26 protein-coding genes and 1 pseudogene (1 of these 27 cut by a window edge) are annotated in these 47240 nt (G+C 33.7%); 19 read left to right on the forward strand and 8 right to left on the reverse strand.

Translation table 11 applies throughout. The features are described from left to right. From BLV35_RS15480 to BLV35_RS15500, 5 genes are all read right to left on the reverse strand, one after another. Positions 1-420: the 5' end (the start) of a hypothetical protein gene (locus tag BLV35_RS15480; RefSeq protein WP_143031868.1), read on the reverse strand. Its footprint begins 918 nt before the window's first position; 420 of the gene's 1338 nt are visible here — the first part of the coding sequence; its start codon is at positions 418-420; the stop codon falls past the left edge of the window. Positions 421-484: 64 nt separating this feature from the next. Continuing rightward, the gene (locus tag BLV35_RS15485) at positions 485-3277 is read right to left on the reverse strand and encodes a sugar-binding domain-containing protein (RefSeq protein WP_091092298.1); all 2793 of its coding nucleotides are present in this window, start codon (positions 3275-3277) and stop codon (positions 485-487) included. 56 nt (positions 3278-3333) lie between these two features. Further along, positions 3334-6744: a DUF5107 domain-containing protein gene (locus BLV35_RS15490; protein ID WP_091092301.1), complete on the reverse strand. Its 3411-nt coding sequence runs from the start codon at positions 6742-6744 to the stop codon at positions 3334-3336. 20 nt (positions 6745-6764) lie between these two features. Beyond that, positions 6765-8141, reverse strand: coding sequence for a sugar porter family MFS transporter (locus BLV35_RS15495; RefSeq protein WP_091092304.1), 1377 nt, complete (start codon positions 8139-8141; stop codon positions 6765-6767). A 973-nt stretch (positions 8142-9114) separates the two neighbouring features. After that, positions 9115-9297, reverse strand: coding sequence for a DUF4372 domain-containing protein (locus BLV35_RS15500; protein WP_091092306.1), 183 nt, complete (start codon positions 9295-9297; stop codon positions 9115-9117). Positions 9298-9412: 115 nt separating this feature from the next. Between BLV35_RS15500 and BLV35_RS15505 the strand changes: the two genes are divergently transcribed. Both BLV35_RS15505 and BLV35_RS19790 read left to right on the forward strand, forming a co-directional pair. Continuing rightward, positions 9413-10522 (forward strand): formylglycine-generating enzyme family protein, encoded by a 1110-nt coding sequence (locus BLV35_RS15505; protein WP_091092309.1) that lies wholly within the window; start codon positions 9413-9415, stop codon positions 10520-10522. A gap of 1035 nt (positions 10523-11557) precedes the next feature. Then, positions 11558-12390, forward strand: a pseudogene (locus BLV35_RS19790) (IS30 family transposase); the annotation flags it as partial. Positions 12391-13201: 811 nt separating this feature from the next. Here BLV35_RS19790 and BLV35_RS15530 read toward each other — a convergent pair. Continuing rightward, positions 13202-15928, reverse strand: coding sequence for an RICIN domain-containing protein (locus BLV35_RS15530; protein ID WP_091092320.1), 2727 nt, complete (start codon positions 15926-15928; stop codon positions 13202-13204). A gap of 542 nt (positions 15929-16470) precedes the next feature. Between BLV35_RS15530 and BLV35_RS15535 the strand changes: the two genes are divergently transcribed. Continuing rightward, positions 16471-17349: an AraC family transcriptional regulator gene (locus BLV35_RS15535; RefSeq protein WP_091092322.1), complete on the forward strand. Its 879-nt coding sequence runs from the start codon at positions 16471-16473 to the stop codon at positions 17347-17349. A gap of 262 nt (positions 17350-17611) precedes the next feature. Here the strand turns inward: BLV35_RS15535 and BLV35_RS19315 are convergent, their stop codons facing one another. Both BLV35_RS19315 and BLV35_RS15545 read right to left on the reverse strand, forming a co-directional pair. Further along, positions 17612-17779, reverse strand: a complete 168-nt coding sequence (locus tag BLV35_RS19315) for a hypothetical protein (RefSeq protein WP_176980635.1) — start codon at positions 17777-17779, stop codon at positions 17612-17614. A gap of 251 nt (positions 17780-18030) precedes the next feature. After that, complete coding sequence (locus BLV35_RS15545; RefSeq protein WP_091092327.1) at positions 18031-19029, reverse strand: GntR family transcriptional regulator; 999 nt, start codon at positions 19027-19029, stop codon at positions 18031-18033. 102 nt (positions 19030-19131) lie between these two features. On the opposite strand from BLV35_RS15545, the gene BLV35_RS15550 reads away from it, so the two are divergent. From BLV35_RS15550 to BLV35_RS15625, 16 genes are all read left to right on the forward strand, one after another. Then, positions 19132-20184, forward strand: a complete 1053-nt coding sequence (locus tag BLV35_RS15550) for an aldose epimerase family protein (RefSeq protein WP_091092329.1) — start codon at positions 19132-19134, stop codon at positions 20182-20184. A 12-nt stretch (positions 20185-20196) separates the two neighbouring features. After that, positions 20197-21363 (forward strand): galactokinase, encoded by a 1167-nt coding sequence (gene galK / locus BLV35_RS15555; protein ID WP_091092331.1) that lies wholly within the window; start codon positions 20197-20199, stop codon positions 21361-21363. Positions 21364-21368: 5 nt separating this feature from the next. Continuing rightward, positions 21369-22418: a UDP-glucose--hexose-1-phosphate uridylyltransferase gene (locus BLV35_RS15560; RefSeq protein ID WP_091092332.1), complete on the forward strand. Its 1050-nt coding sequence runs from the start codon at positions 21369-21371 to the stop codon at positions 22416-22418. Positions 22419-22421: 3 nt separating this feature from the next. Further along, positions 22422-23438, forward strand: a complete 1017-nt coding sequence (gene galE, locus BLV35_RS15565; protein ID WP_091092335.1) for a UDP-glucose 4-epimerase GalE — start codon at positions 22422-22424, stop codon at positions 23436-23438. Between the two features lie 85 nt (positions 23439-23523). Then, positions 23524-25188 carry a sodium/sugar symporter gene (locus BLV35_RS15570; RefSeq protein WP_091092338.1) on the forward strand — a complete coding sequence of 555 codons (1665 nt, stop codon included), beginning with the start codon at positions 23524-23526 and terminating at the stop codon, positions 25186-25188. A 516-nt stretch (positions 25189-25704) separates the two neighbouring features. Then, positions 25705-27399 (forward strand): tetratricopeptide repeat protein, encoded by a 1695-nt coding sequence (locus BLV35_RS15575; protein ID WP_091092341.1) that lies wholly within the window; start codon positions 25705-25707, stop codon positions 27397-27399. 554 nt (positions 27400-27953) lie between these two features. Further along, positions 27954-28187, forward strand: coding sequence for a hypothetical protein (locus tag BLV35_RS15580; protein WP_091092343.1), 234 nt, complete (start codon positions 27954-27956; stop codon positions 28185-28187). 22 nt (positions 28188-28209) lie between these two features. Further along, entirely contained in the window at positions 28210-29022 is an 813-nt protein-coding gene (locus BLV35_RS15585; RefSeq protein ID WP_091092346.1) for a DUF1338 domain-containing protein, read from the forward strand. Positions 29023-29188: 166 nt separating this feature from the next. Then, positions 29189-30745: an L-piperidine-6-carboxylate dehydrogenase gene (gene amaB / locus BLV35_RS15590; protein ID WP_091092348.1), complete on the forward strand. Its 1557-nt coding sequence runs from the start codon at positions 29189-29191 to the stop codon at positions 30743-30745. Positions 30746-30850: 105 nt separating this feature from the next. After that, the gene (locus tag BLV35_RS15595) at positions 30851-33940 is read left to right on the forward strand and encodes a SusC/RagA family TonB-linked outer membrane protein (RefSeq protein ID WP_218133014.1); all 3090 of its coding nucleotides are present in this window, start codon (positions 30851-30853) and stop codon (positions 33938-33940) included. Positions 33941-33961: 21 nt separating this feature from the next. Next, the gene (locus tag BLV35_RS15600) at positions 33962-35464 is read left to right on the forward strand and encodes a RagB/SusD family nutrient uptake outer membrane protein (RefSeq protein ID WP_091092353.1); all 1503 of its coding nucleotides are present in this window, start codon (positions 33962-33964) and stop codon (positions 35462-35464) included. A 204-nt stretch (positions 35465-35668) separates the two neighbouring features. Further along, positions 35669-37672 (forward strand): MGH1-like glycoside hydrolase domain-containing protein, encoded by a 2004-nt coding sequence (locus tag BLV35_RS15605; protein ID WP_091092356.1) that lies wholly within the window; start codon positions 35669-35671, stop codon positions 37670-37672. Between the two features lie 18 nt (positions 37673-37690). Further along, positions 37691-39826 (forward strand): beta-galactosidase, encoded by a 2136-nt coding sequence (locus BLV35_RS15610; RefSeq protein ID WP_091092358.1) that lies wholly within the window; start codon positions 37691-37693, stop codon positions 39824-39826. 26 nt (positions 39827-39852) lie between these two features. Further along, a complete protein-coding gene (locus tag BLV35_RS15615) occupies positions 39853-42150 on the forward strand; it encodes an aminotransferase class III-fold pyridoxal phosphate-dependent enzyme (protein WP_091092389.1) in 2298 nt (765 codons plus the stop codon). 52 nt (positions 42151-42202) lie between these two features. Further along, the gene (locus tag BLV35_RS15620; protein ID WP_091092361.1) at positions 42203-45154 is read left to right on the forward strand and encodes an FAD-binding and (Fe-S)-binding domain-containing protein; all 2952 of its coding nucleotides are present in this window, start codon (positions 42203-42205) and stop codon (positions 45152-45154) included. Positions 45155-45997: 843 nt separating this feature from the next. Then, positions 45998-46996, forward strand: a complete 999-nt coding sequence (locus BLV35_RS15625) for a GntR family transcriptional regulator (RefSeq protein ID WP_091092364.1) — start codon at positions 45998-46000, stop codon at positions 46994-46996. Positions 46997-47240: the final 244 nt, after the last annotated feature.

Consider the following 47240-nt stretch of genomic DNA (forward strand, 5'->3'; position numbering starts at 1 on the left):
AGGTTTTAAATTGGTTAATTTTGGCGCTTCAAAGTCCCCGTCAAGCCTTAATCCTATCTTTTTTGTTACAACATTTCCAGAAACATCCGTAAGTATTAATTCAACTTCAAATTTATCTGTAATTAGTTTATCCTGAGGAATCAAAAAAGAATAACTAAGCTCATATGCTTTAAGTAAAGGATCTGTGGAGAACGTGATCACTTTATCCAATTGTAGTTCCATTATTTTAATTTGAACTGATTTTAAGCCTAAATCATCATTTAGTGAGGCTTTAATCTCAAATTTTCTATTAGGCCCCCCATAAATTTCATTTGACTCCAAGGATATAGTGGGGTCACCCGAAGCTGGAAAATTTGACTCGCTATTATCACAGCCCGTAATGGCTGTTAATAAAAGAAGAAATAATAATAATAATTTCATTGTTTTCATGGTTAATAGAATTTGGTTAGTATAAATAAATTGTTTTTGGTAATAATAATATTGTTTAATAAACACTGGTGGGTGAATCACTAATTTTGTTCTTCTCTTCTGATAAAATTAATTTCAAAGAGTCAGGATTTTTTATCGTTGCTGGATTAAATGATTCACTGTTCATGTAATTAAGGATGGAGATTAACATCTGTTTTACCACAGGTCGTTCCATTAAATCCTTTGACAAATCAAAAGAAGCGATTACTAGTTTTCCTGAACCAATACTTCCTTCAAAAAGTGATGCCAGTTTGCGGTTATTTGCAAAATTATCTACCATTTCAACTAACGGATTCCCACCAATAATACTGTCTACTATTAAGGTTGTAGAATTAACATTTAAATCCCACCACTGCCAATCAGTATGCATATCAGTAGGAAAATCTGAAAAAACTTTATGCATTGGATCACAAAGTACACCCATAGTTCCTGCTTGTTTAGGGAAATGAACAGGACTCCAAAAAACGGGAACAAATTTTCCTTCAATTCCTTTAATTTTCTTCCAATCTGGATTTAATAATACTTTATGACCTGCATCGAGTAGCTTATACGCTTCTTCAAGACTACGAGTATAAACTACTTTACCATAATCGATTGTTTGCTGTTGCGGATAAACCCACACATTCCATTCATTTTTGTAATCAGTATCTTTTAAAGCTACTTTGACTGTCAACTTAGTAGCCTTAGTTATTTTTTGAAGACTTTCATTAATATCAAGCACTTCTTGATTATACCCTGATTTAATTGTTCTTTTTTTTGATCCTGACGCTAGTAGAATGTCATTATCCATGATACTCCATTCTATTACTTTCTCGTTTAAAGGATTACCTGAATAATTACTTACGTCTAAAGCAGCAACAAAAGATTCATTGTTAGTGTATGTTGCTTTAGGGAAACGGATAAGAGGAACGACTGGGGATGAAAATTGTCTAAATCCTTCTGCAGAAATTAAATTTTTACTATCCCAAAAAGCATCTAATAATCCTACCAAAGCAGTCCCTTGACCTGGAAAGTCGTGTAAGTCCAGTAATTGAAATCCACTAATTCCTGCCGTTTTTAAGGCTCTTTCTATCTCCTCTTTATAAAGTATTACTGCTAATTTACCTGAAGCTTTAGTATAATCTTCGGCCTTACTAATCAATCCCTTGCGTTCTAAATCTTCTTTTACTGCCTTAAAATTTAGCGGTTCTAAAACCCCTGTGTATTTAGAAATTTCATCTATTTTAGGATACACAGCGTACTGTCCTATTTCATGCGTAATTAAAGGTAATGTTATATCCTGCACTGCCGCTGAATAATCTTTGTTGAATGTTGGAGGTTCACTATTAAACACGCCTTGCCCTCTTACCCATCCTTTGTTAGTCCATTGGGTAATAAAGAAATCATCTTCTAATTCAGGCAAAAGCCCATGTCCTTTTTCAAAAGTAAAAGAAGTACTAGTATAAAGATGTCTATTGTCTTTGCCTTTAAAATTCTTAACCATTTCGTTTAAAAATGACATATCACCTTGTAATTCGTTGCCCATAGACCACATACAAAAAGAGGGATGATTACCATATTCATCAATCATGTGCTGTGCTTCAGAATACAAAAAATCATTAACTCCTTGATCCTGACCAATATTTAGAATCCAAACAGGAAGCTCTACCTGCAAGTAAAAACCCATTTCATCTGCTACTTCAAAAGCGGCTTCTGGCGGACACCAAGAATGAAAACGAAGGTGATTTAAACCCCATTTTTTAGCAGTCCCAAATACTTTTTCCCATCCTTTTTTGTCCATTGGAGGATGCCCTGTAAGCGGGAAAATATTACATTCTAATGTTCCTCTTAAAAAAACAGCTTTATTGTTTACGGTAAGAACAGTACCCTTTTTAGAAAACTTTCGCATCCCAAAATCGACAACTTTTTCTGATTTGTACTTCGCTGTTTTTACTTCAACTTTTAGTTCATATAACTCAGGAGAAAATTCACTCCAAAGCTTTATATCTTTACCCATATTATAGTCAAACTCTGCAACAGATTCTCCTTTTTCTATTTGAACCTTTTGCGTAACAGCTGTTATCGATTTTTTACTTTTTTTATGGATAGCAACAATATTTAACACTCCTTTTTGAGTGCTTTTTGAATTATTCTTTAACGTAACAGATACTTTAATTTTATTTAAATCGATATCCGGTTGTACTTGCAAATTAGAGACATGAACAGCATCTACAGCTTCAATATTCATTTCTCCAATAATACCATTCCAAATAATTTGAGTCATATTAGTGTAAGCATGCGCCATGTTTTCTAAGCTGATATCAAACTGCTTTCTATTATCGACCCTAACTGTTATTCTTTGCGTTTTACCAGGAATTAAATAATTAGACAAATCAAAATAATGAGGGGAAACCAAACTATTTTGTCCTGCCGAAACCTCCTTACCATCCACCCAAACATTGGTTTTCCAAATTACTCGTTCCAATTTCAATATCAATTGCTTTCCTTTCCAACCTTTTGGAATCGAGACTTTGCGAGTGTACCATGCTGCGCCTATATAGCTGTTTTTTCGAGTTAAGTGACTTAATTGCGGCTTCTCTAAACTTGGTTTAAGTTTGTTAGGAATTCCTATCCTTGCATCATCGGTAGTACCCGGCAACTGTATTACTTGATTAAAAATCTTGTTTTGCCACCCGTTCTGCAAGCCAATATCTGTGCTGTCTAATTGTACCGTCCATTGTCCAGAAATATCGATTGTTTTTTTATTCAAGGAGGGACTCCACGAACAAAGCAAAAACGAGCTAACGATTAACAATAAAATGTTTTTCATTTTGATTTATTTTTATAATTAAATTTAATCGGCAATAACACACTGCACAATTGCAATTACTTTCTAAAAGTGTGTTTATTTATATCTAATTCTTTTACTTTTTTATAGAAAGTTTCCGAAAGGTTTTCATTTCCTAAACCACTGTGCCCTAATGCCATTACATAATTGCAATGCACTTGATTACGAATATTCAAATCATCATCCCAAATAGCAAGGTCTGGAAGAGATACCGCAAAATAATCGATACGACATTTTTCAAACATATACTTTTCACCATGGGCAACAAGTTTCTTAAAACGACTTCGAGCCTTATCTTCATCTCCTAATTCTCGCCATGCAAGTCCTTGATAGAATATCTTGTCAGGTTGTTGATCATTATAGAAAAATGCCTGAACAGGTTCTGATGATCCAAGCGTTGCTTGCCTAAAATTTCTTTTTGCATTTTCATAATCACCTATTCCTAGATAAGCTAATCCTTTGTAATAATAGATTTCATTTTCTTCAGCATTCTTTAATTTTCCTTCGCCTAAATTATGAGGATATACTTCAGTTTCTTTAAGTAATTGAATAGCATCAGGAAAACGTTTTTCAGCTATAGCTATTTTAGCTAATTCTACTCTACATAAAGTATATAATCCAGTTACTTTACCTTCGCCACCTTCCCAAGGATGAAATTTTCTTGTAGAAATCATATTTTTTGCTATATCATATTTTCCAATCTGACAATACAACCCAATACGCTCAATACATAAATCATCTCGTTCTTCGACAAGATTACTATAGCGCTCAAAAAACACCAACCTTTCGGCAGGAGATTTTCCGATTTTTTTATACAGCTGGTCTAACTCCATGAATATCCTTGAATCTGTTGTATCGATTACAAAGGCCTTCTCTAATACTTCTTGAGCACGAACTTTATTATCTACTTTATTAAAATAAGCAAGAGCGAGGTTCCTTAAAACCGTAGGGAATTGATCATCACTATTTACTGAACTTTCCCAGCATTGTATCGCATTATCATATTGACGAAATGCATACCAAAAATTACCCAAATAAAACGGTGCTTTAGCATCATTTGTATTCAATAAAATAGCATCTTGCAGAATTTTCACCTCTTCTATTCGATTAGGAAAACATTTTTCTGGAGGCAATAACGAAGCTTTTTTATACCATTCAATAGCCCTATTTTTATCTCCTTTCATAGATTCAAAATAACCTATTGTGTAGAAAACCATTGGATAAACAGTATCCACCTCTTTAGTACATTCTTGTAAGAATTGGATAGCTTCATCATATAATCCTGCTGCCGCAAAGTCAAGTCCATATTCTATATACCCATGCGACCATTTTCGCATAAGCGTATTCATTTCAGCAAGTTCGGCTTCATTATTTGTTAGCAAATACTTCTCAAAACGACATCCCATATTAAAACGGTCAATTTTGATGGATTCATTTGCTAAAACTAAAGCTTCATCTATTCTTCCTAATTTCCTTAAAATAGAAGTCTTTAATTGGCGTGCTTTATGGTTGTGCCAATTGCGTATCAAACAAGAATCAATCCGTTCTAAAGCTTCTTTCCATTCTCCTTTGATACAATCTATTTGTGCCAAAGCAAAAAATGCAGCATCTTGCCAAGCGGCATTCCAAGTAGATTTAAAAAGAGCCGTATAAGCATCTTCTAATCTTCCTTCAATTTTTAAACAAAATCCTAAATTATAATGTGGTTCCCCATCATAAGGATTCGGACTTCGCTCTGTTAAAACTTCTACTGCCATTCTAAAATAACATTCCGCTTTTTCAAATTGTCCACGACGCAGCATCAATAAGCCAATAGCATTATTGCAACGTACGTCCTTAGAATCTCTACTTAAAGCTTCTAGGTAATAATCTAGCGGGTTGTAGGTCGCATGGCGGTATTGTTCCAGGTGTAAACCCGTTAAAAACAATTGCTCAATCGACGTGATTTCTTTAGGATCAAGAGCCGCTTTTGCTGGATCTGGCGGTGGTTTAATTTCCGGCTTTTGTTCTTGATAAGCCACCAGAACTTTATCGTCACCAGTATAAATACTAAAAACCAAATTTTCTGAGGCAACATCTCCTATAATTACATTCTTTTTATAAGGATTATACGGAGAAACACTCACGATTTCCTGATGTAAAATAATTCCATCAATGTCTTTCAACTCTAACTTTAAATTTTCAAAAAAACTTGTTGTATACAAAATTAAATCGGCTTTGTTTCCATCTACCTCAATATTGATTACGGCATCTTTAGTAGCGTTTTTTACATAACCCACTTCGGCATAAGGCATAAAATATTGAACCCAAGATTTTTCTTCATAGGCTTGGAGCCACGAAAAATCAGGTTGATTGTCTGTAAAAACCCCAGTCATTAATTCAATGTAAGGCCCGTCTTTATCCGTTAGGTTTCTGTCCCATGCAAGCCCAAAATCACCATTTCCCCAAGTCCACTGTTTTTTTCCTGGAGATATGTGATGATTAGCTACATGCAATAAACCTGCTTGTACGTCATCTTCATATCCTCCAACAAAATTGTATTTAGAATGAACCGCCATATAGGATGTAGGTACTGGGATATTTTTGTATTTTGAAATATCTACACCAGCAGAGTAATCTTGTTTGTAATATTCTCCAGTTGCTATTGGAAAATTAGATACATCGCGTTTTCCATGGTCAAATACAAAATTTACATCCGGTGGAAAAACAGACTTATATTCATCGTTAACAACAACAGCGGGATTCGCCCACCAAAGAAACGTTTGAGGGAAAGCCGTTCTATTATAAATTTTGACTTTTATTTCTATATAAGCTTTATCAGGATGCAAGGTAAAACCTTGCATCCCTTTGGTTCTAAACATTCTTTCTACTTCATTACACCAAACCGTTTTACTACCGTCAGCATTTTCTTCAATACTATAATCCGTAGGCAAAAAAGTACTTGGACGGTGATGTTGTGGCCAGTTGAACTCAATTCCTCCTGAAATCCAAGGCCCTGTAAGCCCTACTAACGCAGGTTTTATTACTTGATTGTAATATACAAAATGACGTTGTTTTACCTTATCATAAGCCATGTGAATACGCCCTCCAAGTTCAGGTAAAATCATTACCTTAATGTATCTATTTTCTACAAATAAGGCACGGTATAACTTATCTTTCTTTACATCCGATATTTTTTCAACAACTGCATAAGGATATACTGACCCAGAACTACCTTGATAAACTCTTTTCTCTAGGAAAATAGGGTTTTTTTCTTCTTCACCAATTTCATACGTTGGCAGCAAAATATCTTCCGCCCATACTCGAACCACTCCTCCCTCATCCACAGTAGATTGAATCAAGTAAGCAGTAATTGGTTCATCTGCTATTTCAGCAACAATGGGCTGACAATTTAAAAGCAATTCGCTTTCTTCACTTGTATTTGGTCTATCTGAAGTTAATTTTTCCATCTTAATTTATTATGCGTTGTTTATTTTGTTAATTCTGTTTCTATTTGTTCTAATGATTTCCCTTTGGTCTCTGGTAAATAAATTCGTAAAAAAAGATAACCCAGAAAACAAATTATTCCATAAAGCCAAAAGGTTCCGTAGGCACCTAAACTACTATTTAACAGCGGAAATGAATAGGTAAGTACAAAGCAGGCTGTCCATAATGAAAAAGTACTTACCGCCATGGCCCTGGCTCTAATCTTTAAAGGAAATATTTCTGACAAAACTACCCAAGTAACAGGGGCAAGTGTCATCGCATAGCAAGCTATCGCAGCAATTACAAGAACTAAAACAGCAGCACCAGTTACGGAGAAATAATAACACAAACCCAGCACCGCATAAACACAAGCTAATCCAATCGAACCAAAAAGCATCAAAGGTTTTCTTCCCAATTTATCAACTAAATACATTCCTACAAATGTGAATATGACATTAGTTAAACCTGTAATAACTATATTAAATAGAATATCTGTAACACCATAACCGGCAGCGGAAAATATTTCTTGAGCATAGTTAAAAATTACATTAATACCGCACCATTGTTGAAAAACAGCTATTACAATTCCTAGCAAAAGAATTTTAGGCATTTTACCTTCAAAGAATAACTTATAACTAACTTTTTCTTTCACGATTCCCATGGCAGATTTCAATTGACTCACTTGATCTACAGCAAATTCTTGACCTCCAATTTTTCTAAAAATAGCTGTAGCTTTATCATACTTTTGCTGACTAGCAAGCCATCTAGGACTTTCTGGAATAATTAATATCAAAGCAAAGAATGCTACTGAAGGTAAGGCCTCTGCCCAAAACATAATTCGCCAACCCGATTGCACATTCCAAGTATCAAATAAAACAATACCAGAAGCAATAGGCTCGGCAATAAATAAATTAGTGATTTGTGCTGCCAAAATCCCCAAAACTATCGTAAGCTGATTAATAGACACGTATTTTCCTCTAGAGGCACTTGGCGCAATTTCGGCAATATACATTGGGGAAAGATTTGACGCAATACCAATTCCAATACCCCCTATTACTCTCCAAATAATAAACATTTCAATCGAATTAGCTCCTCCTGTCCCTACCGCTGATATTGTAAAAAGTATTGAAGCCACAATCATTAGTGGTTTTCTTCCATATTTATCAGACATGCTTCCTGAAAGCATCACTCCTAATAGGCAACCTAAAATAGCACTACCCATCACCCAGCCTTGCATAGAAGGAGAATCGGCAATATTGAAAAAAACTTCATAGAATGGTTTAGCACCACCTATTACAACCCAGTCATATCCAAATAACAATCCACCCAAAGCAGAAACTAAAGCAATAAAAAGCAAATAAGAAGAATTATGTTTACTCATGATTTTAAATTATATTTTATAGAAAGCAAACATACAAGCATAACAGTAGTTAAAAAATGCAAAAAACAAATAAAAACATGTATAAAACAACGAGTTAAAATAATATTAATTTATTTCTAAAATAAATACCTGCTTTTCTCTCATTTTCTACAACAATTTATAAAATAGAAAATTTTATCTATTTTATATAGATATCATTAATTTTAAACAAAAATAATTTTGGGAAACATATTTTTAAAATCAAATGCCCAACAAACCAATTATTATAACTAATTTTAATAAAACTAAAAACCTGTATTTTTCAATTTAATTTAGCACAAAAAAATTCAATAATAAGATGGAACAGATAGCTGATGGTTTTAAAGGAGAAAGAGAAATTGTATTACCTTACAGTATTCGTAATTTTCAAACCAATAACGAATTAACCAGATCACTTTAGATTACCCATATAGGTTATTACCCAAATACAAAAAATCATTTCGCAAACGTTCCAAAGGAGCGAAAGAAGATATATTAATCTATTGTGAAAGAGGAAAAGGAACTATAACAATTGAAAAACAAAAATCATTATAAAAACAGGCAACAACAATTACACTTCCTTTAAGCAATGTAATCTCGTAAGCTTTTTTATTATCAGCAGTTTTCCAATTGTAATGTTTACGAAAGCAGGTAAATGACGTTCATAATCAAGTAAAACATGGATTTTTACGGCTCCTTTAGCCGTTTTGTATTTGGCCTAATCAAACAAACTTAGACACGGACTTATGCTAGTAGAATCTAAAAGAAAAATTTTACTCATTATTTTAAACATTACATGTTTCAATCAAGCTTGCTGTCCTAAACTATCGAGCAATTGAAAATAGTAATCTTTGAAAAGTGTGTAATCGTGTTTTTTATTCTGATAACTAATCGTGTATTTTGAAGGTGCTCTTTGAACTCCTAGATGATTCAAGTTAGCTGTCGCGGAACGAAGTCAATTGCTTATATCTCGTACCGATTGACTTTTTTCAAACTGGCAGAACAACATAGATACAAGATGTGACCAACTATTAAGTCCTTTTTGACGTTTGTAGCTTTGCTTTTCAATAACAAGTTTACTGAATTTTGCACGGTTTAGTTTACTCATGATTTGAGAAAACAATGTTACATTTGTCATTGAGAATGGCGGCTGTTTTTTGGACACCTCAAAACTAAACTTTGAGTTAAAAACTAGCCATTCGTTTTTAATCGTTTAGGACGCTATTGATAAAGTAATAATTAATATAAAAACAATGAGACATAAAGCTATCATTCTGGTGTCACTATTTCTTTTAATTAGTGCTTGTAAAAATGAGCAGGATAAAACATTAGCTAAAGGCAAATCAATGAGTTGCGAGTCTTCTTTACCTTCCCGATATCTTTCGGCAGATACTCTAGCCAACTTTAATAAATCAAAAATAGTTCCCTACGATGGGATGGTGAAAATTTCTACCGGTGAATTCATGATGGGAGCTTCAGATGACGAAGGCAGACCAGAAGAATATCCCCAACACAATGTAAAAGTGACTAGCTTTTGGATTGACGCGACTGAAGTAACCAACGCTCAGTTTGAACAATTCGTTCAGGCAACTGGTTATGTGACCACCGCCGAAATAAAACCAGATTGGGAAGAAATAAAAAAACAATTGCCAGCGGGTACACCAAGACCAGCCGAAAGTTTATTGGTGGTGGCGTCATTGGTATTTATCGCAACAACTGGGCCGGTCGATTTGAACGACGTTTCCCAATGGTGGAGCTGGACTAAAGGGGCTAACTGGAGACATCCTCATGGTCCAGAAAGTACTAATAAAGGTAAGGAAAATTATCCGGTAGTGCATATTTCTTGGAACGACGCTAATGCTTATGCGAAATGGGCTGGTAAAAGATTGCCAACGGAAGCCGAATGGGAGTTTGCAGCTAGAGGTGACTTAATTAATAAAAAATATTCTTGGGGAAATGAGCAACCTGAACAAGGAAAGCCAAAAGCAAATATCTGGCAGGGCAAGTTTCCGTATTTGAATACCGCATTTGATAAATTTATAGGAGCAGCTCCTGTAAAATCATTTCCTCCCAATGAATATGGATTGTATGATATGTCCGGAAACGTGTGGGAATGGTGTAGTGATTGGTATGCACCAGAGTATTATAAAGAGTTGCCTGGCAATCTTTCAATAGATCCTACAGGTCCGTCAAAAAGTTTTGATTGGACGCAATCTACCATTCCGAAAAAAGTGGTTAGAGGAGGTTCTTTTCTGTGTAATGCTTCTTATTGCAAGGGGTATCGTGTCACTGCACGAATGAAATCGTCTCCAGATACAGGTCTGGAGCATACCGGATTTAGATGTGTAGCGGATATTAAATAATGTTAAGATCTAAAAATAAATCATGATTAAATATTCTCTTTACACCACATTTACTTTTTTTTTAATCTTAGTTCAGGGAAAGAGCTTTGGAAAAAGAGAGAAAAAAAAAACATTTTAAGGACACCAAATATTATTGTTTTTTAGTTGATGATATGGGTTGGCAAGATTGTTCAGTGCCTTTTTACAGGAAAAAAAATGGAATTTTATATATCATACACCAAACTTAGATAAGCTGGCTTCGGAAGGAATGTAGTTTACCAATGCTTATGCGGCTCCCGTATGCACCCGAGTCGGGTGAGTTTGCTTACGGGAATGAACCCCATAAATCATAAGGTAACCAACTGGACTTTTGAAAAAAAAATAAAAATCAAGAAGTAGAATCAGTATTATTAAGTGCGCCTCAATGGAATAGGAATGGGCTTAGTCCTATTGCTTGAATTGAAAATACACTTCATGCCACAACTTTTCCATCGATACTAAAACAAAACGGATATTTTACTATTCACATAGGGAAAAAGCATTTTGCAGCGTACAATACTGCAGGCGAAAGTTCTTTAAAGTTGCGATTTGATATCAATGTAGCAGATCATGCTGCTGGACAACCAAAAAATTATTATGCCACGGAAAATTTTGGTAACGAAGAAGAGAAGGAAGATATTCGTGCTGTTCCTGGACTAAAAAATATTGGAAAAAAAATATTTTCCTGACAGAAGTGTTAATACAAGAAGCTATTCCATCAATGGATTCAGTTCGTAAAAATAAGAAACCATTTTTACTTTATATGGCGCATTATACAGTACATATACCAATAATTTCTGATATTACGCTTATACAAAAGTATAATGATGCTGGCTTGGGCACAACGCAAGCAAAATATGCATCTACGATTGAAGGGATAGATAAAAGTTTTGGGTATATTATGAAATTATCTAGAAGAAAAAAATATTGATAAAAATACTATTATCCTTTTTCTTTCAGATAATGGAGGATTAAGCGCTCATGGTCGAGGAGGAGCACCGAATTCCCGTTAATCCACGTAAACTGGCTAGAAATTCCGACAAAAGAAATCAAGTTTATAGAGCTAACTTAGCTCAAGGTAAAGCCGATTTTAGGCATCGTGAAAAACCTAAAAAAACACACTTCACCTCTGATATTAAAAAACGTGTAATCGCACTTTTAAAAGACGATTTTAATCGGGAGCAGATTATAGGTTATTGTAGGTTGAAAAACTAAATAGTGTTTGTGTCGACATTTATCAATATATTTGGACTGATAAAAAGAAAGGTGGGAAACACTATAAACACTTACGATCAAAAGGGAAACGTTATGCCAAAAGGGGAGCTCTAAAGGGCTTAAGAGGTATTATTAAAGACAGAATAAGTATTGAACACAGGCCTCAATTGTAGAAGAAAAGCAAAAAATAGGGGATGTAGAAATTGATTTGGTTATTGGTAAAAATCACAAAGGAGAGCATTGCTAACCATAAACGAGAGAGCAACAGGAGTTCTGAAAATGGCTAAAATTAATAGTAAAGGAGCTAAAGAAGTTGAAGAGAAAATCATAGAGCTATTGATTGATTAGAAGCTAATTTTGCATACCATTACATTCGACAATGGAAAAGAGTTTTCAAATAATAAAAACGTCTCCGAAATATTGAAAATAGATTATTTTTTTGCCAATCCATATTGTAGTTTGGAAAGAGGTGCAAATGAAAGTTTAAATGGTTTAGTAAGACAATATTTTCCTAAAAAATATAACTTTGATTTAATAGCAAAACAAGAGGTTTTAACAGTAATAAATTAAATAGCAGACCCAGAAAAAGATTTGGATATAAAAGTCCGAATGAAATATTTGAGCAATCAGCCTAATGTTGCATTAATTACTTGAATTCACCCATCCAAATATTCAGGTTTGCATATACTTGCAGTTGAGTCAATTTTATTATAAATAAATAAATGTACTAATAAAACTTAAAATATTAGCACATTCAAGTTGAGCGTACAGAAAGTTATTATCAAAAATTTGATTAAACAACTCAATTTGATTACTATTAAAAGGAATGGTTCTATTTTTACTGAATTTTTCAATATACTGACGATATAGATTTCCTGCTATTATTCCATCAAAATGTAACCAGTAAATACTCCAGGTATTACTATTTTTTGATTTATGGGAGTGTGCAGTACTTTTTGGTATAATAAAATATTGGTTTGGTTTAATAGTTATTTTAATATTGTCAATTTTTACCCAACAAATTTATTCAAAGCAGTAAATAAATATAAAATAGTTATGACTTTTCTTTCGCTTTCTTTAGTGATAATTAGCTTTAGGGAAATAGCTCAAATCAGCAAAAAAAAATTAGTAGTAATTGGATTGTCTTTTGCTATTGATATTATCTAAAATGGGAGCACTATCATTTTTTACCCTATGAACCGTATTTTAGATCATTTTTATCCATATTATAAAAAAACAGTTAACATAATACGCTTAATTCTAATAAGTTAATCATACGTAAGTTAGTTCAAAATAAATGATAATAAACCGCCTCAAATTGTATTTTGAGACGGTTTATTACTGTTTCTACTTGTGTAATTTATTAAGATAATATCTAAAAAAAATTCAGTTTTTAAATTATACAGAATGAACATTAAATGTTTTCTTAAAAATATCAATTCGCTTTTACTTAACAATAATTTTACTAATAAAAGCACCTCTCTCATTTGAAAATTTCAATATATAAACACCTTGATTAAATAGTGGTTTATCCAAGTGTAATTCTGATTCTAACTTTATTAAAACGGTTTCTGTTAATAATTTACCTGTAATATCAAAAATTTGTAGATTCAAGGGAACGCTTCCTTCTTTAGAAATTTTAAATAATCCGCCACTTGGATTGGGATAAATTTTTATATTGTTAAAATTATTTTTGTTTTCTAAGGTTGAATCTTCAAATAAAATCTGTTTGTCATTTCCATTCTTTACTTTTAAGTTAGAAGATGTTGAAGTAAATGTCCATTTAAAGTTATCTGTTCCTAAGTAGTCCCAAAGCACAACATCGTCTCCATTTAACTGACCTTGATCTGAAACTCCCAGAGCTTTGTTTAAACTATATTTAGGAGTCACTCGATATTGCCCACTTCCCAAATCTTCAATTATAAATTTTTGATTGCTTGCATTGGTGTCCTCGGTATTTATATTGATTGCTGTGCCGTTAGAGTTTGAACCGCCATTAACTGTCATTATTTTATCTGTGTATTTAGGTTTAAATTTATAATAACCATTTAAATCTCTTGTAACTGTAAACTTTAAATTATCCTGATTACTATAATCATATTGTTCTATAACTGCTCCATTAGTAGATGAAAATCCAGCAACAGTCATATATTTATTAGAGTGTACCGCTTTAATATTATAATCACCATTTGGTATGCTATTAACGGCACTAACAGGTATGAATTCCCATTTAAAATTCCCTGCATCTAAGTAGTCCCAAAGCACAACATCGTCTCCATTTAACTGACCTTGATTTGAAACTCCCAGAGCTTTGTTTAAACTATATTTAGGAGTCACTCTATATTGTCCACTTCCCAAATCTTCAATTATAAATTTTTGATTGCTTGCATTGGTGTCCTCGTTATTTATATTGATTGCTGTGCCGTTAGAGTTTGAACCGCCATTAACTGTCATTATTTTATCTGTGTATTTAGGTTTAAACTTATAATAACCATTTAAATCTCTTGTAACTGTAAACTTTAAATTATCCTGATTACTATAATCATATTGTTCTATAACTGCTCCATTAGTAGATGAAAATCCAGCAACAGTCATATATTTATTAGAGTGTACCGCTTTAATGAAATAATCACCATTCGGCACTGGTGCAAGAGCAAGTAAAGAAACTACAAATGTTGTAACAGAATATGCTGGAGCAGTATAGGAGAGCGTATTACCAGAAAGCAACCCTTTTTCGGTTGCAGAGGAAACTGTTTTTTCCGTACAGTCTTCTCCAGTGCCAGAAATGAAACCAGAAGTTCTATAAGTTTTAAAACCTGAAAGATACCCAAAACTGCTTAAATCTATGGTATAAGACTTTGTAGTATCAGAATTATTAACCATAACCATTACAGCTTCACTTTTGTCTGGACTTAATGCAGCCAAAGAACTACCATTATTAATATCAATTATTTGATATCCAGCTTTAATATAGTTAGTGACATTTTTGCGACAATAAAAACCACGTGTTTTTTTCAATACTGGAGTTTGGTACGGATTATTTTCGTTCCAATTAGTTTGTTGTATCAAACCCCACCCGTCATCACTAGACAAAAGTTGCCAATCACACCAAACAACAGATTGTAGATTACGTAAATCTTCGATTAAACGGTAAGCCATATCATAATGCCTTATCTGCCAATCTGTTTTTCCTGAAGGCAAATTCCAAGATAATGGACCTGTTTCAGTTTGCCAAATAGGTTTATTACCATTGGTTTTAGCGAAAGAGGATAAGTTGACTTTTTCTTGCCAAGTTCCATCATAAGAGTGCGTATTTATTTTAGCAAGAAAATTGTATTCGTTCGGATTATTTGTTTTTAAAGTAGTCATATTAGACAAGGTAGTTGGTACCTTTGAATTATCAGCAGCACCTAAACTAATTGACCACATATTGTAAGTTGATTGACTTTGCCATAATCGATATAAAATCTGCGCTTGTGTTGCGGGATAAATCCCAGATCCTTCTTGTAATCCACCCTTCATCCAATAACCAGACATCGGTTCATTAAACGGTTCAATATAACTGATATTCCATAGCGGATGAGCCGCCTTTAAACCCGCAGTTACTGATACTAGATAATCAGCAAAATCATCTATAAATTCAGGTTTAAGATTTTCAGAAGTAGCAGAAACATTACCAGCAGAACATTCACCATAAGTCATCCACCATGGTGGAGAATATGAAATAGTTTCTGTAATTATATCTCCTTTATTTTGTCTCAACATTGCAATTTTGTCCATCATCGATATTTGACGAACATCACTAGTTAGATCATAAGTTCCCCATCCCTGGCCATCCGCTTGTTGACTTCTATAACCTGGCATTTTCGCCCCATCTTTGCGAATATGATCCCCTGCAGTACAATTTGGGTTTTCTCCTCCTCCAATATTAAACCTAAATACATTTAAATTTAAATCGTTAACCGCATAACCTGCTAATTCATCAATAGTAGATTGTGGCATCCCTCCCGCTAGATTTGCCCACCAAGCCAATGAAACTCCCCAGCCTTGAATGGTCTGATATTTGACATTTTGGTTTACGGAAACATTTTGACTAACTTGAGCATCTGCAGAGACACTTGAAAGATAAAGTATTGCAAAAATAAATCTAAAATAAAGTAACTGTAATTTCATAATTCTGGTTTTTATGGTTTTGGTTTTCTATTAATGATTTTCAATAAATTATGTTGATCAAGGACTGATGACAGAATTTTAAAGTCAATACTCTAAAACAAAATATAAGCAATGAGAACAAAATAATCTCATGCTTTTTTTAAACATTAGTGCCCTATAATATTCAAATAACAATCCGCTAAACACAAAAAACTAAAGCAATAAAAGTATGCTCATTAATATTTTTTTATAACTTTTGTGTTTACTATACAAAGATGAAAAGCTTATTACGATTAAAAATGTAAAAAAGATGTACAAAAATGTATAATCTAACTATTTGGAGACAATAAATAATCATATCAAAAATAAATGAGTGTTTTTCTTTGATTCTGACAATTTTTATATTGTAATTTGGGTTTTCAGTAAAAATAGAACAAAACATAAAAACATGTAAAAATGTTTTTTATCAATGTGCATATTTATTAATTTTAATTGGAAACCATTCTAATCGGGAGATTTTGATTTATTAATAAACCGTAATAATAACTTTATACTCAATATAAATGGAACACATAGCTGATGGTTTTAAAGGAGAAAGAGCAATTGTATTACCCTACAGTATTCGGAATTTTCAAAACAATAACGAATTGACAAAATCACTATATATTACACATATAGGATATTATCCAAATGCAAAAAATCATTTTCGCAAACGTTCCAAAGGAGCGCTAGAAGATATTTTAATATATTGTGAAACAGGAAAAGGAACTATTACCATTGAAAACGAACAATTTAAACTTACAGAAAATCAAATTTTAATTATTCCTGCCAATAAATCTCATTCTTATGAATCCGACACCTCAAAACCTTGGAGTATATATTGGATTCATTTTAAAGGCACAAAAGCTTCATTATACTCCCCTGTTAAAGAAAAACTTATAAGCTTAAATGATTTAAGAACCTCAAATCGATTGGAGCTTTTTGAAGAGATGTATCAAAATTTAGAAATGGGATTCTATGCTGATAATTTGGAGTATTCAAGTATTTGCTTCAAACATTTTCTTTCAAGCATTAAATATATGGACCAATTTACCAGAATAAACTCAGTTAACACCTCTGATTTAGACACAATACCAATGAGTATTATTTTCATGAGAGATAACTTGACTAACAAATTAACTTTGAACCAAATTGCAAAGCATGTAGGTTATTCTGATTCTTATTTTCGAAATTTATTTTTAGAAAAAACATCGTTTACACCAATAGAATATTTAAATAAATTAAAAATTCAAAAATCTTGCTCATTATTGCAATTTAGCAACATGAAAATAAATGAAATCGCTTATCATTTGGGCTATTATGACCCGTTTCATTTTTCAAAATCCTTTAGAAAAGAAATGGAATTATCTCCACGAGAATATCGAAAAAAATATAAGAATTAGAAGTCATAAAATAATCCGGTCTCCCCCCGGCCGTTCCTTTTGCTCCGTTGACCATCTGCAAACGGTCACTTCTTGCGTTTGATCGAGCGGTCTACCAAAACTGAAATACCACTTCATTTGTATAGTAATCAAGTTTTTAGGAATTGCTCTTTCGCTCGGCCATCCGGTTTAGATCCGTCAAGTGAAAAACCACACTTTACCCTTAATCAAGCTTTGCTAAAGGCAATCTCTTATTTTTTACCGGCCATTTGACGCTCTGTTTCTAAAGTGCCTGTTCTATTACTTCAAACCCATCATTACGTTTCTCATCCATAAAAAAGTTCCATATCCCTGATATTGGACACTTCTTTTTTAGCTCCTTACGGTGCTCTGGGACTTTGATTACCGTTTCAAAAAGAAATCTTAAAATAGAATACAGACGATAGTCCATTTTTTGTTTCTTCATTTTAATTTCCATAAATAACATAAACTTATGCTCACTGCGCATTTTTATTATCTATTCAACACCCCAAACTTATTGTAAACATGCCCTTTAAAGACATAATCTGTAGTATAAGAGGTACTGGACGATAATGAACTTTACTTTGGTATTCATGTTTTAAAGCGCTTTAAATTCCTAAAAATAATGCTATCTATAAATGCAAAAGATCCCTCTAAAATAAATTATTATAAAGTTTAATTTTACAGTGAATTACGAAGTATTAACGCACATTTATTCTCTATTTGCTCTTCCTTATTCTTCAGAATCATTTGAGCCAATATTGTCCCCATCGCTTCAAAATTGGTCGAAATAGTGGTAATTCCGTTTTCAACTACTTTTTTGAGCGGCGTATCATTATAAGAGATGATTCCATAGTCTACCCCCAATTCTAGCTTTTGAAGTTTTGAAGTTTCAATAACAACCACTAAATCCCTGTCATTAGGAATAACATAAGCCTCTCCGCGCATAATTTCTCTATTCGAAAATTTAGTGATCACCTCATACTGCAAAGAGAAGTCATCGCAAAACTTTTCAAATCCTTCTTTCATTCCAAGTGGTTCTCTAAAACCTGGAAAAATCATAATCAATTTCTTGTATTTCTTCAATTGCACTTTCCCTTTAAGTAGCGCATCATAAATATCTTTTCGATGATTCTGATAAACAGCGGGGTACATTCTCAATTCAGGATTTGTTTGGTCTAATATATATACCTCATTAACTGGTAGGGTTTTTATTATTGCGGTTGCCTCCTTTAAGTTTGTTGGCATGATGATATATTTGGTATAATTTCCATTTGCATCATTTATGAGCTTATTAAAAACATGAATATTAAAATGATGAAAAAAAATATCTACTTGCACCCCCTTACCTACACTTTTTAAAAACGAATTATAAAGATCCTCTTTAAAGATGTTCAATTCATCAAATAATAGAAAAATCTTTTGTTTTATGGTAGTTTCAGTACTTTTTATATAATATCCCTTACCAGGAATAGCATAGATAATTCCTCTTTTTTTTAATTCGTCATACGCCTGAAGCACAGTATCTCTAGAGAAGGACTGTTCCATACACACCTTGTTTACCGATGGTAATTTTTCTCCTTTTTTAAGATTTTCTTCCTCAATTGCCTTTTCTACAGAGTGAATAATTTGCTTGTATTTCGGAATACCCAAATTATTTTGAATTGAAATTATTTTCATAATACAGGGAATTTTATCGCAAGACACAAAAACCGGTAGGTGCTGGTATGTTAAAATGTATTTTTGTTTTACTTTTGATTTTCAGCATTTAATAAAAAAAGAATGAAAACAAAACACATATCACATTTAATATCTAATTATTTAGTGAAATTCTTCGGTTTATTAGCTAACGGAGATAGCGTTCACTCTTGTGAATTAACAAATAAAAAAGGAATGTCTCTGCAGCTAATTGATTTAGGCGCTGCAGTTACATCATTAAAAATACCATTAAAGAATGGAGAAGTTATTGATGTCGTTTTGGGATTTGACACATTAGATGATTATGTAGAATCTTATAATTTACAAAGCGCACCTTACTTTGGTGCTACTGTAGGACGGTTTGCAGGCCGCATTAATAAAGGCCGATTTGTTTTGAATGGCAAACAAACACAATTAAGTATAAACAACGGAGAGCATTCCCTTCATGGCGGCCCTAATGGCTTCAGTCAAAAAATTTGGGAAATTGTTGAAGCAACAAAAAGCAGTGACCCATCCATAAAATTAAGATTGATAAGTCCAAACAACGATGAAAATTTTCCAGGAGAATTAGTAGTTGAACTTACCTACACAGTATCTGAAGAAAACGAATTAATTATCGAATATCAAGCAACTACCACAGAAGATACCATCATTAATTTAACACATCACAGTTATTTTAACTTAGATAGCCATAATTCATCTATCTCAAAACAGGAGCTAATTATCAACTCTAATAAGATGGTAGAGACTACAGAAGATAATATCCCAACAGGTACTATTCTAGATGTATCCAAAGGACCATTTGATTTTAGTACTCCTAAAAAATGTCCCTCTAAAATTGACAATACTTTTGTTTTAGAATCAAAAAATGAATTTGCAGCCTCGCTATTCAATAAAAACAATAATTTAAAAATGACCGTTTACACAAACCAGCCTGGCTTGCATATCTATGTAGGTGGTGATTGTGCAAGCGTTTTAAAAGGGAAGAATAATGCAGATTATCATCCCTTGAGTGGTATTTGCTTTGAAACTCAAAATTTTCCGGATGCTCCAAATCATGATCATTTTCCCACTGCAGTTTTGAAAAAAGGCGAAGTGTACCACCACAAAACACTCTATAAATTTCAATCTTTTTAAGTCTATACCACTATGAATGACACTTTAATAAACAAGACGATTAGTAGTTTTCAAGAAAACTTTAATTCAAAACCAGAAAAAATAGTTCTATCACCAGGACGAATAAATATCATAGGGGAACATATCGACTACAATGATGGCTATGTTTTACCAGCAGCTATTGACAAGATCATTTGTTTTGCTTTCGAAAAAAACAATTCAAATACTTCCAGAATAATCGCTTTGGATCTTGAAGATGAATTTGAAATCGATCTTACAGCCGAGGTGCAACACGACGAAAAGGTTTGGACAAATTACATAAGAGGTGTTATACAACAATTAAAAAGTGGTGGATTTCAATTTGAAGGTGTCAACTGTGTTTTTAGTAGTGATATTCCGGTGGGTTCTGGTTTATCTTCATCGGCTGCTTTAGAATGTGGTTTCTTATTTGGAATAAACGAATTATTTAATTTGAATATAAAACCAATCGACATTGCTTTATTAGGTCAAAAAGCAGAGCACTGGGTGGGAATTCATTGTGGTATCATGGATCAATTCTCTAGCGTTATGGGGAAGAAAAACCAAGTTGTAAAGATTGACTGCCGAACATTAGAATATACCTACCATGAAGCTAATTTTAGTGATTATTCGTTGATTTTATTTGATTCGAATGTAAAACATTCGTTAATGACATCAGCCTATAACGAAAGAAGAGAGCAATGTGAAGAAGGTATTGCTATTGTACAGCGTAATTTTCCCGAAATAAAAAGTTTTAGAGATTGCACCGAGCAAACAATAATCGATCTTAAAGATAAAATGAGTCACAACGTTTATAGACGTTCACTATTTGTTGTAAGAGAGATTAATCGCGTTATCCAAGCTTGTGAAGCATTAGATAATGGAAACATTGAACTTCTAGGTGAACTTATGTTTGCAACGCACGAAGGACTTTCTAAAAACTACGAAGTGAGTTGTGACGAATTAGATATATTGGTTGATTTAGCTAAAAAAGAAGAGTCGGTTATCGGTTCTAGATTAATGGGTGGCGGTTTTGGTGGTTGCACTATTAATTTAGTTAAGAAAGGATATGAAGAAGAAGTCAAAAGTAAGTTTGCGAAATTATATTTTGAAGCTGTTGGCATAGAACTAAAAATTTATGATGTTAAAATCGGGAACGGAACATCACTTTATACAAAATAATTATCATGAAAAAATTTGACATCAACGAAGATCCACACAGAAGATACAATCCATTAATTAACGAATGGGTATTGGTTTCCCCTCACCGCTCAAAACGTCCTTGGCAAGGACAAAATGAAACGATTTCGACGATCGAATTACCAGAATACGACCCAACATGTTACTTGTGTGCAGGGAATGTACGTGCGAATGGAGAAGTGAATCCTCCTTATGAAAATAGTTTTGTTTTCGAAAATGATTTTGCCGCTTTAAAACAAGAAGCAATTGATTTTGAAGAAAATACTGAAGAGACTTTTTTTAAAACACAACCCGAAAGAGGAATTTCAAGAGTGGTTTGTTTTTCACCAAAACATAATTTGACTTTGCCCGAAATGGCTGTAGATGGTATTGTAAACATTATCCATACTTGGCAAAAAGAATATACTGACTTAGGAAATGTAGATTACATTAATCATGTACAGATTTTCGAAAATAAGGGAAGTGTAATGGGGTGCAGTAATCCACACCCACATGGACAAATATGGGCTCAATCTTCATTACCAACTGAAGTAGAAAAAACACATAATAATCTTAAAGCTTATTTTGATAAGCACGGAACAAACCTGCTTCAAGATTACCTAAAAGAAGAACTAAAATTAAAAGATCGAGTTGTTGTTGAAAACGATCATTTTGCAGCATTAGTACCTTTTTGGGCTGTGTGGCCATACGAAACAATGATTATTAGTAAACGACACATCACTAAAATAACTGAATTCACGGAAGATGAAGTTACCGCTTTCGCTGCGATTTTAAAACAGTTAACGACAAGGTACGACAACCTTTTTGAAACTTCATTTCCATATTCATCCGGAATTCATCAAGCACCAACCGATGGCGAAGCACATCCTGAATGGCAATTTCATATGCATTTTTACCCACCATTATTGCGTTCAGCAACAGTAAAAAAATTCATGGTAGGCTACGAAATGATGGGAGAATCTCAAAGAGATATTACAGCAGAGAAAAGTGCTCAAATGTTGAGAGACCTTTCAGATGTTCATTATAAAAATAAATAGGTTATGAAAATTGTAGTTACAGGAGGTTTAGGTTTTATAGGTTCGCATACGGTGGTAGAGTTACAAAACGAAGGTTTTGAGGTTGTTGTAATTGATAACTTATCAAACTCGACAGAAGAAGTAATCAATGGAATTGTTGCCATTACTGGAAAAAAACCGCTGTTCGAAAAATTAGATTTGCGAGAGAAATCAGCAGTTCAGGATTTTTTTAAGAGACATGATGATGTAAAAGGGGTTATTCATTTTGCGGCCTCAAAAGCAGTTGGAGAAAGCGTTGTAAACCCTTTACTGTACTATGAAAATAATATAAACACCTTGATTTATATACTCCAAGAGCTAGAAAAGAATGAAGAAGCTAATTTTATTTTTAGTTCTTCTTGCACGGTTTATGGTCAAGCTGAAACGATGCCGATAAACGAAAATTCAGCCGTTCAAACCGCTATGTCACCCTACGGAAACACCAAACAAATAGGAGAAGAAATTATTACTGATGTGGCCAAAGTTACTGCCATCAATGCCATTTTACTACGCTATTTTAACCCTATCGGAGCACATCCTTCTACTGAGATTGGAGAATTGCCAACAGGAATTCCGCAAAATTTAGTTCCCTTTATTACTCAAACCGCTATCGGATTACGAAAAGAACTGATGGTGTACGGTAATGATTACCCAACCTCAGACGGAACCTGTATTCGTGATTATATTCACGTTGTTGATCTAGCTAAAGCACATGTTGTTGCTTTGCAGCGTTTATTGAACAAGAAGAATATTGAAAAAGTAGAAACCTTTAATCTAGGCACTGGAGTAGGAAGTACTGTTTTAGAGGTGATTCACGCTTTCGAAAAAGTAAGTGGTCAAAAACTAGCGTACAAGATCGTAGATAGAAGAGAAGGTGATATTACCTCAGCTTACGCCAATACAGACAAAGCCAATTCAATCCTAGGATGGAAAACAAAACTAACCCTTGAACAAGCTATGGAAAGCGCTTGGAAATGGGAACAGAAAGTTAGAGCAGTGTAACTTGTTCTAGGCGGTACTTAGAAGCGTTGTATTATAACCTTCAAATTAAGAAAATAATTTTATAAAATTTTAAACAATAAATAATATGGTAACAGAATTCGGATTTATAGATTACGTAGTTTTTACTGCGTATGCAGTTCTTATTTTAGGTGTTGGTTTATGGGTTTCTCGTGAAAAAGATGGGCATCAAAAAAATGCAGAGGATTATTTCCTCGCTAGTAAATCATTGCCGTGGTGGGCAATTGGTTCTTCATTAATTGCTGCCAATATTTCTGCGGAACAATTCATAGGAATGTCAGGTTCTGGCTTTGCATTAGGGTTAGCTATAGCTTCGTACGAATGGATGGCTGCTTTCACCCTTATTATTGTCGGGAAATACTTTTTGCCTATTTTTATTGAAAAAGGAATTTACACGATTCCGGAGTTTGTAGAAAAACGATTTTCAACAAACCTGAAAACGATTTTAGCCATTTTTTGGATTGCCTTATACATCTTTGTTAATCTGACTACGGTTTTATATTTGGGAGGATTGGCTATTGAAACTATTTTAGGTGTTGATATGATTTACGCCATTATAGGTTTAGCACTGTTTTCCGCGGCTTATTCGTTATACGGTGGACTGTCTGCCGTAGCTTGGACAGATGTGATTCAAGTTGTTTTTCTTGTTCTTGGTGGACTGGTGACTACTTATTTAGCCTTGAATACCGTTTCTGATGGTGCGGGAATGTGGCAAGGGTTAAAAACAATCTATGAAGCGGCTCCAGACCGCTTTGTAATGATTTTAGATGAGTCAAATCCCGAATACATGAACCTTCCCGGAATCGGAGTATTAGTCGGAGGTCTTTGGGTAGCTAATATCTATTATTGGGGTTTTAACCAATATATCATTCAAAGAACTTTGGCAGCAAAATCATTGCGCGAAGCACAAAAAGGAATATTATTAGCTGGTTTTTTAAAATTAGTTATTCCATTAATTGTTGTTGTCCCAGGGATTGCGGCCTATGTGATTATAAATGATCCTGTAATTATGGCGAGACTAGGTGTTTCAGCGATGGAAAATTTACCTGGAATTGGCACTGCTGACAGAGCTTATCCTTGGTTGCTACATTTCTTACCTTCTGGCCTTAAAGGTTTAGCATTTGCCGCTCTGGCTGCTGCAATTGTTTCTTCATTGGCTTCGATGTTGAACTCGACTTCTACTATTTTTACAATGGATATTTATAAGCAATACATCAATAAAAATGCTGACGACAGGACCACGGTAAATGTGGGTCGTCTTTCTGGGGGGATTGCATTATTAATAGCTGTGATAATGGCTCCACTTTTAGGTGGAATTGATCAAGCATTTCAATTCATACAAGAATATACAGGAGTAGTAAGCCCAGGTATTTTAGCCGTGTTTATTCTAGGACTATTTTGGAAGAAAACAACAAATAAAGCTGCAATTTGGGGAGCACTTCTTTCTATTCCTATCGCAATGTTTTTTAAAGTGGGACCAAAATCTTGGGCCGTAGGAAGTGGTATGGAATCGATTTTTCCAACCTTGCCTTGGATGGATCAAATGGGTTACACTGCGGTTTTATCCATGCTTTTAATTGTTGCTATAAGTTTACTTCAAAATAAAGGGAATAATGATGCAAAAGGAATTCCTTTGACAAAAGAATTATTTAAAACGAGTCCCCTTTTTAACATTTGCTCTTTTGCTATAATGATAATTTTAGTGGTAGTCTATGCTGTTTTTTGGAAGTAAAAACAAACGTGTAATCTTAAAAAACAGAATTTTAAACCTCAAATTAAAGAAGTAAGCAATATCTTTTTTATGTCTAGCTTTAAAAAAAATATAAATTATTAAAAAATAAAAGTACAATTATCAAGCAGTAGTAAGCAATAGGTTACTACTGTTTTTTGTTTTCCTAAAAGTCAAGACCTTTTGAGGAACAACAGAAAATGCTGTTCGTATTCAAATCAATGTAGTAATTATATCCTACTGTTTAGTTTCTATAATCGCAAAAGATTTAAAAATCAATCGTTCGTTCTACGAAATCCAACAAATTCTATCCGCATCATTACTCGAACAAACATCAGTAAATGAACTCCTTATAAAATAACATTACAATATTATCAATGAACATAATATTATACATCGGGTTTTTAACTTATTTTAAGTCCACTCTATTGAACTTAAATACATAAATAATGATGATATTTGAAGCTTTAAAAAGCATTATAATAAAGGGCATAACTCTATTTTTAAAAATTTCTTGCAATGAAAAAACTCGCTCATCTCCTACTTATTACTTTTATATTTATCTGTTTTACAGCCCAATCTCAGAAAAATATATGGGATGAAAACCCTAGTGATTCACAGGTAGAACTAGACAGTTTGTTAACAATCTTGCCGAAATCTACAGGAGAAAAAAAACTGTCTTTATTAAATAGAATTGCCGAGATATACTGGGTCATTGATCCTAATAAAACTATGAAATATGGCTCGGAAGCTTTACGTTTATCAATTGAGTTGAAAAATAAAGACCAAGAAGGGTTAGCACTAATAAATTTGTGTCAGGGTTATTTGTTTAATAACATCTATGATAAAGCTTTACGATATGGGCTACAATCCTTAGAAATACGAAGGGTAATGGGAAACGATTATGATCTTGCCTTTACTTTACGTACACTTGGTTGGTTGTATTATGACATTGGGTATTTTGAAAAAGCATTAGATTATCATACCCAAACTTTAATAATACATGAGAAAATAGGCGACAAGCAGCGAATTGCATACAGTTATAACAGTATCGGAATAATTCATGATGGCAAAGGCGATAATACTTTGGCATTGTTTTTTTTTAAAAAATCTTTAAAACTCATACAAGATTCTAATAATATGGATAGAATCGCAGAAACGATGAAAAATATGGGCATTAGTTATCGTAAGATTAACGAACTCAATTTGTCAAAAAAATTCTTAGAGGATGCGCTGGATATTGAGAGTAAAATAAAATATGACTACAAAAAAGTTTATATTCTTCATGAACTTGCTATTGTGCACTTACAACTTAAAAATTATCAAGAATGTTATTCATTGTTACAAGAAGCTAGGACTATTACTAAAGCATTGGGTAATAAAAAGGAACTAGTTTTAGAGAATGATAAAATTATGTCCGATTATTATTTAGCATTAAATAACTATAAGGAGGCTTTCGAATTTTATATGAAATATACTAATGGTAACGCTGAACTTTTCACAAGCAATGAAAGTGAAAAATTGGCTGAAATGCGGATTTTATCTGAAGCTGAACGACGCGAATCTGAAATCAAGATATTAGAGCAACAACGTATATTAGAATCACAGAAAAGAAAGTCCTTATTGATAGGTTCCTTATTATTGGCAATAATAGGAATTCTAATAATAGCTTCGTTGTGGAATAATATAAAAAAGAGAAAAGCTATTGAGCTACAAAATCAAAAACTTTCAAAGGAAAAACTAAAATCACAATTTCTATTACAGGAGAATTTAGAACGTAAACTAGATTTTCGAACTAAGGAACTTACAAATCTTGCTTTGTTCATTTCTCAAAGAACTAACATCTATAAGGATCTAACAAAATCTTTAAAAAATTTAAAATTCACCGATTTAAGCTTACTTAAACAAGACATCAAAGCGCTTATTAACGAGTACACTTTTAAATTTGATTTAAATGAAGATATTCAGCAATTTCATGCAAACATAGAAACCCTACAAAGTGATTTTTTATTTAGAATTAAAGAAAAACATCCTAATTTAACTGATAAAGATATTCAGTTGGCGGTGCAGGTTAAACTTAAACTTAGCTCTAAAGAAATAGCAAATATTAACAATATCTCTGCTAATTCAGTAGAAATTGGGAGGCATAGGTTAAGAAAAAAAATAGGATTAGAAAACAAAGACAACTTGGTTGTTTATTTGGAAAACATTTAGACCATTAACCTTTCTTGGAAATCTTCAAATATTATGGCCTGCCCTAGTCCTCGATCATTAACACAGTTTATCAGACAACAATTGCCAAATTATTAAACAGTTGCGAAATTAATTTCGCAACTGTTTTTTGCTTTATAAGTGCTTCATTTTATTTTAATTTGTTGATGTCTTTTATTAGGTGTTAAATTATATTTAGAATAATATCGTCTTTTTTTACTGTAGATTTTGATTGCATTTCTATCCGACAACTTCTTAATTAGTCATGTTATATCAAAATTACCAACACTATATTCTTACTTTAATTAAATTTTCATTTTGATTAGAATATAATAAAGAAAAATAACCTGTTTTTTTTTTAAAACCCCCATCCTATTAATAATGCAGTGTTAATATGGACAATTCTTTGTTAAGACCAATGTATATAATGGTTTTGTTCAAGATGTAAAGGTCAAGTAAAGTCCATTTTTGATGTTTTATGATGGAATAATTTAATATTTGTGACCACAAAACTCAGATTAAAATTGAATTATAATTTTCCTTACAAACATATTACAATGGAAATCAAAAAATCAAAAACATCCTTCAAAGCAAATTATTTACTGCTTCCTATTTTAATGGATTTTGGATTTTTGACAATTTCATATCCACAGGAAATTATTTTAAAAGGAAGTTTTGGTAAAAATTATCAAGTCCGAAATATTGGATTAGCTTTTAAGAATTGCTACCTCTTGTATCGAGAATTTTTACAATCTATTTATCAAAAAAATAAATATATAATGTGCCTTTAATATCAAACCAAATACGTTAAAAATGGACAAAACTAAATTACTGTCAAAATTGTGGGAGCAATATGCTGAAATTACCCCATCCGCTAAAAAAATTCATGATTTATTAGAGGGAAAAGGAGAAGAAATAAAAAATGACCATATCGCTATTCGCACATTTAATGACAAGCGAGTTAATATAGATGTGTTAGAAAAGCTTTTTCTAGAAGTTGGTTATGAAGGAAAAGGAGAATATATTTTTGAATCAAAAAAGTTATTTGCTAAGCATTATGAGCACTCAACTGATAAAAATGCTCCAAGAATTTTTATCTCAGAATTAGAACTAGAGAAATGTTCTCCAAAATTACAGGCAACTGTTAAAGAGATTTTAGATAGTTGTGATGCAGAAGCATTCAATAATCCAGAATTAGTACTAAGTGGGGCTATATGGAAAACTAAATCCCTAGCTGTTTACAACTCCCTTTTGGAAGAGTCAGAATATGCAGCTTGGATGTATGTATATGGGTTTCGTGCAAACCACTTCACGATCAACGCAAATGCTTTAAAAGGTTTTAATAGTTTAGAGGAGTTGAATGCTTTTTTAGAAAATAGTGGATGGAAATTAAACTCTTCTGGAGGAAAAATCAAAGGTACACCAGCACAATTATTAGAACAATCTAGTACACTAGCTGACATGCACAGCGTGAACTTTGATGAAGGCAGCTTACAAATTCCATCTTGTTATTACGAATTTGCACTTCGCTATCCAATGGCAGACGGAGAATTATATCAAGGATTTATCGCTTCATCTGCTGATAAAATTTTTGAAAGCACAGACGTTAAATTACAAAATCGATAAATAATTATTAAGCGGTACTCAAATTGCTAAAGATTTGAATATTTCTACTTTTTCTTTAACTGCAAAATAACCTAAAAACCCTACAGCGTATCCCATGCTATCCTTAAAAACCAGATAAAATCTAGTTTTTAAGCGCTGGAACTATGCTTAATTGTAAATAAAACACATGACTACAACAACGTCACAATTTGGAATAAAAGAAGCTTTAGCTCAACTAGGAGTAAAGGATATTAATGAAGGTACTTCTACAGGACTACATCATTTTGCAAATGGCGAAATCCTTGAAAGTTTTTCTCCAGTAGATGGAAAACTGATTGGTTCTGTTAAAATGTCTACATCACAAGATTACGAAAAAGCGATACTGTCAGCTACTGCAGCTTTTAAAACTTTTCGTTTAATGCCTGCTCCACAACGCGGCGAAATTGTTCGTCAATTTGGAGAAAAATTACGCCAAAACAAAGAAGCTTTGGGAAAATTGGTTTCTTATGAAATGGGGAAATCACTACAAGAAGGATACGGCGAAGTACAAGAGATGATCGATATATGTGATTTTGCCGTAGGCTTATCGCGTCAATTACACGGTCTAACGATGCATTCTGAAAGACCTGGTCACCGTATGTATGAACAATACCATCCTATGGGAGTTGTTGGTATCATTTCGGCATTTAACTTTCCAGTTGCTGTTTGGGCTTGGAATACAGCTCTTGCATGGATTTGCGGAGATGTTTGTATTTGGAAACCTTCAGAAAAGACTCCTCTTTGCGGAATCGCTTGTCAAAATATTATAGCTGAAGTTATTAAAGAAAATAATTTACCTGAAGGAATTTCATGCTTGATTAATGGTGATTATAAATTGGGGGAATTGATGACTTCAGATACACGAATTCCATTAATTTCAGCTACAGGATCAACAAGAATGGGGAAAATAGTGGCGCAAGCTGTTGCCGCACGTTTAGGAAAATCCCTTTTAGAATTAGGAGGAAACAATGCGATAATCGTAACTCCTGATGCAGACATAAAAATGACTGTTATTGGGGCTGTTTTTGGAGCTGTAGGTACAGCGGGACAACGTTGTACATCAACCCGTCGCTTGATTATTCATGAAAGTGTATTCGAAAAAGTAAAAGACGCTATTGTCTCGGCATACAAACAACTTAAAATTGGAAATCCATTAGACGAAAACAATCATGTAGGTCCACTTATCGACACAGATGCAGTAAAAATGTACAGTGCAGCATTAGATAAAGTAGTTGAAGAAGGCGGAACTATTTTAGTTGAAGGCGGAGTTCTCACTGGAGAAGGATATGAAAGCGGATGCTACGTCAAGCCAGCAATTGCTTTAGCTCAAAATTCATTTGAGATAGTGCAACACGAGACTTTTGCCCCTGTTTTATACTTAATAAAATACAGTGGAGATGTTGATAACGCGCTTGAATATCAAAACGGTGTTGGACAAGGATTATCATCAGCTATCATGACTAATAATTTACGTGAAGCTGAAAGGTTTTTATCAGTTGTAGGTTCAGATTGTGGGATAGCAAATGTGAACATTGGAACTTCTGGAGCAGAAATAGGAGGCGCTTTTGGAGGCGAAAAAGACACTGGTGGAGGAAGAGAATCAGGATCTGATGCTTGGAAAATCTATATGAGGCGTCAAACAAATACGATTAATTACACCACAAGTTTACCACTTGCACAAGGGATAAAATTCGATTTACAATAAAATAAGTAACTGAAAACTAGATAAATATAAAACTTTAATTAACCAAATTTATTACCAATGAAAAAACGAATTCTATTATTTAAGAGGATAAATTTCTTTCTCCTAATGATTTTTCTGTGCCAACCAAACTTTAGTTTTGCACAAGAGAATCAACAGCAAAAAACCATATCAGGAAAAATAACAGACGCTAATGGAAATACACTTCCTGGAGTAAATATTATATTAGCAACAACTAACATCAGTACAAATAGTGATGAAAATGGAAAATACACATTAAGAATCCCTGCTGATTTAAAAAATCCAAGCTTAACTTTTACTTATATCGGTTTTAACGAAGTAACCTTAAATGTAAACAACAATAAAGAGTTAAACGTTACACTTCAAGAAGAAAACAATAAACTAGATGAAGTAGTTGTAATTGGGTACGGCTCCATTAAAAAAGGGAATGTTACTGGAGCAATTTCTTCGATAAAGAAAGAAAGTATTGAAACCAGAGCTACAAACAATGCTTCAGAAGCTATTCAAGGATTAGTAGCTGGTGTAAATGTTCAAAAAAGTGGTGGTGCTGCAGGTGCTGCAGTAAAAATAAAAATTAGAGGAATTAATACTTTTGGAAACACAGAACCTTTATGTATCATTGATGGATTTCAAGGATCTTTAAGTTCTGTAAACCCAACTAATATCGAGTCTATCGAAGTACTGAAAGATGGAGCTGCAGCAGCTATTTACGGATCTGTTGCCGCTAACGGAGTAATTATCGTTACCACTAAATCTGGACTTAAAGAAGGTATAAAAGTAGATTTTACTTCGTTTGTAAACAGCACATCATCATCAAATAGAATAGAATTATTAGATGCTGAGGGTTATAAAACAGTGCATAAGAGAATGTATGATGAATACAATAAATATGCTAATTCGCCTGTAACATTACCAGCATATATAAACTTACCAACTACAGCAAACACGAACTGGCAAGACCAAGTTTTTCGTTCTGGATTAGCACAAAATTATGGTTTAGGTGTTCAAGGTAGAGAAGGTGTTATCAAATTTGCATTATACGGTAACTATGCTAAAGAAAAAGGAATTATCATCGATAATAACTTTGGACAAAAAAATGCAAGTGCAAGAGTAAGTTTTAAGAAATCTATATTTGATGTAGATACTAAACTATCGTACCTATCGACTAAAAGTGAGCAACCTAACTTTCAATTGAAAGAAGTTTATGCAATAGCTCCATTAGTTCCTGTATTGGATTCAAATGAAACTTACGGATATGGATTAACAAACAAAGATGGATTACCATTTAACACAAACCCAGTAGCCGACGAGCGCTTTAGAAGTGGAGAACTAAGAGGACAAGATTTAACAGCTAATATTTCGATCACTGCCAATATCGCATCTTGGTTGAAATTTAAAACTGCCTACTCTCACCACGAGTTAAACTCGCAACGAACTGCTCATAACGCACCTTTTATCGCAAACATACAAGCACCAGAAAAATATACGGTACATAGAGAAGTTAGAACTTTCTGGAGTGAGCAAATTTTCGAAAATACTATAATGATGGATAAAAGACTTGGCGAACATTCTTTTGACTTTTTATTAGGTAGCACCATCAATCCATCATCTTCTAACTGGAATGACATTACTGTTGAAGGTAAAACGACTGATCAATCTGTGGTAAACGGACAGCTTGTTTCGTCTGAACGTGCTGCAGGATTTTTAGACCCAGGTTTTGAAACAATAGGAGCAGGAAAAGGAGGAACTTATTCAGCTGACGGTTCGAAATATCAATACAATAGACTTTCATACTTTAGTCGTATCAACTACTCTTACAAAGATCGTTACTTAGCACAAGCAACTATACGTTACGATGGCTCATCAAAATTTGGTAAAGACAGTCGTTGGGGAGCATTCCCATCTGTGGCTTTAGGTTGGAAAATTGATAAAGAAGATTTTTATCCAGAAGATTTCATTGTCTCTACTGCTAAGCTACGTGCTAGTTGGGGACGTTTAGGAAACGAAGCGGCATTAGGATATTACACTTCTAGCTCTTTAATTTACTCAGGTAATTACTTGAATTCTGGTTACGTACAAGGAACAGGTAGTAATCCATGGCCAGGAAGTATTGCAACTGCATTAGAAAACCGTAACCTAAAATGGGAAACTACTGATTCTAAAAACATAGGTCTTGATTATACTCTTCGAAATGGGAAAGTTAGCGGTTCGATAAACTACTATCGCAATGTTACAGCTGATTTGCTTATTACAAAGAAACTAGCACCTTCAGCGGGAATAGACAACCCAATTCTTAATGTTGGAAAAGTAAGTAATAGCGGACTTGAATTTGAAGTTAATTATAGCGAACAAAGCAATGATTTTAAATACAATGTTGGATTTAATATTAGTTCACTAAAAAACAAGGTAGAGAGTCTTGCTAATGCAGACCAAGCTATTAATGGACAAGGGTTAAAATTTGACACAGAACATTTCCCAACTCAAGCAAGAGTAGGAACGCCAATAAGTTCTTTCTATCTATACCGTACCAATGGTATATTTCAAACTGCAGCGGAAGTGAACAGCCATGCTACAAACGGAAATTTATTACAACCAAATGCTAAACCTGGTGACATTAGATTCAAAGATTTAAATAACGATGGACTAATTGATGAGAATGACAAAGAATATGCAGGTACAGGTTTACCAAAGGTAGAAGCTAATATAACTTTAGGAGCTAGTTACAAAGGATTTGACTTTAGTACATTGATTGGAAGTGGTTTTGGAAATAAACTATACAACGGTAACCGTTACTTCTATGAGTCTATGAGCTCAGGAACAAATATGCTGGCTTCAACTCTTAATTCTTGGACTCCAGATAATAACAGCAACATTCCACGTGCAGTACTTGGTGACCCGAACGGAAATAGTAGAGAGTCAGATCGTTTCCTTGAAAACGGAAATTTTGTAAGAATGAGACAGTTACAAATAGGATATTCATTACCTGCCTCATTATTAGAATCAGCAAAAATAGACAAACTTAGATTTTATGTAAGTGCCGAAAATGTATTCACCATTACTAAATACTCAGGAACAGATCCAGAGTTCTCTAGAAACAACTTACTAGATACAGGTGTTGACCGTTTTGTATATCCATTTACAAGATCATTTATTGTAGGTGCACAATACGTATTTTAAGAAACTTATAAAGAAACAATCATGAAAAACATATATAATTATATTACCGTATTATGCATCTTTACACTAGTAGGATGTAGTAATGATTTCCTTGAGCAGCAGTCTCCAGACCAACTTAACTCTTCCACATTCTGGCGAAATAAAGCCGATGCAGAAGCAGGTTTATCCTCAACTTATGCTTTCCTAGAAGGAGCAGTTGAAGAGTATGCCTTCCCCGAAGTTAAATGGCCCGTAGAAGCATATCGCGAAGACATTTGTAAGTTAGGTAGCGATGCCTTAAATTATCAAAACTGGGTTGAGCTTGCTGATTTTACTTATACAAATGGTAATAGCCAAATAACATCGTATTGGCAATTAAACTATCGTGGTATTAGCAATGCAAATCAAGTAATTACTAAGGTTGGAGAAATGCCTGCATCTGCTATTAGTGATGCTGACAAAAAACAAATTATTGCAGAAGCACGGTTTTTAAGAGCTTACTATCATATGAAATTAATTCTTAATTGGGAAAAAATAAAATTAAGAACTAAATACATTACTAATCAGAACGAAATAAGTCTTCCTCTTGCTGAACGTGCAGAAACTTGGAATTTTATTGTTAGCGAATTGAAAGCAGTTGCCGAAGTGCTTCCTGCAGCGCAACCTACTGACAAAGTGGGTCGTGCAACAAGCGGAGCTGCTAATAGTTACCTTGGTTTTGCTTATTTGACTAGAGCGTATGAAGAAACTGCTGAAAAACAAACTCATCTTACTGAATCAATTAAAGCTCTTGATAAAGTTCAAGGTTATTCACTTGTAAAGGACTATGTGAGTTTATTTAATGGTACTAACAAAAACTCAAAAGAAACTATTTTTGAACTTCAATTTAGTGCAAACACATCTAACGGTGCATTCTATCGTACTGCTCTTCATTTCTGGATGGGCGCAAGTGAATTAGGTGGATGGGACGAAATTTTACCAACAGATATGTTGATGAATGAGTTCAAGAAAGAAGGAAAAATAGCAACTACAGGAAATTATGACAGTCGTCTTTATAGCAACATTTTCTTTAAGGATCCTTATTTTAATGACGCTTCAAATCCTAGAATTTTTGGAGCGACATATAACGACAAATTTGGAACTAAGAACAAACCTGTCTTCCGTAAGTACTTACCTCCTACTCAAGATGAAATGGACACTGAGTTTTTAGGACTTAATGTTCCTTTAATGAGATATTCAAATGTTCTATTAATGAAGGCAGAAGCTTTAAACGAATTACAACGTTCAGTTGAAGCTATACCTCTAATCAATCTTGTAAGAGCACGTGCTGATATGCCAGTAATGATAGGTCTAACTTATAATGCTGTAAAAGCGCAAATTGAACATGAAAGAATTATTGAATTTCCTTTAGAGAACTTCCGTTTTTATGATTTACGTCGTTGGGGAAAAACTAAATCGGCTCTTGATGCAGTGGGACGTACTGGATTTGACGCTGCAAAAAACAATTTTTACCCGGTACCTTTAACTGAAATACAAAACAATTAAAAACCGATTAAATTGATTCAAATAAATAGAATAGTCCGAATAATACTTGGGCTATTCTTTTTAATTTAAAAAAATATTTATTCAATGTTACCAATAAAATTAGTGAGAGAGAATGTATATTAGCTCATATTGTGTGCTCGTGCCAATTTTCATCTTCTAATGAAAAGTGATCTTTACTTTTCTATATTAACAAATTAAATAATCATGTACAAAAAAGAAACCTGTTATATACTTCTCTTCTTTTTACTATTGCAATCTAGTTTTGCCCAAAGTAAATTTAGTAACTTAGAATTAAGTAAAAACAACTTAAACTACAAAGGGAATCCTGAAAATGCTAAGGATAGAAAATCACTTGCCTTTTCTGACAAAGGTGCTTGGTTTGCCTTTGGATTGCTAGAGCCTTCAAGTATTCAAGCTGGGTTTTCAGGTCCATTTTTAATGACTGAGCAAAACGGAGTTTGGCTAAGCTCTTCCTTTCTTTCTATACATCTTATCGATGACAAGAAACAAGAAATAATCAATTGGAAAACCGCTTTAACTAGTCAAAATAGTTATAATAGCCATTTAGAACAGGAGTTTTCGAATCAAAAAGTAAGTATAAAACAAGAACTAGTTTTTTCATCTGGGCATACTGCAATTCAAAAAACTAGTATTACAAACACATCGTCAGAAAACATAACGTTTACGCCTACTTTCAAATCAGATATTTATCTAAATAACTTGGAACTTTCGGTAGAAGAGAAAGCAGTGAAAATAGTTTCGTCAAAAAGTAACGCCATTGGTTATGTGCAATTTATTAATGAGGACAGCAAAATAGATGTTACAAAAAGCGGCTTTACTGCAAAGACGTCTCAGCTCGTTTTAAAACCAAATGAAACTAAAGAAATAATAGTTTCCCAAACGTTTATTTTCCCGCAATACGACTGGAAAAAAGAAAAAGAAAGCATTTCAAAATTAAAATTTGATTCCGTTTTAGAAAATACTAAACAAGAAAAAGAAAATCAATTATCGCAATTAATTGCAAAAAAGAAACCGTCATACAAAGGTTCTGAATACTCTGTTTTCCTAGCGAAATTAGTACTCACTTTGCAAAACAATACTCGTATTGCAGCTGAAGGTTTAAAACATGCAGGCATATTCCCTAGCTATCATTACGAATGGTTTCATGGTTTCTGGGCTTGGGACAGCTGGAAACATGCTGCGGCAATAGCCCATGTAGATTCAAATCTAGCAGAAAACCAAGTACGAGCAATGTTCGACTTTCAAGAGCCTAATGGTTTTATCCCTGATTGTATTTATAGAGATACTTTAATTGAACCTAATAATTATCGAAATACCAAATCACCGTTGACTGCTTGGGCAGTTTGGGAAATTTACAAACAAAATAAAAACGTAGATTTCGTTAAAGAAATGTATCCAAAATTAAAGAAATATCATGCTTGGTGGTATAAAGATCGTGATCACGATCAAGATGGAATTTGCGAATTTGGATCTACAGATGGTACTTTAGTGGCTGGAAAATGGGAAAGCGGAATGGATAATGCGGTGCGATTTGACAACAGCAAAGTACTGAAAAATTCAGAAAACGCTTATTCGCTGGACCAAGAAAGTGTGGATTTGAACTCTTTTCTATATGCTGAAAAAAACTATTTAGCTCAAATGGCTAAAGTTTTAAAGCTAGCTGACGAACAAAAAAAATGGAAACGAGAAAGCTATACCTTAAAAAAGCAAATTCAAACGCAGTTTTGGGACGCAAGTACAGGATGGTTTTATGACACTTCTTTGGATGGAAAAACATTCGTAAAAGAAATGGGCTGCGAAGGCTTCTTGCCGCTTTGGGCAGAAGTAGCATCTAGAAAACAAGCTAGGGCTATAAAAAATAATTTACTTAATCCAGATACCTTCAATACTTTTGTGCCTTTACCAACATTGGCTAAAAACAATCCGAAATTTAATCCAGCGAATGGCTATTGGAGAGGACCAATATGGTTAGATCAAGTTTACTTTGGAATCAATGGACTAGAAAAATACGGTTACAAAACAGAAGCCAATCTTCTAACCAAAAAACTGATTCATAATACCGAAGGTGCTTTAGAAAAAGGAAAATCTATAAGAGAGAATTACCATCCTACAACTGGAAAAGGATTAGAATCCCAAAATTTTAGCTGGTCAGCCGCTCATTTTCTACTACTACTTTTAAACAACTAAGAAATAAACGATTAAGAAATGATAAATTATAATTCCCTACTAACTAGACTTACATTTTTAACTTTATTAGTGTTTAGTTGCCATTCGACTCAAGTAGTCGCACAAAGTAAAAAAGTTACGCAAACAGAAAAAAAAGACCCACAACGATTTTTCGATAAAGCTGATTTAATGCAAATTGGTGTGTATTATTATCCTGAGCAATGGCCAAGAGAACAATGGGATCGTGACTTAAAAAACATAAAAAAGTTAGGTTTTGAATTCACACATTTCGCTGAATTTGCTTGGACATACATGGAGCCTAAAGAAGGTAAATATGATTTTAAATGGCTGGATGATGCCATGGCAATAGCCGAAAAAGAAGGTTTAAAAGTGATTCTTTGTACACCTACTCCTACTCCACCAGCTTGGATGGGTGATAAATATCCTGAAATATATCTAGTTGATTCTAAAGGCAACCGAAGACAACACGGAAACAGAGCAAATATTTCAGTAACAAATGAAAAATACCGTGAATTCACAGCGAAAATAGTTGCTGAATTAGGGAAAAGATACGGTAATAATAAGAATGTTATAGGATGGCAAATTGACAACGAGCCCTTGTCTACAGAGGATTTTAGTCCTTCTGCTAGAATAGCATTTCAAACTTGGCTTAAAGCCAAATACGGAACCATTGAAAAATTAAATACGGAATGGGTTGGAAGTTTCTGGAGTACACGTTATTCTAATTTTGAACAAATCATATTACCTAACACCGAAGTTTATTTTGAAGATAAGTTAAGTCCACATACGATTTTAGATTTCAAGCGATTCACCGCCGATGCTCAAGCTAGTTTCTTGAACGACCAAGCCGAAATATTGAGAAAATATACGGATCCAAAACAGTGGATAACAACTAACTTCACTAATGTAACTTACGACTCAGACCCAAGAAGAGCTGATAAAATGGACTTCATTACCTATACAATGTACCCAGTAAGTGGTCAAAATAATTTAGGCGGAGATAATTTTAGAATGGGGCATCCTAGTAAAATACATGAGGCAAACGATTATTACCGTTCAATCAGTGGAGTTACCGGAGTAATGGAATTACAACCAGGACAAGTAAACTGGGCAGGTATCAACCCTCAATTACAACCCGGCACTGTACATATGTGGCTTTCACAAGCTTTTGGAGGTGGTTGTGCTTTTACTTGTACTTACAGATACAGACACCCACTAGGAAGTAGCGAAATGTATCACGAAGGCATTGTGGGCAATGACGGAGTAACCCTTTCTACCGGTGGAAAAGAATTTGTACAGTCCATCCAAGACATGAAACTATTGCGTAAAGAGTATAATCCTAAAGCAGTGCTTCCGCAGAAAATTGCTAATAGAAAAACAGGTTTTTTATGGAGTCACGAAAATCTTTGGGACTTAGAAAATCACAAGCAAACTAAACATTGGAGTACTTGGAAACATAGAAATACCTATTCTTCAGCTATCAAATCTACTGGAGCGCCAGTCGATTTCCTTACAGAGGAAGATAATTTTGATGACTACCCATTTATTGTTGCATCAGCATATCAACTAATTGATCAAAAATTAGTGGACAAATGGACTAAGTATGTTGAAAAAGGAGGTAATTTGATTTTAAGTTGTAGAACTGGACAAAAAGACAAAAACGGACATTTTTTTGAAGCCAACTGGAGTGCACCAATCGTGCCTTTAATTGGAGCTGATGTTGACTTTTTTGATGTTTTGGTTACAGATATGAAAGGAAATATAAAAGCAGCTAACAGTAACTTTCAATGGAATACTTGGGCCGATGTATTATCACCTAGAAAAGGAACCGAAGTTTTAGCCACTTATGAAGACCAATTTTATAAAGGTAAAGCTGCCGTAGTTATTAGAAAATTAGGTAAAGGAACAGTAACTTACATTGGGGTAGAAAGTACTGATGGGAGCTTAGAGAGACAAATTGTACGCAACGTATATGAAAGAGCAAATGTGGCCATTGAGAATTTACCAAGCGGTGTTTTTGTCGAATGGAGAGACGGCTTCTATGTAGGAGTTAATTATTCAAACGATACTGTCGAACTTGAAATACCAAAAGGAAGTAAAATATTGGTTGGACAAAATCCTTTGCAGCCTGCACAAGCTATAATTTGGAAATAAAATTAACGAATACTAAAAATTTACTGATGAATTTTTCAGAAGAAACTATTGAGCAATTAGCCAAAGACCATTATGGCCTAGCTACAACCGCAAAATCATTAAATGGCTATGACGAGTTAAATTTTCTTTTATCTACTGATACAAACGAAAAGTATATTCTAAAAATATCCAATGAAGATCATCCCTTTCCGTTTTTAGACGCGCAGGTTAAAATCATTCGGCACCTATCAAATAGTACACTTGCTAATGAATTTCAGCAGTTTTGCATCAACACGCAGGGCGATGCTTTGACAAGAATTGAGGCCGATTCAAAAATATATTATGTTAGAATTCTCAATTTTTTAGAAGGTACTTTCTGGGTAGAAAAAGAAAGCAAATCAAAGGAGTTGTTTTACAATCTAGGATCCTTTTTAGGAAATATGGATTATGAACTTCGCGACTTTTCCCATCTTGCCATGCACCGCCGCTATACCTGGGATATCAGTTGTGCTAGCGAGGCAAATGAGAATTTAAAATACATTCTAGATCACGAAAAAAGGCGAATCGCAGGCTATTTCTTGTTGCAATTTGACACAGAAGTACTTCCTGTAATCCATACTTTGCGTCATGCTTACATTCATAATGATGCCAACGATTATAACATCCTGGTTCAAGAAAATCAAATAAGTGGTTTAATCGATTTTGGAGATATGGTTTACACCGCGCTTATCAACAATCTAGCGATTGCGTGTACTTATGCCATGCTTCATCAAAAAGACCCGTTAGAAGTTGCTGCAACCATTGTTGAAGGTTATCATAAATCGTATGCCCTTACTGAGCAAGAAGTTGATTTGTTGTATTATCTAATTGCAGGGAGACTTTGTATTAGTGTAACACAGTCTGCTTACAACGCATCATTAGACAGTAATAACGAGCATCATTTTCTTACTGAAAAACCAGCTTGGGAATTGCTGAATCAACTTATTCGAATTAATCCAATAAAAGCGCAAGATACTTTTAGAAAAGCTTGTGGTTTTACAGCATTAATCACTGATGAAAACTACGCAGATATATTAGAATCTCGTGAGAAAAACATAGGCCGAAATTTAAGTATTGGTTACAAAGACAAATTAAAAATTACAAAAGGTGCTTTACAATATCTTTATGATGATAAAGGGCGAACTTTTGTAGATTGTGTCAACAATCCATCTCATGTTGGTCATTGTCACCCAGTAGTTGTTCGAAGAATGCAAAAGCAAATTGCTAATTTAAACACCAATACGCGTTATCTTAATGACACGATTATCGAATATGCCGAAAAACTAACCGCTACTTTACCAGCTGCCTTAAGTGTTTGTTATTTTGTGAATTCGGGTAGTGAAGCTAATGATTTGGCAATTCGAATGAGTCGCCATTTCACCAAACAAAAAGATATTATTGTTCTCGATCATGCTTATCATGGAACTTCAACGGTTGCTATGGAAATGAGCCCGTATAAATTTGATGGTAAAGGTGGTTTTGGAAAAATGCCTTGGATTCATAAAGCGATTAACCCCGATTTATATCGAGGTCCGTACAAATATGGAGATGTAAACGCAGGAGAAAAATATGCCGCTGATGTAAAGCGCATTATCGAAGATTTAAAAAAAGAAGATAAAGCGCCTGCCGTATTCATTTGTGAAACATTGTTAGGTGTTGGTGGCCAAATTCCGCTTCCTAAAGATTATTTAAAAACCGCTTATGCACACGTTAGAGCAGCTGGAGGAATCTGTATTGCCGATGAAGTTCAGGTTGGTTTTGGAAGAATTGGAGATCATTTTTGGGGCTTCGAATTGCAAGATGTCGTTCCCGATATTGTTGTTTTAGGAAAACCTATTGGTAACGGCCATCCGCTGGCTGCAGTAATTGTTACTAATGAAATTGCAAATGCTTTTAATAACGGCATGGAATACTTCAACACTTTTGGAGGTAATCCCGTATCTATGACGGCAGGATTAGCTGTATTAGATGTTCTTCAAGACGAAGAAATGCAACAACATGCATTAGAAGTTGGAAACCACCTGATGGAAGGTCTTAGAAAACTAATGGCCAAATATCCTATTATTAGTGATGTTCGTGGACACGGTTTATTCATAGGTGCAGAAATGGTTAAAGACCGAGTTACAATGGAACCAGCTGTTGCTGAAATTGATTTAGTTGTCGAAAAAATGAAAGAAAAAGGTTTTTTATTAAGTACAGATGGCCCTTTGCATAATGTATTAAAAATAAAACCACCAATGCCTTTCAATAAACAAAATGCAGATGAGATGATTGAATTATTAGATATTGCTTTAAGCGAGCTATAACAATCAATCTTCCATTTATAAAATACTAGATTAAGCAATAATTTTATTCTAAATGAAACATAAAAATTCTCTTTCACAGAGTACTATCAATCTTAAAAGTTTAGAAAATCAATTAGAGGGTAAATTATTTTTCGATCACACCATGCGTTTGTTATATTCTACAGATGCGAGCGCCTATAAAGAAATGCCGTTGGCTGTAGCAATTCCAAAAACCAAAGAAGACATTCAGAAAATCATTGCTTTTGCTAGAGATAACAAAAGCAGTGTGATTCCGAGGGCAGCGGGAACCTCTCTGGCTGGTCAAGTGGTAGGAAACGGAATAATCGTTGATATTTCGCAGGAATTTACTAAAATACTATCTGTAGACCCAATAAAGAAAACAGCTTGGGTTGAACCCGGAGTCATCCGAGATGAGCTAAATCTTCATTTGAAGCCACTTCAGTTATTTTTTGGCCCAGAAACTTCCACTAGCAATCGTTGCATGATTGGAGGAATGGTAGGAAATAATGCTTGTGGTGCCAGATCAGTAGTTTATGGTTCCACACGCGAACATTTATTAGAAATAAAAGGATTCTTGGCTGATGGTAACGAAGTGACTTTCGGCGCTTTATCGAATGCTGAATTTGAAGAAAAATGCAACGGAGTTAATGTAGTAAGCCCATTAGAACAAGCGATATATGTTCAGATAAAAGAAATATTATCTTCGAACGAAAACAGAATATTATTCGATGCTAATTTTCCAAAAAAATCCATTGCAAGACGAAATACAGGCTACGCTTTAGATTTGTTGATAGACAGCAACCCTTTTAGTAATACCGAAGAAAAGTTTAATTTCTGTAAACTAATCGCTGGATCAGAAGGAACCTTATTCTTTTCAACAGCTATAAAATTAAATTTAGTTGATGCTTTAAAACCGTTATCAGCTTTGGTTTGTGTACATTTTGACAGTATTAACAAAGCCTTGAAAGCCAATTTAGAAGCGTTGAAATTCAGTCCGAACAGCGTCGAATTGATAGACCACTACATTTTAGAATGTACCAAAGAAAATATCGAGCAAAGCAAAAACCGCTTTTTTGTAAAAGGTGACCCAAAAGCGATTCTAGCCGTAGAATTTCTTAGAGATACTCAAGATGAAATTGATGAACTTGCAAAAGAAATGGAAGCTTTAATGCGTTCTAAAAACCTCGGTTACTATTTCCCGATCGTCTATGGCGAAGAAACGAATAAAGTATGGAACTTGAGAAAAGCGGGACTCGGATTATTATCGAATATTCCTGGTGATGCAAAAGCAGTTGCCGTAATCGAAGATACCGCTGTAGATGTTAATGATTTACCCGATTTTATAGAAGAATTTAACGCCATATTAAAAAAGCGAAATTTAAATTGCGTGCATTATGCTCATGCCGCCACTGGAGAATTGCACCTTCGTCCCATCATTAATTTAAAAACAGCAGAAGGCACAGCCTTATTTAGAACCATAGCAACTGACATTGCACATTTAGTAAAAAAATACAAAGGCTCATTAAGCGGTGAGCATGGTGACGGAAGACTTCGTGGAGAATTTATACCGCTGATGCTAGGGGAAGAAATCTATCAGTTATTTTCCCAAATAAAACATACTTGGGACCCTTGGAATGTTTTTAATCCTGGAAAAATTGTAAACACGCCACCAATGGATACTAGTTTAAGGTATTCCCCTGGGCAAATAACAGCTGAAATCGAAACTTATTTTGACTTCTCAGAACAAGACGGAATCATTCGTGCTGCCGAAATGTGTAATGGCTCTGGTGATTGTAGAAAAACCGAAAAAAGCGGTGGAACCATGTGCCCAAGTTATATGGCAACCCGCAATGAAAAACATACCACACGAGCGAGAGCAAACATTTTAAGAGAAACAATTACCAATTCAACTCAAGAAAATAAATTTGACGATGAAGGATTGCTAGATGTCTTAGATTTATGTTTGAGCTGTAAAGGTTGTAAATCGGAATGTCCTTCAAATGTGGATATGGCTAAGCTTAAAGCAGAAACATTTCAGCATTATTATAATAAAAACGGCGTTAAATTCCGTTCGCTACTCATCGGGAACACCCCAAAAATAAACCAGCTATTTGCATCTTTTCCGTGGTTATATAATTTATCTACCAAAGGGTTTTTAGGAAAAATAGTCCAGTCTGCTACAGGTTTTTCAACAAAAAGAACATTACCTTCTATGTTCGAAATCACTTTTGCGAAATGGATAAAAAAATTCAATCAACAAGGTAACTTCGTGCACGGCTCTATTTATTTGTACAATGATGAGTTTTTGAATTATTACGATGTAGAAATAGGTCAAACCGCGGTTAAACTACTAAACCGTTTAGGATATCAGGTGATCGTGCCAGAAATTGGTATCAGTGGGCGAACTTATTTATCGAAAGGAATGTTGATTAAAGCACGAGAAATTGCTGAGAAAAACATCACCGATTTTACCAAAACGATACCTCATGATAAAATTTTAATTGGAATCGAGCCTTCTGCTATTTTATCGTTCAGAGATGAATATCCTGATTTATGCAGAGGAGATTTAAAAGAAAAAGCAAAGGGAATTGCAAAGAGAACCTTTCTTATCGAAGAATTTCTTGCCAAAGAATTAGATGAAGGACGCATATCGTCCAGCAGTTTTACTGATAAAGAAGAACGTGTTCGCATGCATGGTCATTGTTTCCAAAAAGCATTATCTTCTTTAATTCCATTGAAGAAAATCCTTCTGTTGCCAAAAAACTATACGGTACTCAACATTCCTAGCGGCTGTTGTGGTATGGCCGGTTCTTTTGGCTATGAAAAAGAGCATTATGATATTTCGATGAAAATTGGTGAACTTGTTTTATTTCCATCTATTCGTTCAGAAAAAGAAGCAACATTAATCTCCGCATCAGGAACCAGCTGCAGACATCAAATTGCTGACGGTACAAATCGAAAAGCAGATCATCCTGTGAGTATATTATATAATGCATTAAAGTAATAAAAATAGAAGACTAGCAGGTTTAGTCAATTAGCGGTGTACTTCAAATCTAAAATGTATCCAAGTAAAAGACTAATTTTATTTATATTTCATGTCCACAAAATCTAGTTACAAACCAATAAAATTCCCAATGAAAACAAACATTTAATTTCCAATTGTGACTTCGTTCTAAAAGACTGTGAAATTTAATTTAAACAAATTACACACCTAAAACAAAAACAAACCTACCTGAAAAAATTATTATTTTTCCAAAATATTCAATATCGCACTACTAATATACCACAGATAATTATACCACCTAAGGTAAAACGATTGCTTAGCATAAATGTCATTTCGTAGACCATTATTCTGTCTTTTATACTATTAACGCATGAAACCTGAAATATAAATAAATTCCAAATTCACAATGATGCACTTGGTTGTCGTATCATTATATTCTATGAACAACATCTGCTCTTAATTTAAAGTATAATATAACTCCACCTAAACTTCGCCCCATTAATTTTCTTATGCAGCAGGACTAACAAAGAGTAAAGTTATAAATAGATTCACACCTATATTTATTTTTTAACCGTCGAAGCCACATTAATAAAACATTCAGCGAAGTGACCGTAGTTCGAAAGTTGATAATTTATAATTTCGCCTTTATTCACAATTTCCGAAAAATAAATTGATTTTCCATAAGAAATAAACTAAATAATTTCGATTCTGAATTATTCAATAAATTGGAATTCTTGTTTAATTTTCATTGTTTTATTAAGAAAACTTAAATTATTTTTTTAATGAAAAACATAACGGCACCTACCAGTTTTTTGTAACTTGCAGAAAATTAAGCCTTTTTATATGAAAATAATATCAATTCAAAATAATCTTGGGATACCCAAATACAAACAGATTGTCACGTCAATTGAGAAAGCAATAGAAAATGAAAAAATAATAAAAGGAGATCGTCTCCCATCTATAAATAAACTCTGTTTGGAATTTTCATTATCCAGGGACACCGTCTTACAAGCATATGACGAGTTAAAAAAAAGGGGGATTATATACGCCATTCTTGGCAAGGGATATTATGTAAAGAGCGTAGAGGTAACCATAAAACAAAAAATATTCTTGTTGTTTGATGAATTGAATAGTTTCAAGGAAGATATTTACAATTCATTTTTAAAGAATACCGGAAAAGATGTTCACATTGATATTTATTTCCACCATTTTAATATTGAAATGTTTAGAAAATTAATTAATGAAAGCAACGGTAACTACACCAAGTATATCATCATGCCTACTAATTTACCCTATGCGGCTTCCGCCATAAAAACCCTACCAGCAAAAGAGGTATTTATATTGGATCAAACTAATCATGAATTGCAATCCTTCCCCGCCGTGTTTCAAAATCATAAGAAAGACATTTATGATGCTCTTTTAAAAGGAAAACCGCATTTAAACAAATACAATAAACTAATTCTAATTTTTCCAGGGTTCCGAGAACCATTAGGCATGAAAGAAGGATTTGTTAATTTCTGTCACGATTTCACTTTCAAATATCTGGTAATAAACGAATTTATCGATCGAGAGATAACGACTGGTGAAGTTTATATTATCCCGAATGACAGAGATTTGGTCTCTGTTATCGAAAAATCAAAACTTCAAAAATTGCAACTAGGAAACGATTTCGGAATTATATCATATAATGAAACTCCGCTAAAAAAAGTAGTAGAAAACGGAATCACAACCATTTCTACAGATTTCGAAGCTATGGGAAAAATATTAGCCTCAATGATTTTGAAAGGAAAAAAAGACCAAATAGAAAACAAAAGCGACCTAATCATAAGGAATTCTTTGTAAAACACAATTATCACTTTATCAAATCAGCTATAATATTCTTTCATTTATAATGAAATTAAGCATTCTTTTTTTTGAAAGGAAAAAATTCTTAAAAAAGAATTCAATGTTTTGTTTCAGGTAAAAAAACTTAAAACACGAAAACAGGTTCCGTCGCATCTGCCATATAAATCCAAGAGAAATCAGCGACCCGAAAATTATGCAGCCAATTTGCAAAATGATTTGAACATACTTGTGCCTGGCTTAA

Source organism: Flavobacterium gillisiae, assembly GCF_900107635.1.
GTDB classification, from domain to species: Bacteria; Bacteroidota; Bacteroidia; order Flavobacteriales; family Flavobacteriaceae; genus Flavobacterium; species Flavobacterium gillisiae.

Bases quoted from the DNA above. Each gene is read 5' to 3' on its own strand.
- BLV35_RS15530 (WP_091092320.1), bottom strand. From the start codon at position 15,928: ATGAAATTACAGTTACTTTATTTTAGATTTATTTTTGCAATACTTTAT.
- BLV35_RS15500 (WP_091092306.1), bottom strand. From the start codon at position 9,297: ATGACAAATGTAACATTGTTTTCTCAAATCATGAGTAAACTAAACCGT.
- BLV35_RS15585 (WP_091092346.1), top strand. From the start codon at position 28,210: ATGGACAAAACTAAATTACTGTCAAAATTGTGGGAGCAATATGCTGAA.
- BLV35_RS15610 (WP_091092358.1), top strand. From the start codon at position 37,691: ATGATAAATTATAATTCCCTACTAACTAGACTTACATTTTTAACTTTA.
- BLV35_RS15605 (WP_091092356.1), top strand. From the start codon at position 35,669: ATGTACAAAAAAGAAACCTGTTATATACTTCTCTTCTTTTTACTATTG.
- BLV35_RS15550 (WP_091092329.1), top strand. From the start codon at position 19,132: ATGAAAACAAAACACATATCACATTTAATATCTAATTATTTAGTGAAA.
- BLV35_RS15620 (WP_091092361.1), top strand. From the start codon at position 42,203: ATGAAACATAAAAATTCTCTTTCACAGAGTACTATCAATCTTAAAAGT.
- BLV35_RS15575 (WP_091092341.1), top strand. From the start codon at position 25,705: ATGAAAAAACTCGCTCATCTCCTACTTATTACTTTTATATTTATCTGT.
- BLV35_RS15580 (WP_091092343.1), top strand. From the start codon at position 27,954: ATGGAAATCAAAAAATCAAAAACATCCTTCAAAGCAAATTATTTACTG.
- BLV35_RS15615 (WP_091092389.1), top strand. From the start codon at position 39,853: ATGAATTTTTCAGAAGAAACTATTGAGCAATTAGCCAAAGACCATTAT.
- BLV35_RS15600 (WP_091092353.1), top strand. From the start codon at position 33,962: ATGAAAAACATATATAATTATATTACCGTATTATGCATCTTTACACTA.
- BLV35_RS15595 (WP_218133014.1), top strand. From the start codon at position 30,851: ATGATTTTTCTGTGCCAACCAAACTTTAGTTTTGCACAAGAGAATCAA.
- BLV35_RS15545 (WP_091092327.1), bottom strand. From the start codon at position 19,029: ATGAAAATAATTTCAATTCAAAATAATTTGGGTATTCCGAAATACAAG.
- BLV35_RS15485 (WP_091092298.1), bottom strand. From the start codon at position 3,277: ATGAAAAACATTTTATTGTTAATCGTTAGCTCGTTTTTGCTTTGTTCG.
- BLV35_RS15560 (WP_091092332.1), top strand. From the start codon at position 21,369: ATGAAAAAATTTGACATCAACGAAGATCCACACAGAAGATACAATCCA.
- BLV35_RS15570 (WP_091092338.1), top strand. From the start codon at position 23,524: ATGGTAACAGAATTCGGATTTATAGATTACGTAGTTTTTACTGCGTAT.
- galK (WP_091092331.1), top strand. From the start codon at position 20,197: ATGAATGACACTTTAATAAACAAGACGATTAGTAGTTTTCAAGAAAAC.
- BLV35_RS15495 (WP_091092304.1), bottom strand. From the start codon at position 8,141: ATGAGTAAACATAATTCTTCTTATTTGCTTTTTATTGCTTTAGTTTCT.
- BLV35_RS15625 (WP_091092364.1), top strand. From the start codon at position 45,998: ATGAAAATAATATCAATTCAAAATAATCTTGGGATACCCAAATACAAA.
- amaB (WP_091092348.1), top strand. From the start codon at position 29,189: ATGACTACAACAACGTCACAATTTGGAATAAAAGAAGCTTTAGCTCAA.
- BLV35_RS15505 (WP_091092309.1), top strand. From the start codon at position 9,413: ATGAGACATAAAGCTATCATTCTGGTGTCACTATTTCTTTTAATTAGT.
- BLV35_RS15490 (WP_091092301.1), bottom strand. From the start codon at position 6,744: ATGGAAAAATTAACTTCAGATAGACCAAATACAAGTGAAGAAAGCGAA.
- BLV35_RS19315 (WP_176980635.1), bottom strand. From the start codon at position 17,779: ATGGACTATCGTCTGTATTCTATTTTAAGATTTCTTTTTGAAACGGTA.
- galE (WP_091092335.1), top strand. From the start codon at position 22,422: ATGAAAATTGTAGTTACAGGAGGTTTAGGTTTTATAGGTTCGCATACG.
- BLV35_RS15535 (WP_091092322.1), top strand. From the start codon at position 16,471: ATGGAACACATAGCTGATGGTTTTAAAGGAGAAAGAGCAATTGTATTA.